We start from the raw sequence: 56,367 nt of genomic DNA, 5'->3' as shown, positions 1-56,367 counted from the left end.
TTTCAGCGGAACCATTATCATTGTCCTTGTCACCGCAAACCACCAGTGTGGGCATGGTAATCCCGGACAACTCATCCGCTGCCGTGTCATCGACCGATTGCAGCAAGAGCCGCGCAGCTTCGCGGTCAACCTGCATCGTTTTCATGAAAGACACTGCCACATAAGCGGGATCGCCGCGTTTCACTTCGTCGAAACGGTCGATCGCATCGATGAAGAAGGCGGCACGCCGGTCCCATCCGGCAAGACCTTCCAGGCCCATGCCGCATAAAACAAGTTTGCGCGGGGCAAGGCCTGCCAGAACGGCGCGCACAGCGGTTCGCGACCCCAGCGAAAAGCCAACGAGGTCGTAATCCGTGAGTCCGAGATAGCCGACCAGCGCTTTGACATCGCGCACCAGCACATCGGCCGGATAAGCATCGGCACCATGCGGCGCAGCGCTTTCACCATGAGCACGCAGATCGGGCATGATGACATCGAATCCCGCTTCGGCGAGCTTCGCTGCATGGCCGAAGCGGATCCAGTTCATCTCGGCACTGGAAAAGAGGCCGTGCAGAAGAATGACCTTACGGCCCGCTGCTCCCTCCGGATTCATCCGGTGGAGGGCAAGTTCGGTGCCGTCGAAACTGGCGAAAGTGGTGCTGCTGACTGTGCTCATGCGTCAGCCTATCGCAGAGGCGAAGGCAGGCCGGCAAGCCCTGTTGCACTAATCGCTCGCCAAACGATGATCGGGATGGCGATATTCGGAAATCGCCAGCACCAGCACCGTCGACAGCGCAACGCAGGCGGGCACGATGCTCAGCGCAAAGTCGAAATCTCCTCCGCTGATATCGGCGAGATAGCCGACGAGAGGCTGGAGAATCAGCGCGCCGGCAATGCCGATCATATTCACGAAAGCCACCACCGTGCCGACCAGTTCTTCTCTGATCCCTTCCTTGGCCATGGTGAAAGTGAGCATCTGGAAACCGCCAAAAACCCCGCCTGCAAACAGACAGGTGGCTTCGGTAAACTGGTTCATCGGCACATAGACGATGGCGCTATAGGCAAGAGCCGTGAGAAGCGATCCGGCAAAGACAAGGAATTTGCGGTGCCCCAGCCGGTCCGACATCCAGCCGCCCAGCACACTGCCCAGCGCCATCCCCCAGAAAATCATCGACACTTCAGTCTGCGCCGCAACCGGGCTGCGATGATGATTCTGGACGAGGTCACTGGTCCCCCAAAGCCCGCCATATACGTTGATCGGGACATAATAGAGCATGCTCACCAGCCCGATCAGCCAGATCCGTCCATTACTCAGCACGCTGCGCAAACTGCCCAGCACATGCGTCAGCGCACTGCTATCGGCACTGGTGGCGGGGGAATCGGGCTCCTTCAGAAAGAAAAGAGCGAGGAGGAATAGCATCAGCCCCGCTCCGCCGGTGGCGAGGAACGTGGTCTGCCAGCCATGATCGGCAATGACATCGGACAAGAGGACAGAGCCTATAGCCGTGCCGACCATGCCCACGGCGTTCACCATGCCGGAAAGCAACGCGAAGCGACTGGCCGGAAACCAGTGATTGACCAGCCACAAAGCGGCAACAAAAGCGAAAGAGGCACCGAACCCGGTCAGCAGCCGCCCGGCCCCGCCGATCAGCGTGCTGGAGGTCAGACTGAACAGGATAACGCCCAGCGAGCAGGACAGGGTCCCGAGAAGGATAAAGCGCCTTGCACCAAAGCGGTCGAGCAGCAGCCCCACCACGATCTGCATCGGCGCGTAGACCCAGAAAAACAGGCTGGAGAGCGTCCCGAAACCGGAATGAGAAATGCCGTAAAAACCGGCAATCGCTTCCTGCGCCAGGCTGGGTTCGATCCGGGTGACGAATTCGAACAGAAAAAAGCATGCCGCAAGGGCAAAGGCGATCCAGGCCGATCTCATATCCGTCAGCTATCCCGGTTTCGCATTATGGGGAGAAAATGCCGGGGCAGGCGATATTCGACCTGCCCCGGCTCGCGAGCCTCAGCCCTTCTTCAGATGGCGACGCCCCAGCAATTCAGCGATCTGCACCGCATTGAGCGCGGCTCCCTTGCGCAGATTGTCGGAGACGCACCACAGGGTCAGACCGTTATCGACGGTCGGATCTTCGCGCACACGGCTGATATAGGTGGCGCTGTCCCCGGCGCATTCCACCGGAGTCACATACCCGCCATCCTCACGCTTATCGACGAGCATGCAGCCCGGTGCCTCACGCAGAATATTTTGCGCATCTTCGGCGCTCAGTTCGTTTTCGAACTCGATATTCACCGCCTCGGCATGGCCGACAAATACCGGCACGCGCACGCAAGTCGCGTTGAGCTTCACCTTGGGATCGAGAATCTTCTTGGTCTCGACCACCATCTTCCATTCTTCCTTGGTCGACCCGTCATCCATGAAGACATCGATATGCGGAATGACGTTGAACGCGATCTGCTTGGTGAACTTGGCCGGCTCGACAGGATCGCCCACGAAAATGGCCCGGCTCTGCTCGAACAATTCGTCCATACCGGCCTTGCCCGCGCCGGATACAGACTGATAGGTCGAAACGACAACGCGCCGGATCGTGGCAGCATCGTGCAACGGCTTCAGCGTCACCATGAGCTGCGCGGTCGAGCAATTCGGATTGGCGATGATGTTCTTTTTCACATAGCCGTCGATCGCATCCGGATTCACTTCCGGAACGATCAGCGGCACATCGGGGTCCATCCGGTATAGCGAGCTGTTATCGATCACTACACAGCCAGCCGCGGCGGCTTTCGGGGCATATTCCCTGGTGGCAGCAGAACCGACAGCGAACAGCGCAATATCCCAGCCGGAAAAATCGAAATGTTCGAGATTCTTGCACTTCACCATACGACCGGAATCGCCGATTTCGATCTCGGTCCCGACAGACCGTGAACTGGCCACAGCCGCAACCTCGTCCATCGGAAATTCGCGCTCCGCCAGAATGGCGAGCATTTCACGCCCGACATTCCCCGTCGCACCGACGACCGCTACCCGATAACCCATTACGCACTCCATTTCATTTCGTGGGGGCCGCCTTAGCGTTGCATCCTGCAGACGCAACAAATTTTATGCCTGAACCCCAGAGTTTTTACGATTATTTCAAATCACATTTGCCAGATGCAGCAGAAGCAGTGCGGTGGCGATAAAAGCGCCCACCGTTCCAAGTGCTGCATAAAGCGTGTTTCCTACCTTTTCCCGCCATGCGAGAACATTCACCGTTCCGAAAACCAGCAGGAAAACGACACTGGCGCCGGTTACCAGCGATGTCAGCCCGCCCAGCAATGTCAGGACAATAGCCCCGCCGCCCAGCGTCAGCACACCAATATAGGGAGACTGGAAGCGGTTTTCTCTGGCAAAGACGGAAGGCAGTTCCTTTTCTTTTGCCACTTCATGCGCCAGTCGGGCAGAGGAAAACAGCGTCGCATTAATCGCCGATCCGGTGGACATGGCCGCAGCGGCAGTCACCAGCAGCAGGCCCGTCATGCCCATCAAGGCCTGCCCGGCTTTGGCCAGCGCGACTTCGCCATCGGCAATCAGTTCGGACGTATCGACCAGCATGGGCACCGCCAGAGCAATCGCAATATAAACCACAATAGCGGTCCATATGGTGAGCGGCATGACCCGGCGGATCAATGTTTTGCGATCGGCCATTTCGTCATAATCGTAGCTCAGCAGTTCGAACCCTTCATATGCCATGAAGACACTCGCCGCGCCGACAATCGCCCCGAACCAGCCCGGCGGATTTTCGACCGCCAGCCGGGCCGCATCGAAGCGCCACAATCCGGCAACCGCAAGCCCTGCAAGAATGACAAGTTTGCCCACCACAATCGCAATTTCGACGCCTGCTGCATCGCTGGCCCCGCGCAGATTAAGCCCGGCCAGAACGATAATCGCGACAACACCCATAGCCTGCGGCAGCCAGTCCGGCCCGTTGAAGACATTGGCCAGATAGGACCCGAAAGTATAGGCATACACAGCCACCGTCAGCGTATAACCCAGCAGCAGGACAAGCGCGGAAACATGCGCCGCGCGATCATAACCCTGCATCCGCAGAAAACGATATATTCCGCCCGAGCGGTCACCATCCACGGTCAGCGCGGCCATACAATGCCCCGTGGCCAGCGCAATCAGTCCGCCCAGCAAAAAGCTGGCCCAGGCCCATTGCCCGGCAACCGATATCACCACACCCAGCGTCGAGAATATCCCGCCGCCGATCATGCCGCCAACGCCCATTGCCCAGGCACCGGCAAGACCCAGAGCCCCCTGCCCGGAAGCGGAATCGGTCTTCTTGCTGCCCTGGTCGGGTTTCTTCCTGACCAGATTGGGCAGTTTGGCTGGACGATAAAGTGTTGCGGCCTGCTGGTTCATCACATCACCGCTCGGCCGGAGCCACGCCCTTATCTTCGAGGAAATCGAAAATCGTTTTCCACAGATGGACGCTGATCTTCGGCCCCTTCACGCTATGCGTCTGCCCGGGATAGAGCATCATTTCGAACGGCACCGCATCATGTTGCAGCTTGCCGATCAGTTCGGAGGAATTTTCGAACACCACATTATCATCAGCCATGCCGTGAAGAAGCAGCATCGGATCGCTGATCTTCGCTGCATCGGGAATGGCCGATGCGGTTTCATAGGCGTTTTTGTCGCGTGTCGGATCGCCCATATAACGCTCCGTATAATGGGTGTCGTAAAGCTCCCAGCGCGTAACCGGTGCGCCAGCAATACCGGCAGCGTAAAAACCCGGATCGGCTTCGAGCATTTTCAGCGTCATATAGCCGCCATAGGACCAGCCATAGATCGCGATTTTGGCAGAATCGACGAAAGGCAAAGTCTTCAGAAATTCAGCGCCCTTCTTCTGATCGGCCACTTCGACCGACCCCATCGCGTGCCAGATAGCGCTTTCGAAATCGACGCCACGATTATTACTGCCGCGATTATCGATGGCGAAATAGATATAGCCCTTATCGACAATCGCCTGTGGCAACGCTCCCTGCCAGCCCTTTGTCACCACCTGCACATGCGGGCCGCCATAATGAGAGAAAATTACCGGATAGATTGTCCCTTCCTCAAGCTCGGGCGTAATCATCATATAATGCAGCGGCGTGCCGTCATCGGCTTTTATCGTACCGAACTGCGCGGGTCGGTGGCTAGCGAGGTAAGGCGCATAAGGATGGTCGCCAGTGAGGGCGTTTTCCTCGATCCAGGTCAGGCGCTCGCCCTGCGCATCGGCAAGATAGGATTGCGGCGGCTGCTTCTGCGATGAGCGGCTGACGATCAGCGTCTTGCCTGCATCGTCCATCTTCGCGCTGTTCACATAATCGGAATCGCTCAGCATCTCGATATGGGACGGGTCCGCCAGATTAAGCGCATAAATCTGGGTAGCGAGCACATCGTCCCGATTGGCAGTGAACGTGATCCGGCCGGTTTCCTGATCGACGCCATCCAGACTCGTCACCACCCAGTCACCGGAAGTCAGTTGCTGCCATTGCCCGTCGGCAAAACGGTACAGATGGCCGTATCCGTCACGCTCCGACCACCAGATCAGGCTGCCATCGTCCAGAAAGCGATAGTTGTCGGTCAGATTGATCCAGCTCTTATCGCGCGCTTTTTCGGTGAACAGCACCTGTGACTGCCCTGTCTCAGGGTCCACGCTGAGCATATCGAGCTGCGTCTGGTCACGATTCTCGCGCTGAACGTATAGCCGGCTGCCATCGGGCGCCCAGTTCACGCGTGCAGCATAGATATCCTTATCCGGCCCGAGATCGACCGGCACACGATGGCTGCCATTCGGGTCCATCACGAAAAGCTGCACATCGGCATTGGGTGTGCCCGCCGCCGGATAGCGCTGCTCATAGGTCCGCGTGCCGCTGGCACCGATGGCGGTGCGGGTTACGATACCGACCGGAGCTTCATCCACACGCGCCACCGCGATCCGCCGGTCATCGGGAGACCACCAGAAACCCTTATGCCGGTCCATTTCCTCCTGCGCAACGAATTCGGCCACGCCCCACTGAACCGTATCGCCTTCCTGCGGCGTGATCGCCTGCGCCTCTGCACCGACATCGCCGGCATAGACCTGCCCGTCACGAACGAAGGAAATATAGGCGCCGGTATTGCTGAGGGCGGGATTGAGTTCGGCTTCTTCCGTATCGGTAAGGCGCTCCACCGAACCATCGAGCCGGGCGAGATAAAGATCGCCTTCGAGCGGGACGAGAATGGATTCCCCGTCAGCCGACCATTCATAGGTTACGATCCCTTTGAGATCGCCGATCCGCAGACGTTCGCGCTGCATCTTTTCCGCTTCGGACAGTTCCCGGCCCGAGCCGAGCTTTTCGCTGTCCACCAGCATGGTCCACTGGCCGCTTTTCCGGTCGAAGCCCCACAGATCATAGCGCTCACGATCCTCTTCACGGTTGCGCAACACGGTGAGATAGCGGCCATCGGGGGACAGTTTCACACCGCGCGGCGAAGAACCGGCAAGAGCCGGGCTGGCGAAGAGACGTTCCAGCGTCAGATCGTGGGACGAGGCATCATCGGCCATGCGGGTCTCCTGTATGGTATGCGGGCTGGTTTGCCGGACAGGCGGGGCGGTTTGTTCCTGCGCCTGCGCGGCAACGGGCTGACAAGCCAGGCCAAGCAGGCTGGCCGTAGCGAATAAGCGAATGGAGGTCATGAACGGAACCGATCCCTGAATTCGGGTGATGGAAACGCAAAAAGGGCGCCCCGGCCAGTTAAGCCAAGACGCCCTTTTCGTAAAATGCTTCGAGCGGCTTAAGGGATTATTTTCCCTTGCCGGCGCCCTGGTTATCGCGCCGCTCAGCAATACGAGCGCGTTTACCGGTACGACCGCGAAGATAATAAAGCTTCGCACGACGCACGATACCGCGACGGACCACGGTGATCGAATCGAGGTTGGGCGAATAGAGCGGGAACACACGTTCCACACCTTCACCGAAGCTCATCTTGCGGACGGTGAAGTTGCTGCCGAGACCGCGGTTGGAACGGGCAATGCAGACACCTTCGAAATTCTGGACACGTTCGCGCGTGCCTTCAACAACGCGCACACCCACGCGGACAGTATCGCCGGCGCGGAATTCGGGAATGTCCTTCCCGTCGCTGAGTTGCTCGATCTGTTCTTTTTCGAGCTGCTGGATCAGGTTCATGAGACCTATTCCTCACTATCTTGCTGCGCGCCAGAGGCAGACAGGTCCCGAACGCCACCATGACGTTCCCAAAGGTCCGGCCTGCGTAACCGTGTATCATCCTGCGCGCGTGTTTTTCGCCACGCGGCAATCTTCGCATGATCCCCCGATCGCAACACTTCAGGGATCCTGCGCCCTTCCCATTCGACAGGTCGGGTGTATTGCGGATATTCGAGAAATCCTCCTTCGAAGGATTCGTCGACTCCGCTAGACGCTGCGCCCATTACGCCGGGAAGCAGGCGAATGCAAGCATCGAGAATCATCAGCGCGGCCGGCTCTCCGCCGGACAGGACAATATCGCCCACCGAAACTTCTTCGACATCGCGGCTTTCGAAAATTCGCTCATCGAATCCTTCGAACCGGCCGCATAAAATGGTCACGCCCGGCCCTTCGGCCAGCGCACGGATGCGCGCCTGCGTGATTGGCCGCCCGCGCGGCGTCATCGCCAGAACGGGGCAATCGGGCCGCTTTTCCCGCGCATGATCGATCGCAGCAGCAAGCACATCCACTTTCAGCACCATACCGGCCCCGCCGCCTGCAGGTGTGTCATCGACTGTGCGGTGCTTATCCTGCGCGAAATTGCGGATCTGCACCGTATCGAGCGACCAGTCCCCCCGCTCCAGCGCACGCCCGGCGAGCGACAGGCCGAGAGGCCCCGGAAACATCTCAGGGTAGAGGGTCAGCAAGGTTGCGGCAAAACTCATGGAGAGAGGCCATAGGCAAAGCCGGGAGGCACGAAAAGCCCATTCCGCAAGGCGAATGACCGATACAGGCGATGGCACGCCGCGAAACTTTGCCCTAGGGTGCGGTGCATGGCCGAGGATACCGAGCGCCCTACCCCGTCTCTCAGCGGCTGGACCTCCACCCGGCTTTACAAGGTCGTGCTTGCCATCGTGCTGGTGGTGATGCTGGGGGAACTGGGCACGCTGATCCATCAGCAGCGCTGGATGCATGTCTTTCTGGTGGCGGCGATCATACCGATCATGGCATCCCCCGTACTGGGCGGAAGCCGCATTCCCGTGAAGCTGCCGACCGAAATCCAGATTTTCTCCGCATTGTTCATTTTCGCTTCGATCTTTCTCGGCGAAGTGCAGGATTTCTATAATCGTATCTGGTGGTGGGATATCGCCCTGCACACCACTTCGGGCGTGCTGCTCGGCCTGCTCGGCTTCATCATTCTCTATCTGCTCAATGAGAACGACGTGGTAGATGTGCGGATGCGGCCTTCTTTCGTGGCTCTGTTCGCCTTTTTCTTCGCCGTCTGTATGGGCGCGATATGGGAAATCGTCGAATTCACTATCGATCAGCTCTTCGGCACCACGATGCAGAAACCCATGCTGGGCGACCCTTCGGGGCTGACCGATACGATGTGGGATCTGATCGTCGACACGCTGGGCGCAGCGGTCGCCTGTCTGACCGGCTGGCGCTATATGTACCGTGCCAGACGCGATGGGGGCGATAGCTGGGTCAAACGTTTTGCCCGCAAATATCCCGATTATTTCGGACAGGTCGATTAAAACATAAACGCCCCGGCCTGTATTGCATCGGGCCGGGGCGTTCAGAATCTTCTGGCAGAACCTTCGGGCGAAACCGTCAGAGCGGCTTGCGGAAATGCATGATGCCCCAGGTCAACTTGCCCGAGCGCGAGCCGTCGACCCACAGGCCCAGCCCTTTCAGCATCCGCGCGACCCATTCGTCGCTCGCATCGATTTCATCGCGGCGGGCCTGCAATTCTTCCGCCACACGGCCATAATGATTGGCGATTTCGATACTGTGATCCTCGATCACGACCTTTTCCATGCCGCGATCGGTGAGCTGCTTCTCATAGAAGCCGAAACTCGCCAGATTCTGCAGATGAATGCGGTCATAGATCGGCTGTAAATCGGAAGCATTCTCCAGATCGTCGGCCTGCATCGGATCGGTAAAAATGAAATCACCGCCCGGTTTGAGCACGCGGACCGCTTCGGCCATTACCGCGGCGCGATCCGGAGCATGCAGAATGGCATCCTGGCTCCAGATCACATCGAAACTGGCATCCTCATGCGGAATGTCGTCGAAAGACCCGTCAGTGACAGTGATCCTGTCAGCCAGCCCCGCCGCTTCGTTCATTTCGCGATTGCGGCGATTTTCCACCAGCGCGATGTTGAGGCAGGTCACATGATCCGCCCCATATTCGCTCACCAGCTTGCGCGCACCGCCGCCATAGCCGGAGCCGATATCGAGGACATGTTTGCCCTTGAGGCTCCCGCCCAGCAATTCGACCATGCGCTCCACAGTGCGGCGGCTCGCCTCGCGAATATCGCGCGTTTCGGCATAAAGGCCGACATGAATATCCTCACCGCCCCAGATCGTGCTGTAGAAATTATCGGCTTCGTCACTGTCGTAATAATCGCGCGCAACGGCAACACCCGCTTCATTCGGCATAGGTTTTCTCCGCTACATGGATGAAGAAATCGGGTTCGGTTTCCTCGCCTTCCTCCTGGAAATCGCCATAGGAATGGATCTGCTGGAACCCGACATCGCGCAGCAATCCGCGTACATAATCCTTGCGCAGCGGAAACATATTCAGATGATATTCGCTGCCATCGGGGAAATCGTAGCGGAACCGCGCCAGACTATCATCGACATATTCCGGCTCTGCCGTCACCTGATCGCCGCAATAGTAATATTTATGTTTCGAAGCCGGATCGCCTTCGAGAATCTTGTCGTAATTTCGCTGATCGAGAATCAGGATGCCGTCATGCTTCAGCGCGGCATAAAATTCGGCCAGCGCGCGGCGGCGGTCCTTTTCCTCGAACAGATGGGTGAAGCTGTTGCCGAGGCAGATGATGGCATCGTATTTGCCATGGACATCCTTGTTGAGCCAGCGCCAGTCGGCATGGATGGTCTTCAGCATCAGCCCTTCATTCTTGGCGTTTTCAAACGCCATGGACAGCATTTCTGCCGAACCGTCGGCTGACGATACGTCGAAACCGGCTTTGAGAAGCTGGATGGAATGAAAGCCGGTTCCGGTTGCGACATCCAGCACCGAGGTTTTGCCCCGTGCCTTCAGCACATCGATAAAAAAACGGCCTTCGCTTCTGGCTCTGGCTTCCCAGTCGATCAGCTCATCCCATTTGCTGACGAAGCCGCGAACATATTCATTGGTATAATGATCGGTGTTGCGAACGGAATTGGGATCATCCCCGTAATCCTGTTCTTTGTCAGGGGCGAAAACGCTCTCCTCGCTCATAGATTCTCCTCTCTGTGCAAAAGGCGCATGGAGACGGACCCTGAACAGAGCCCGTATGGTCGATCTTTTGGATTTGCGAGAGCCCTTAGAACAGGTCTGAACACGAAGCGCAAATGAAGTCGGGAATAAATGTCAAAGGAACGCGGGAGGGCCTCCCTGCGAAATGAATGTTCGCAGAAGGCAAAAAGAATACAAGAGAAGCTAATTAAATGACGTAAGCGCCGTTTACACGTAGCGCTGCATCGTCCCAGCCGGGCACGGCATCGTCAATCATCGGAATCATGAAGCGTTTGCCATCGGCTTTTTCAATTTCGACGACATCGCCAGCGCCGAAATTCTCTATCGCGACCACATATCCCAGAGCGGCGCCGTTTTCATCGATGGCCTGCAAACCGATCAGATCGGCGTGATAATATTCGCCCTCTTCCAGTTCGGGCATCGCCGAACGGGGAACGGTCAGGGCTGTGCCACGCAGCGCTTCGGCCGCATTGCGATCCGCCACTTCGGCGAAGCGAACTATAGCGCCGCCCTTGTTATCGCTGCGTATTTTCCTGAGTGTCAGCGTACCGTCATTGAAGGTCTTGTATTGCCGAAGCGTATCAAGACCTTCGCCAAACAGTTTGAGGCGGACTTCACCCGTCACGCCATGCGCACCGCTGACAGCCGCCAGCGTCACGGGTGTGTTCCGTTCCAAGGGGCTTAGCCTTCAGCCTGTTCCTCGGCGGCAGCTTCTTCAGCCGGAGCTTCAGCAGCTTCACCGGCTGCAGCCTTGGCCGCTTCTTCAGCTTCAGCCTGCTTGGCAGCCTTTTCTTCAGCGCGTTCCTTGGCTTTTTCGCCCGGTTCGGCCTTCTGCGGGTTGTTACGCGCAGCGCGTTCCTTGATGCCGGCAGCATCGAGGAAGCGAGCCACACGGTCAGAAGGCTGTGCGCCCACGCCGAGCCAGTAACGCACGCGATCTTCGATCAGCTTCACGCGGTTTTCGTCATCCTTGGCGAGCAGCGGGTTATAGACACCGATCTGCTCGAGATATTTACCGTCACGCCGTGCGCGCGTGTCGGCAGCCACGATGCGATAATAAGGGCGCTTCTTCGCGCCACCGCGCGAAAGACGAAGAGCAATTGCCATTTGAACGTACCTTTCCAGTCTAAATCTTTGAAATTACTTCTTGTTCAACAAATTCTGAAGATCGGGCGGAATCTGTCCGCCACCCATGCCGGGAAGCCCGCCGGCACCGCCGCCGGGCATTCCGCCCTTACCGCCGCCAAGGCCGGGCATGGCCGCATCGAGGCCACCTTTGCCGAACAGCGCGCCGAGGCCTTTGAGTCCGCCCATTTTCTTGATCTGCTTCATCGCCTTGCCCATTTCCTGGTGCATTTTGAGAAGCCGGTTGATGTCCTGAACCTGCGTGCCGGACCCTGCCGCCACGCGGCGTTTGCGCTTGGCATTGAGCAAAGCGGGGTTGGCGCGTTCCTTTTGCGTCATCGAGCCGATAATCGCATCCATGCGGACGAGAACCTTATCGTCCATCCCCGATTGCTGCATCGCCGCCTTGGCTTTTTTCATACCCGGCAACATGCCGGCGAGCATTCCGAGACCGCCCATATTCTGCATCTGACGAAGCTGCGTGCGAAGGTCGTTCAGATCGAACTGCCCCTTCATCATCCGCTCGGCCATACGGTCAGCTTCTTCCTGCTCGACCACCTGCGCCGCTTTTTCGACGAGGCTGACCACATCGCCCATGCCCAGAATACGGTTGGCGACCCGGCTGGGATGGAACGGCTCGATCGCATCGAGCTTTTCGCCGGTCCCTGCAAATTTGATCGGCTTGCCAGTCACCGCACGCATGGACAACGCCGCACCGCCGCGCGCATCGCCATCCATCCGGGTCAGAATCACACCGGTAAGCGGGATTTCTTCATTGAAGCTCTGCGCGACATTGACCGCGTCCTGACCGGTGAGCGAATCCACCACCAGCAGCACTTCATGAGGGCTGGCAATACCGTGAACCGCTTTCATTTCGGCCATCAGCGCATCGTCGACATGCAGACGGCCCGCCGTATCGAGCAGCAGAACATCGGCCGATTGCAGCTTAGCCGATTCCATCGCCCGGCTGGCAATATCGACAGGCTGCTGCCCGGCGATGATCGGCAGCGTCGCCACATCGACCTGCTCGCCGAGAACCTTGAGCTGTTCCTGCGCGGCCGGACGGTTGACGTCCAGCGAAGCCATCAGCGCCTTTTTGCCGTGCTTTTCACGGATCAGGCGAGCGAGCTTGGCAGTGCTGGTCGTCTTACCCGAACCCTGCAGACCGACCATCATGATGACCACCGGCGGCTTGGCGTCGAGATCGAGCGGCGCAGCATCGTCCCCGCCGAGCATTTCGATCAGTTCGTCATTGACGATCTTGACCACTTGCTGACCGGGCGTGACCGATTTCAGAACCTGCTGGCCAACGGCCTTTTCGGTAACCGAATCGATGAATTTACGGGCAACCGGCAGCGCGACATCGGCTTCGAGAAGCGCGATCCGCACTTCGCGCATAGCCTCGCGCACATCCTGTTCATTCAGCGCGCCACGGCCGCGAAGGCGGTCGAATACGCCGGTCAGACGATCGGAAAGGCTGTCAAACATGTTCCGTCCTTCTACTCCTGCCCGGCGCCTCGAATAAGCTCATCAAGGCGTCAAACGCGAAAAACGCCGGCGGACGAAACCTCGTCGGCCAGCGTGGGGATGATCCCCAGCAATGTATCAAAAAACACAGGACTCAGGTCTGCGTTCGAGCGGCTGTAACCACATATGCCCATAAAATGCAAGCACAACCCGATTGCCAGCCATCATGCGGAAGCACAACAGACCGCTATATGAACCGGACCTGGGAGAAATATATTATTATGTCGGAAGGGAATGGTGGAGCCTAGCGGGATCGAACCGCTGACCTCTACAATGCCATTGTAGCGCTCTCCCAGCTGAGCTAAGGCCCCATATCCATGTTATTCAGCTCGTCCGGGAGGCGAGCTGTTCCCGCTAGCGAGAACCGTGTTCCGCCGTGGGAGGCCCGCCATCTATGCGGGGCATCGATTCTTGGCAAGGGGGTTTTTGTAAAAATTTCGACTTTTTTGGCGAAGCTTTCAAAGCCCCCTTCACCGCTCCCCCGAACGAAAACGGCCCCGCCCGAAGGCGAGGCCGTTTTTCTTTACAGCGAGGGGCCGAGGATCAGTTATCGTCCTCGTCATCATCCTTGGACTGATTGACGCCGAGATCGTCGTCACCGCCCAGATCGACATCGTTATCCGGCGAATCACCGTCATCGTCGATATCTTCCAGATCGTCATCGGCGAGATCCGAATCCGCTTCCTTATTTTCCTTCTTCTCTTCTTCGAAGGGAATGGGCTGCTTGGATTTGAGCACCGGCTCAGGGTGCCATTCATTCCCGCATTCGATGCAGGTCACGGGATCGTCTTTGTTGAGATCGTAGAAGCGTTCGCCGCATTTCGGGCAGGTCCGCTTGGTCCCCCATTCAGGCTTGACCATTCCATTATCCTTAAACTGGCGGCGCCATCGCGGCGCACTCGCAAAAATTCGTTTAACTTGATGGTGGCAGATGGCTCCCGAATCAAGAGCCTCTTCAAGAGGATGACCGGCAGGCCCCATCAAGAGCCGGCGCGCCTTGCCATAGGCCATTGCCGCTGTCAAAAGCGCGACCCGTTATTCCGTCATTCCTGTAAAGATTGTGTGCCCTGTGTCTCACTCCTCTTCCGCTTCCTTTATGCAGCCCCGCCGTTTCTCTCCCGAAGGCGCGCTGACCGGCACGATCCGCGTGCCGGGCGATAAATCGATCAGCCACCGTTCGCTGATGTTCGGCGCGCTGGCCGTGGGCGAAACCACGGTAACCGGCCTGCTCGAAGGCGAAGACGTGCTCGCCACCGCCGCTGCGCTGCGTGCCATGGGCGCGACGATCGAGCGAACGGGCGACGGGGCCTGGTCGATCCACGGCGTCGGCGTCGGGGCGCTGCTGCAACCCGATGGCGCGCTCGATATGGGCAATAGCGGCACATCCACCCGCCTGCTGATGGGTCTTGTTGCCAGCCATCCGGTCACCGCCTGCTTTATCGGCGATGCGAGTCTCTCCCGCCGCCCGATGGGCCGGGTGACCGAACCGCTTGCACAAATGGGCGCTCGCTTCACCACCAGCCCCGGCGGAACCCTGCCACTCATGCTCACCGGATGCAGCCCTCCCGTACCGATCACCTATCGCCTGCCGGTCGCCTCGGCGCAGGTGAAGAGCGCGGTGCTGCTGGCGGGGCTCAATACAGCCGGGATCACCCGCGTGATCGAACCCGTCCCCACCCGCGACCATACAGAGCGGATGCTGAAAGGCTTCGGCGCCGATCTCAGGGTTGAGGAAGACAAAGGCGAGCGGGTCATTTCCATCCATGGCGAGGCCGTATTGCACCCGCAGACCATCGCCGTGCCCGGAGACCCCTCCTCGGCCGCCTTTTTCGCCGTCGCCGCGCTCATCACCCCGGGCAGCGATGTGACGATCGAGAATGTCGGTCTCAATCCCACCCGCGCGGGTCTGTTCGCTCTGCTGCGCCAGATGGGCGGCCAAATCGAGGAAGTGAATGCCCGCGAAGTGGGTGGTGAACCGGTGGCCGATCTGCGCGTGCGCCATTCCGCCCTCACCGGCATCAGCGTCGATCCCGCCATCGCGCCGAGCATGATCGACGAATTCCCGGTCTTCTTCGTCGCCGCTGCCATGGCCGAGGGGACCACCGCCACATCGGGTCTCGACGAATTGCGGGTCAAGGAATCGGACCGGCTGGCTGCCATGGCCGCGGCGCTTACCTCCGCCGGTGCGCGGCTGACCGAGCAGGAAGACGGGCTGACCATCACCGGCACGGGCGGGGAGCCGCTGCCCGGCGGCGACCATGCGCCGGTCACCACCCATCTCGACCACCGTATCGCCATGAGCATGGCGGTGGCGGGGCTCGTCACCCGCGGCGGGGTGGAAGTGGACGACACCCGCCCCATCGCCACCAGTTTCCCCAATTTCATGGCGCTGCTGGACGGATTGCAGCAGAACCGATGACCGAGACGGCCGCCAATATCGCCGGCTTTACCGGCATGGCCTGCATCATCGCCGCCTATGGCTACGGCACGGCGAAGGCACAGCCCGATCTCTTTATCCAGCACGGCACCAATCTGGCCGGAGCGCTGCTCCTCACCCTGTCGCTGCTGGTGAACACCAATCCGGCCTCGCTGACGCTGGAATTTTTCTGGGCGCTGATTGCGGTTTACGGCCTGATCCGCGCCTTTCGCGACCGCAGGCATAAACGCCGCAACGCACCGATAAAGGACCGGCAGTCATGAGCGCAGATCTGATTATCGCAGTGGACGGCCCCACCGCTTCGGGCAAAGGCACCATCGCCAGAGCCCTCGCCCGCCATTTCGGCCTGCCGCATCTCGATACCGGGCTGCTCTATCGCGCGGTCGGGCAGCAGGTGGCGCGCCATGGCGGCAACCCCGACGATCCCGCAGACGCGCTGGCGGCCTGCAATTTTCCCGACAGCCTGCTCGCCGATCCGGCACTGCGTTCGGAAGAGACCGGCGGCCTTGCCAGCCGTGTTTCGATCCACCATGCGGTGCGGCAGGCGCTATACGAACGCCAGCGCGCCTTCGCCACCCGGCCGGGCGGTGCCGTGCTCGACGGGCGTGACATCGGCACGGTGATCGCTCCCGAAGCGCGCGCCAAACTCTTCATCACCGCCAGCGTGGACGCCCGCGCGCAGCGCCGCTTCCTCGAAATGCAGGCACGCGGTGCCGAGGTGACGCTCCCCGCCATCGCCGAAGATCTGCGCCGCCGCGACGAAAGAGACCGCAACCGCACGGAAGCCCCGCTAATCCCGGCCAGCGATGCGCTTATTATCGATACCAGCGCGCTCGATAAGGACGCAGCCATTCAGGCAGCCATCGAGGCAGTGGAAGAAACTGACCGCTTAAATAAAGCGTCCCATTAAGGAACAATTTAAATTTCTGCTTTGGGAATACGTAACTGCTCCCATAGACAGAAAATATCACGTGAAGTGAGTTATTTGTTAATACTGTCAAGGCATATTTGCATAATCTGTGCGATAGAATCCTCCATTAGGGTATATCCGTACAATTTGTGACACTGCGTCTTGATCGGGCCGAATTTCTCAATGAGATATTTCGCAATCCCGACAATTACAGTATAACAGACATCGTCGAACCTCTTCAGGTTAGAGCCGTCGGGCTCGGAGACAATAGTGTGGGGCGGGTCACAAGTTGATGAAGACAACTGATGCCGCCCCCTCTCAACCAACCAATATATCTGCTAACTGGCGCCCGACCAGCAGCGATCAAAAACACTATCCCCACTTCGACGCTCCACTAAAGCTTTCTGAAATACGTAAGATAGTGAACGATCCCCAAAAGGTAGCTCAGAATGCTTTTTTTCCGCTTATAGAATATACCAAAAGTTGGCAGCCATTTCGCACGCCTAAAAGCAAAAAAAAGCCGAAAAAAAAGATTCGTAAAATTCGATACGCAGCGAGGCGGGATGCTTATATATATGCTCGGTATCGTAGAATTTTATCGCCTTTATACGAGAAGCGTTTAGAAAAACTCAAAATTACCGAAGTCCCTATTGCCTATCGAAAAATTCCAAACCTTAATGGCAAAGGTAAGTGCAACGTAGACTTTGCCAATGATGTATTTGAGTTCATTTCTCATTTAAAAAATTGCACAGTTATAACATTAGATATCTCTAAATTCTTTGATTCTTTAGATCATCAAAGAATTGAAAAAATTTGGCGAAGCCTCTTAAATGTTGAAAAACTACCAAATGACCATTTGGCAGTATTCAATTCTATTACAAAATATCGCTGGGTAGATAAGAAGAAAGCCTATGAGCGTTTAGGATATTTCGGGAAGAAAAAATCAAAAACTGGCGCACTAATTGATGGATTTTTAAATTCTTACAAAGATATGCCTAAGCAGTTATGCAAGCCTTCAGTATTTAGGGAAAAAATTTCAGGCAAAGGCCCCGTTCCGTCTATAATAAATAAAAATTCTAATGCTTACGGAATTCCTCAAGGAACACCGATTAGTGATTTAATCGCTAATATGTACATGTTAGACTTTGACTGCTTTCTTAAAAAAATAGCAACGCAACACGGAGGTCGGTCATACCGATACTCGGACGACATACTTATTGTTCTCGACACGCTAGATATCGATTTAGCAAACAGAATAGAAGATGATATAATCAAATCAATTTCATCATTCGGAGTAGAAATAAAAATTAACAAAAATAAATCTAGCATTCACAGGTTTAAGAAAAACTATAAAGATAAAATCTTATGCGAATGTGTTAGAGGATCTGGTAAGAATGGGTTAGAATACTTAGGCTTCCGCTTTGACGGGCAGAAAGTTTTCCTTAGAGATTTAACTCTAGCCAATTTACGGAGAAAGCTGACATCTTCCGCTTATGCTTTTTCTTCAAAACATAAAAAAAGATATGCCAGCAAAAATCAGCATGAATTAACTGACATGTTCAATTTCGATCTATTTTTTCAGAAATTCATGAAAGTGCAGGATTTTGATAAAAATCAATCTGTTAAAAACTGGACTTTCTGGACCTATGCTCGCCGTGCTTCAGAAACGTTTGGATCGAAAGGTAGCCCGATATTCAAGCAGCTGAAGTTTTTCAAGCCAGATACCAAGCGTATAATAGAGCAGCAGTTGAGCAAATAAAAACCCGAACCTTGCATTTCCTCGCTGCATCCAGTAAGGCGCGGCCCGTCTGACGGGTTTGCGGCCCGCTTCGGAAGTGGCAGGGCCGCGTAAGACGGTCTTTCAAGGACAATTCGGATCGCAGTTCCCGCCCGCTTCGTCCGGCGTGGACACGCCTTTAGCCATTCCTGAACAGTCGCCTGTCCGAAAGACGTTCGCAGCGGCATCCGGCCATGCGGACAGTTCGGCCAAAAGACCAGCGGAGACAACCGCCTGGCCGGAATAATGTGAAGTTAGGAATCCTACCTCTATGGCAACTGCGCCACATCCAACCCGCGATGATTTCGCGGCTCTTCTCGACGAACAGCTCGGCTCTGCCGACGATGGCGGCTTCGAAGGCCGGGTCGTCAAGGGCACCGTTACCGCCATCGAAAACGGCATGGCTCTCGTCGATGTCGGCCTCAAGAGCGAAGGCCGTATCTCTCTCAGGGAATTCATGCGCGGTGAAGACGATCACGGTCTCACCGTCGGCTCCGAAGTCGAAGTCTATGTCGACCGCGTCGAAAATGCCGATGGCGAAGCCATGCTCAGCCGCGACCGCGCCCGCCGCGAAGCCGCCTGGGACAAGCTGGAAAGCGAATTCGGCGAAGGCAAGCGCGTCGAAGGCCGCATCTTCGGCCGCGTCAAGGGCGGCTTCACCGTCGATCTCGACGGCGCCGTGGCCTTCCTGCCCGGCAGCCAGGTCGATATCCGCCCCGTGCGCGATGTCACCCCGCTGATGGACATGCCGCAGCCTTTCCAGATCCTCAAAATGGACCGTCGCCGCGGCAATATCGTCGTTTCGCGTCGCGCCGTTCTGGAAGAAACCCGCGCCGAACAGCGCAGCGAACTGATCGACAAGCTGTCCGAAGGTCAGGTGATCGACGGTGTCGTCAAGAACATCACCGATTACGGTGCTTTCGTGGATCTTGGCGGTATCGACGGCCTGCTCCACGTCACCGATATGAGCTACAAGCGGGTCAACCACCCGAGCGAAGTCGTCAATATCGGCGACACCGCAACGGTTCAGATCATCCGCATCAATGCCGATACGCAGCGCATCAGCCTGGGCATGAAGCAGCTCGAAAGCGATCCGTGGGAAGGCGTTGCCGCCAAATATCCGGTGGGCATGAAGGTTTCCGGTCAGGTCACCAACATCACCGAATATGGTGCTTTCGTGGAACTGGAACCGGGCATCGAAGGCCTTGTCCATGTTTCCGAAATGAGCTGGACCAAGAAGAACGTTCACCCCGGCAAGATCGTTTCGACCTCGCAGGAAGTCGAAGTGGTCGTGCTCGAAGTCGATGCCGACAAGCGTCGCATCAGCCTCGGCCTCAAGCAGGCACAGCGCAATCCGTGGGAAGAATTCGCCGAGAAGCATCCGATCGGCTCGACCGTCAAGGGCGAAGTCAAGAATGCTACCGAATTCGGCCTGTTCATCGGTCTCGATGGCGATGTGGACGGCATGGTTCACATGTCCGACATCGCATGGGGCATTTCGGGTGAAGACGCCCTTGCCCTGCACCGCAAGGGTGAAGAAGTCGAAGCCGTGGTTCTCGACGTCGATGTCGAGAAGGAACGCATCAGCCTGGGCATGAAGCAGCTCGAAAAGGGTGCTCCGGCAGCCGCTGGCTCTTCCGACACGCTCAAGCGCGGTTCCACCGTCACTGTCACCGTTCTCGAAGTCCGCGATGGCGGCCTCGAAGTGCAGGTGGGCGACGACGGCGCGACCGGCTTCATCAAGCGTTCGGATCTTGGCCGTGACCGTGACGAACAGCGTCCCGATCGCTTCCAGACCGGTCAGAAGATCGATGCCATGGTCACCGGTTTCGACCGTTCGAAGAAGCCCAACTTCTCGGTCAAGGCTCGCCAGATCGCCGAAGAAAAGCAGGCTGTGGCTCAGTACGGTTCGTCCGACTCGGGTGCATCGCTGGGCGATATTCTGGGCGAAGCCCTGAAACAGCAGGACTAAGTTCCTCCCCACGGAACCTTTACAGGTTTCATGAAAAGCCCGGCAGCTTTGCGCTGCCGGGCTTTTTCTTTGTCTGTGCGCCCCAAACGGGCGGTATCCCCGGTCATGGCCATGCAGGCTCTGAAATGCCCCTTCGGCCCAACAGTGGAATGGTCTACAAAGGGGTATGACCGATACCTCCCCTCCTTCACATGAAGCCCGTTGCCAGTGCGGTGCGCTCACCGCGACCGTGCCTGCCGATGCCGCGCCCATGACGGTGCTGTGCCATTGCAGCGACTGTCAGCGCCGCACCGGTTCCCCTTTCGGCACCATCGCCTATTACCCTCGCGAATCCGTCAGCCTGACGGGAGAGACGCGGAGCTATTCGCGCGGAACCGCAACGGGCGGCACGATCACCAATGCGTTCTGCCCGCAATGCGGCAGCACGCTTTATGTCACCATGAGCCGCAAGCCGGAGATTGCCGGCATTCCGGTCGGGGCTTTCGCCGATCCGGCTTTTCCGCCTGCGGCCCGCTCCGTCTGGGGACAGGACCGGCATGGCTGGGTTACTCTCCCGGACAATATGGTGGCTTTCGAAAGAGGACTGGACGGCAAATGAGCGGCCTCACCATTCATCAGTTCCCCTGCCTGTCGGACAATTACGGCTATCTGCTGCACGATTCGGCGAGCGGAGAAACGGTCTGCATCGATACACCCGATGCCGATACCTATCTGCGCGAAGCTGGCGCCAGAGGCTGGCAGATCACGCAGATCTGGAACACGCACTGGCATCCCGACCATGCAGGCGGCAATGAAGCGATCAAGGCTGCCACCGGCTGCACCATCACCGCTCCGGCCGGCGATGCGGCGAAGATTGCCGGGATCGACCGGCAGGTCGGGCAAGGCGATTCGGTCCGCATCGGCGATTACAGCGCAGAGGTGATCGATGTCGGCGGGCATACTTTGGGCCATGTCGCCTATTTCCTCCCCGCAGCCGGTTTCGCCTTTGTCGGCGATTCGCTCTTTGCACTGGGCTGCGGGCGAATGTTCGAAGGCACCGCGCCGCAATTCTGGGAAAGCCTCTCGCGGCTGAAGGCGCTGCCTGCCGATACGCTGATTTATTGCGCGCATGAATATACCGCAGCCAATGCCCGCTTCGCGCTCCATGCCGATCCCGGCAATCGGGCGCTCGAATCCTATGCCGCGGAGGTGAAGGCCATGCGCGAAAGCGACAGGCCGACCGTCCCCACTCTGCTGAGCCGGGAACTGGCCACCAATCCTTTCCTGCGGGCAGACGATCCGGCCATGCAGAAACGCTGGGGCGGCACGACACCCGCCGAGACATTTGCTGCGCTCAGAGCGGCCAAGGACACCTTCTGACGTCTTCTGGCCCTGTTGCAGGGCCTTATGGCTCTGTTGCGGGCCGGTCTGGCCCCGTTCGGTGCCGTTCAGCGCCCCGTCTGGATATGATCGGTATCCTGTCGGAAAAACGACGCAATTTCGGGCTTTAGCGAATAAAGCATCGGTCCCGGAATCTGCTCCGGATACGAAAAAGGCGGCCCGAAAGCCGCCTTTTCTGTCAGCAAAAGCCGAAACCCGTCACAAACCGGCGATGGCTTCATCCACTTTTTGCCGGTCGGCATCCGCCTTGTAATTTTCAGCGATCAAACCGCGAGCAGCCAGCGCCGCAGCCGAAGCTGCTTCGGCCCGAAGATCTTCCACCGCACCGCGTTCCGCAGCAGCGATCTTGTCTTCGGCCATCTGCTGACGACGGGCAATCGTAGCTTCCGTATCGGCCTGAGCTCGCTCGACAATAGCGGAAGCTTCGGTCCGGGCATGATCGAGCATCGCCGCAGCGTCTTTCTCCGCTCCGGCAATCTTGTCAGCATATTCCTGCCGCAAAGCTTCTGCTTCGGCACGCAGCTTTTTCGCTTCGTCGAGCTGTTCGCGAATGGAAGCGATACGGCTGTCCAGCCCGCCCCCGATCGACTTGTGAACCTTGCCACCCAGAAAGGCAATCAGCAGCAGAACCAGCATAGCCACTGAAACCCATTGATAGGCTTCGAGACCGAATGCTGTGGGCTCTATCGCATGTTCACCCCCCTCATGATGCGCCACGGAAGCATGCGTTTCCGCTTCGGTATCCTGGGTCGTGAAGAGTGTTTCAGACGAATTAGCCATGGATCATAGCTTTCTTAACCGCTGCCGAGGCATTGTCTTTGGCAATCTGCATGCCGGTGAGGCGCATGACGATATCCTGCGCAGCATCACTGGCGACAGACTGAATTTCCGAAGCCGCATCGGCACGAGCGGCCTCGATACGGGCTTCTGCTTCGGCAAGCCGTGCATCGATCTTTTCCTGCGCAGCAGCGAGCTTCTGCTCTGTCTCATGCGCAGCTTTCGTCTTGGCGTCATGCACCAGAGCATGCGCCTGAGCACGGTTTTCATTTTCCCGCTTACGCCAGGCTTCTTCCTGTGCATTGGCTTCGTTGCGAGCAGCTTCAGCGGCCGAAAGGTCATCTGAAATCTGCTTGTCGCGCATGGAAACGGTGTCCATCACCTTGGGCACCATGCCACGGCCGACAATGAAGAAGACCAGGCCAAAGAAGACCAGCAGCCAGAAAATCTGGCTCGAATATGTATCAGCGAGCTGTGCTATCTGGGGCATCGGTCAGGTCCGAAATTGTGCGGGAACAAATGAGAGATCCGGCCGGAACAGGCCCGGCCGGTTCTTTCAGTACGTGTCAGTCGACAATCAGGCGACGAACAGCAAAATGATCGCGACAACGAAGGACAGCAGACCGAGAAGTTCAGCGGCGGCGAAGCCGATGAACAGGCGGCCCTGCTGTGCGTCAGCAGCGCCCGGATTACGTAGTGCGCCTTCGAGGAACTTGGCGAAAACATTACCCACGCCCAGCGAGGCAAGGCCTGCGCCAATCGCGGCAAGGCCAGCACCGAGCAGCTTTGCAGCTTCTGCGTCCATTACTAAACTCCTTTGCTTAATTCGTGTAAGTTGGTTCTCAAACTCAGTGAAGGTTTTCAGCGTCGTTGATGTAAAGCGACGTCAACAAAGCGAAAACATATGCCTGGATGCCCGCGACCAGAATCTCCAACGCGCAGATCGCGATCATCAGCAGGAAAGTCGGAATCACCACAATGATGCTCGTGCCGAGACCACCGTTAAAACCGGCGATCACGAAGCTCGACAGAACTTCCAGAAGAAGGTGCCCGGCCATCATCGCCACGAAAAGACGCAGCGCGAGGCTGAACGGACGCACCATGAAACTGGCCAGCTCGACGAAGAAAATCAGCGGCATCATCACCACGGGCGTACCGTGCGGAATGAAGAGCGAGAAAAAGTGGAAGCCGTGCTTCGCGAAACCGACCACCAGCACGATCGAAAAAGAGATCAGTGCAAGAATGCCGGTAACAGTAAAGTGGCTTGTAAAGGTGAAAGGATGGACGCCCACAATGCCCAGCGGGAATAAGCCCAGCAGATTGGCAAAGAGGATGAACATGAAAAGCGAGAAGACATAGGGCACATATTTGCGGCCGGCCTTGCCAATATTCGCTTCCAGCATGTCATCGACAAAACCGGTGAAACTTTCCACCGCCATTTGCCAGCGGCCCGGCACCAATTGGCGCTTCATGCCACCGAAAACAAACAGCCAGAGCGCGAAGGCAGCAATGCCCATCCACAGCGCACTATTCGTGAAAGCGATATTATACCCGCCCAGCTCCCAGTTATGCGAACCGAAAAGCGGTTCGATCGAAAACTGGTGCATCGGGTCGATTTTGGCCTGTTCGGCTGCCACTTGATCGCGTCCCTACCCTACGCCTAAAACTCAACCCCCTGAAACCATTCCAGGTTATTCAGGAGGTCGGCTCGAAATCCGAATTATATTCCTGAAGGCAACGATAACTCCAAGAGCCAGCATTACCAACAGTCCCCATGGCGCTGTCCCGGCAAACCGGTCGATCACCCAACCGATCACCGCACCGCCAATCAGACCCCCCAGCAATTCCGCCAGCACCCGGTTTCCCATGCGATAGCTCGCATCGTTTCCCTTCACTCGCGGCCGGTTGCGCTCATCTTCTCGCTCTCGGGCAGCTTTCAGCCGCGCCTCAAGCGCATCGATCCGCGCATCCTCACCAACGGGGTCCTCTGCGAGCTTATCATCACTCATAACAGTACTCCTTAAAGGAGAAACCAGCATAAGCAAAGACGCTCCTCGCCGAGGGCGTGGACCCCTTAGGCGGGGGGTATCTTCAAGTCAACCGGCGGAGAAGTCTTTAAGCGGTGCCGAAAAGCCACACAAACAACTTACGGACAACGTGAATCACGCTCCGGCGGAGAACTGGTGCGCGTTTTCCATTCGCCGCTCGGCGCCTGATATTTTTCACCAGGCTTTGTCCGGGCAATGGCAAGACAGCCGGCCGTGAAAGCATATTCCTGCAATGTTGCGTTCGCGGACTTGGCCTTTTCGGCATAAAGCGCCCGGCGCCGAATATTGATATCATCGACCATAGCACGAAGACCGCTCGATCCGGAGCCGACAATACCCAGATAACCATCAGGCTTTTCGCCGACTTTTCCCTGGGCACGCGCCTGCGCATAAGCCGGATCACGCTGCGCCATGGCCGGAACGGCAAGAGCGCCAGCGGACAATGCCGCAAGCGCACCATAAAGGACCCCGCGCATCCATTTTCTATCGGTTTTTGCCATTATCTGCATCCTGTTCTTTGTCCGGTCTGACAATATCTCAGAAAATATCTGCATTTGCATCGATCGTATTTCCGGCGTCCTTTGCCAGCCGATATATCACTTCCTGCTTAATATTAATGTTCAACTCGATCACAATCGGCTTGTCCGGCGCATTGACAGAAATACATCCGCTGAGCGAAACCACACCAAGCATCAATAGTCCCTTCGCCATCAGGGCACGTCCGAAAGGCAAGCCAGCTATATTATTCCGGTGCAGCCGATCTCTGACTTTGACGGGCATCATGGCATTTCCTCGCTTTCGGGGGGCTGAATAGGCTCATCATTCGGCACCTGAGCCCCGTCTGTCTTTTCTTCGGTCTCGCCCGAAGTCTGCATTTGAATGGCGTTTCCCTCGCTATCCAGCAGGCCCAGTTCGCGCGGATCGCGCAAAGCGGTTGGATCGTAAAGAGAACGCAGAGAAGTGATCAGTTTGTAGAACTGCGCGCGAATATTCACATCGAAGCGAATGGGCAGACTGGCAATTTGCCGGGTTATGAAATTACTGCTCGCACCCTCGCCCTGTTTCACACCATCGAAGCGAACCCGCGTGATAATTTCACCGGTCAGGTCTCCGTTCATGGTCACCGCCATTTCTGAATAATCCAGCGAACGCAGCGTGTCGAAAGCGAAATTGGCCATGGTTGACAGGTCTTTATAGGTCAGCTCCCCAAGATAAGCGACATTGCCGCCCGGAGACCGGGACAGAAGCTGACCATTTTCGATACGCCCGTCTTCCCCATAGAAAACCACAGGAATCCGGCCATCGAATGTGCCTGTTACTTGAAGGTTGCCCAGATCCATCCGGTCAATAAGCTTAGCCGCATTGAGCCCTTCTATCAGGAAGTTATAACGCCGCACCTCATCCTTGCCGAACGTGACCGTGACAGGTTCGAGCTGCAAAGAGCCCCCCAGAAAGGGCCAGTTCCCGCCCTCGACATCGAGATAGGTTGCGTCGCGCAACCGGAAATTGACCTGACCGTCAAACACTTCGATGCCGGGATTGATTGAAGCAATAGCAAGATGCTGATGCGGCGCGGTTGTAAGGCTCAGAAGGTCACTGAATACCACAGTGCCGGATGCCCCCTGAACCGGCCCGAAAGGTGCCGCAAAATCCAGTGCTGAACTTGAAAAACGCCCCGAACTGGTCACACCGGCTGCGTTCCAATCAATCCGGCCTTCACCCGAAACTACACCGACCATATTGGCCACGACGCCCAAAGCAAGCGGTGTCAGTCTGGTAACTTCCATATCCTCGTCGAACACAACACCTGGGACAGCAAGATCCGCATGGCCGCTGCTATCTCCCAGATCGTGCAAAATCGATACTTCCGTAATCAGCCGATGACTGGTTGGCTCCAGCAAGTCGGCTTCGGCAGTGATGACATTATCTCTGAGCGCCAGATGCGCGCCTTCCGATATCAGCGGCTCGAATCTTTTCTCGGCCTGGCGATCTTCCAGCCGGAAATGTCCATCTTCCAGCGCCAGTACGCCATCCGTGTAGCGCCATGTTCCTCCGGCCTGGATAATATCGAGCGGAACGCTTGCCAATCGCACATCCGTCCCGGCGAACTGCCCGCCGATACCTTCATCGATACGGGCTGTTAGATCACTCAATACAAACCGATTGGCAGCCTCATCTGTTCCAAGCGTAACAGCAACATCTCTGGCAGAGATGACGCCGGGATAAGCAATACCAAGCGGACCGCCATGAATGGCGATGGGGGTTTCGCCCAGAGTTCCTGCAAGATCGAGCGATGGCGTTCCGGCAACCAGCTTCAGCCCTTCACGTCCATAGCGCAAAATCGGTGCGCCCCGCGCAGGACAAAGTTCTAGACTGTTCCGGCCGAATGCCAGACTTGCCAGCTCAAGCTGGTCAAAATGCAATTTGGCACAACGACGCCAGAGGGCCAAGCCGTAAGCGGAAGACCAGTTACCCGAAAGCGGCACTTCCAGCCTATGGGCGAAACCTCCCGGCAATGCCCCGTCAGCAAGCACACGGCCGGAAAAGCCGAGCGGTCCGTCGGGCGACTGAATCACCAGCAATTCGGGAATAGCCACACTTCCGCCATCCGCCTCATAGCGGCTCATACGCAATCGCAGGAAAGCGTCACCATCGACCTGATTTCGCTCCATTCTTCCGGCAATGCGGGGTAAACCTGCACCTCCGGTCGCAAAATTTCCCGACAAACGAGGCATGCCAGGAGAAGACAGTCCGATCTGAAAGCGCGATAAAGATAACAATATGGCCCCGTCACCCCCGCGCAAGGTGGCACGTGGCACAACCATACTGCTCGCGTCGCCATTTCGGCGCAGCTTGAAATCGACATTGAGCGAGCTGTCGCGCATAGCCAGCTGCAACTGACGATCGACTCGTGTCAGGATCGGTCCGACCATAGTCTGTTTCGTGGTCGCAGCCGCCTTTTGCAGCAGGGCGCGATAATCGCTGCCCAGCCTTACATTCTCGCCGCCAAGCTGGCCGGACAAAGAGATTTGTTCGAACTGGCTCCTCGTGCGCAGCGTGCCATCAAGCGACAACGCATCTGCCAGAAGCTGCGGCGCATGGATATCGGCAGCACCCACATCGTAACGCGCCGTTATATTCGAGTCGCGAAATGTAAACTGTACCGATCCGTCCAGTCCTTTAGCACCATAATCCTGAAATTTCAGTCCATTGCCCTCTAGATTTCCCTTTCCTTCAAGCCCCGCAAAATTGCGGTCTAGCTGAAGATCGAGCTGCATGGCCAGCGATCCGAGAGCGAGTTGAGGTGATGCACAGTCGGTCTCACCAATTCTCAGAGGCCCCTTGAGAGTTGGCCGCTCGGCATCAACCCCGATCCTGCCATACAGCGAAGTCCGTTTAAGCTGGCAGCCATCAATTGCGAGCAGGGGAGCAACCGCGGCAAATTCACCAGCAAAACCACCGCGCAAATGGCCGGCTCCTGCAAGCTTGAAGCCAATCGGGCCATAATCGCTACCCAGCCGGCCCCGGGCATCGTCTACTTTCAGAACATAGTCGGGAAATTCGAAAGGTCCGCCATCGCCCGAAAACAAGATCGCATCGAGCGAGCCGAAACTTAGCTTGCCTTTGCGATAGGACCCATAGAGCCGCAACCCCTGAAGATCGATTTCGTCGATACCGGGAATACCCAGCCGTGGCGTGATGAGAACTGTGGCGCGATCCAGTGTCAGATCGGGATGGTCGGGGTCGCCGATCACGATGTTGCGCAAAACCTGGCGTCTTGGGCCGATTTCCTCGATTTCATACCGGGCATCGAGCCCCATGGATTCGAGTTCGCTGGTGATGAGGCCATCGGCGATGCGCTCACGATTCACCCAGGCGACGAGCAGCGTGACAGCCAGCAAAAGGAGACAGGCACACAGGAACCATCGCCAAAAATGGCGTTTGGGGCGGCCGTCCTGCGCCTGACTGTCCCGATCCTGAGCACCTTTGGGCATTGCGCGACACTTGCGCGCAAGATCCGCTAAAGGCAATCCAACTTTCTCTGAAGAGGCGCAGAAAGCGACTAAAAAGGTGCATAAGGACCCACAAAAGGCGCTGAATATGCTGTCAGAAGGGCCAGACACGCTTTTCCCTTCCCCTGAGGGCAAAGCGGAAAATCACACAAGTGCCGGACACAGGGCAAGACTACGCCGACGTCTGCTCAATGGCGGTGCCGAAGCGCTCGCCGATTACGAGGTGCTCGAATATCTTCTTTTCGCAGCCCGGCCCCGTGGCGACACCAAACCCGTTGCCAAAGCGCTGCTCGCTCGCTTCGGTTCGCTCTCACGCGTTCTCAATGCCGAATGGAAAGCGCTGGCTGAAATTGAGGGCATGGGCGAAGTCAGTGCTGCCTCATTGAAAGTGGTGGCCCTGGCCGCCCGACGCATGGCCCGCAGTGAATTACAGGAACAGCCTATACTGGGAAGCTGGCAAGCACTGCTCGACTATCTCGCCATCGACATGGCCCATCTCACTGTCGAACGGGTGCGGGTGCTGTATCTGGACAGCAAGAATCGGCTGATCCTCGATCACCATGCGGGAGACGGTTCCGTCGATGAAGCAGCGATTCATCCGCGTGAAGTCATTCGAAAGGCAATGGAAGTGGGTGCCGCAGCCCTGATTCTCGTCCACAATCATCCGAGCGGAAATCCCGAACCGAGCCGGGCCGATATCGAGATCACCCATCGAATCGCCGAGGCGGGCCGGCTGCTCAATATTCTCGTACACGACCATGTGGTGGTGGGGCGTGAGGGCCATGTCTCTTTGCGCGCCAAAGGCCTGATCTGATTCGCAGAAGCGCATTCGCCTTCCGAATCTCGCGCCGAATCGTCGCCCCCGTCCTGCACACTCTTGCCATTCCGCTCTGGCCGGATTAGCCGCGCAACCATTCCATTCTCAATCAATATCGCTTTCGGAGTTGCCCATGGTCCCCCGCTACGCCCGTCCAGACATGACCGCCATCTGGGAGCCGGAAGCGAAATATCGCATCTGGTTCGAAATCGAAGCCCATGCGACGGAAAAGCTGGGTGAACTCGGCGTTGTGCCGAAAAGCGCCGCCGAAGCGCTATGGGCCTGGTGGAACACCAATCCCGAAGTGGAAGTCGAAGCGATCGACAAGATCGAAGCCGTTACCAAGCATGACGTCATCGCCTTCCTTACCTGGGTCGCGGAGAATGTCGGCGAAGAAGCGCGCTTCATGCATCAGGGCATGACCAGCTCGGACGTACTCGACACCACACTGGCCGTGCAGCTCGCCCGTTCGGCCGATCTGCTGTTGCAGGATCTCGATCTGCTGCTGGCAGCCATCAAGCGCCGCGCCGAAGAGCACAAATACACCCCGACCATTGGCCGCAGCCATGGCATCCATGCCGAACCGGTGACCTTCGGCCTCAAAATGGCCGAAGCCTATGCGGAATTTTCCCGCAATCGCGCCCGCCTCGTGGCAGCCCGCGATGAAATCGCCACCTGCGCCATTTCGGGAGCCGTCGGCACCTTTGCCAATATAGACCCGTCGGTAGAAGAACATGTCGCCGAAGCGCTGGGTCTGAAACCGGAACCGGTATCCACGCAGGTTATCCCGCGTGATCGCCATGCCATGTTCTTCGCGACACTGGCCGTGATTGCCAGTTCTATCGAACGTCTGTCGGTGGAAGTGCGCCATCTTCAGCGCACCGAAGTTCTGGAAGCCGAAGAATATTTCTCCCCCGGCCAGAAGGGGTCGAGCGCCATGCCGCATAAGCGCAATCCGGTGCTGACAGAAAATCTCACCGGCCTCGCTCGCATGGTCCGCTCCTACGCTCTGCCCGCCATGGAGAATGTGGCCTTGTGGCATGAACGTGACATTTCGCACAGCTCGGTCGAACGTTTCATCGGTCCCGATGCCTGCATCACACTCGATTTCGCGCTGGCCCGCCTGACAGGAGTGGTCGACAAACTGCTCGTTTACCCCGAGCGGATGCAGAAGAATCTCGATAAGATGGGCGGCCTTGTCCATTCGCAGCGCGTGCTGCTGGCTCTTACACAGGCCGGTGTCAGCCGCGAGGATGCCTATCGCCTCGTACAGCGCAATGCGATGAAGGTCTGGGAAAGCGATGGTACGCTTTCACTCCTCGACCTGTTGAAGGCGGACGAAGAAGTCACCGCCGCTCTGACCGAAGAACAGCTCGAAGAAAAATTCGATCTCGATTATCACTTCAAAGAAGTGGACACGATCTTCGATCGCGTTTTCGATTAAAACTCAATACCGGCCCGTTTCGGCGAGCCTTGTTATCTGACACTTCCCTTCTCGCGCCGCTACGCCTAGTTTCGGCGCGAGAGGAATGAAGGAGGCTACCCTCGTGAAAATAATCCGCACCGTCGTTTGGGTAGTAATCCTGATCGCCTTACTGCTCTTCGCCTATTTCAACTGGAAGCCAGTTGAAGTGAAGATCTGGGAAGGGCTGATTCTCGAAACGAAGATCCCTGCGCTGGTGGTAATCTCTTTCCTTGTCGGACTGATCCCCATGTGGCTCATTCACCGGGCGAGCCGATGGCAGAATCGCCGCCGCATTGCATCGCTGGAAAATGCAGTGCGTAATGCTACCGCAGCTGCGGAACCTGCGCCTTCTGCTCAAGCGACGAAGGGCACGGACACAAACACTGAAACACCGTCTTCTTTCACGTCCACTGACACACCTCACCAGCCCGCCAATCAGCAGGATCCGGCATGACCAACCCCGTCTATCTCGCACTCGATCTCCCGCAAATCGACGATGCCAAAGCGCTGGCCAAACGGGTCGGCCCGCATGTAGGCGGAGTAAAGCTGGGGCTCGAATTCTTCTGCGCCCACGGGCCGCATGGCGTACATCAAATGGCGGAGCTGGGCCTGCCGGTTTTCCTCGATCTCAAACTGCACGATATTCCCAACACGGTGGCCAGTGCGATGCGCGCTATCAATGCGCTCCAACCCGCCATTGTCACTGTCCATGCAAGCGGCGGCCGGGCCATGATGGAAGATGCCAAGGCAGCCGCCGGGGAACATTGCAAAGTGGTCGGTGTGACCATGCTAACCAGCCTCGATCAACGCGACCTCACCCGCACCGGCATTTCCGGTACGCCGCAGGATCAGGTCATGCGCCTGGCCGAACTCGCCGAAGCCTCCGGGCTCGACGGGATTGTCTGTTCCGGTCATGAGATCGAAGCCGTGCACGCCCAGTGGAAACACGGTTTCCATGTCGTTCCCGGACTCCGTCTGCCATCCCATGCAGCGGGCGATCAGAAACGCACCGTCAGCCCACGCGAAGCACGGGACCGCGGGGCGAGCGTGCTGGTTATCGGGCGGCCGATCAGCCGTGCCGAAGACCCGGCTACCGCAGCGCGTGAAATCGAAGCGACGCTGTAAAACCTATTCGATACATAGAGGATCCGTCTCTGCCTCGTGCGTTCTGACGGGGCAGACTTCCTATTTTACCATCATATCGTTCGACTGGATGTTATAGCCCGCCAGAGAAAGCCGATTATCATTGCGCAGATAGGTAAAAACCTCCTGCCCGGTACCTTCCGCAAATTCGGTTGCCATCTGCACAACCACATAGGTGCCGTCGGTTGTGGCATTGACGCGCCAGCCGACCTGCTCGCTTTTCGTCACATTTCCAAGCTTGGTATGAATGGCCTTCAGCAAACCCTCAAACTTATCCTTGGAGGTTGCTTCGCGAAAAACCGGAGCCGTCTCCTTCCATATCCTTCCGTAATCCCCTGCATCGAGATCTCCGTGGAAAGTGGAAATGTCGGCCAGCGCATCATCAATCGATTCCTGAGCTTTGCAGCCGGACAGGGAGAACACCGCTAGAACGAACAAGAAAGACAATCGACGAACCATACGTTCCCCCTTTGCACATTACATTTAGTAAGTTTTGCCCGACGTCTGGCACGATGCAAGAGCACACGGGGTCGGTAACAATGGCTTCCACTCTCTTCACCGATGGCGTAATGCGCAGCCATGCCTTCTCCATCGATCAAAATCTGCGGTATTTCGACCGCTGGCGCACTCGATGCTGCCATTCAGGGACGGGCCGATTACGCCGGTTTTGTATTCTTTCCGAAATCGCCCCGCCATGTGACTATACGCAATGTCGTATCGCTGGCGGCACGGGCACAGGGACGAATAGGCAATGTCGGTCTTTTCGTGAATCCCGATGACGATCTGCTGCGTGATGCCATCGCGGCAGGAAAGCTCGATATTATCCAGCTTCACGGTTCCGAATCGCCCGAACGTGCCGCACAGGTCAGAGAAAATTTCGGCCTGCCCGTATGGAAAGCCCTGCCAGTGGCAAGTGCGGGCGATATCGACCGGGCATCGGCCTATCACGGGGCTGCGGATCTTTTTCTTTTCGATGCCAAAACACCCGAAGGAACGCTGCCGGGCGGCATGGGCCTGAGCTTCGACTGGTCATTGCTGGCATCTTATCGCGGGCAAACACCATGGGGGCTCGCGGGGGGACTGAATCCGGATAATGTCGGCGATGCAATCCACCGGACAGGTGCTCCGCTCGTCGATACATCTTCCGGTGTTGAAAGCGCTCCAGGCGTGAAGGACGTGGACAGAATCGCGGCTTTCTGTAAAGCGGCTCGATTGATATGACCGAAAAACGCAATTCTTTCCGTAACCAGCCCGATGAAAGCGGACATTTCGGCGATTTCGGGGGACGCTATGTCTCCGAAACGCTGATGCCGCTGATCCTCGATCTGGAACAGGAATATCGCAAAGCCAAAGCCGACCCGGCCTTTCAGCAGGAATTTGAAGATCTGCTGGAACATTTCGTCGGACGGCCGAGCCCGCTCTATTATGCCGAGCGGCTGACCGAAACACTGCGTGAGAGCCTGCCGGCCGGTAAAGGCGCACAGATCTGGTTCAAACGTGAAGAACTGAACCACACAGGCGCGCATAAGATCAACAATTGCATCGGCCAGATTCTGCTGGCCATTCGCATGGGCAAAACACGGATTATCGCTGAAACAGGTGCCGGCCAGCATGGGGTGGCGACCGCCACTGTCTGCGCCCGGTTCGGCCTGCCATGCGTGATCTATATGGGCGCAACCGATGTCAAACGACAGCAGCCCAACGTGTTCCGCATGAAACTTCTCGGCGCTGAAGTGGTGCCGGTAGAAAGCGGTGCGAAGACGCTGAAAGATGCGATGAACGAGGCCCTGCGTGACTGGGTCGCCAATGTGCATGACACATTCTACATCATCGGCACGGCAGCAGGGCCGCACCCCTACCCTGAACTGGTCCGCGATTTTCAAAGCGTGATCGGTCGCGAAGCGCGCGAACAGATGCTGAGCCGCACCGGGAAGTTGCCCGATTGTGCTGTTGCTGCAGTAGGCGGCGGGTCCAATGCGATCGGCCTGTTCCACCCCTTCCTCGACGATCCAGGCGTGCAGATGGTTGGCATCGAAGCTGCGGGCCACGGGATCGACACAGACAAGCATGCCGCCAGCCTGACCGGCGGCGCGCCGGGTGTTCTGCACGGCAACAAAACCTACCTGCTTCAGGATGAAGACGGCCAGATTACAGAAGCCCATTCGATCAGTGCCGGGCTCGATTATCCAGGGATTGGCCCCGAACATAGCTGGCTGCATGAATCGGGCCGCGTCCGCTATCTGCCGATCACCGATCAGGAAGCACTGGAAGCCTTTCAGCTTTGTTGCAGTCTCGAAGGGATCATTCCGGCACTGGAAAGCGCTCATGCCCTCGCCGCCCTGCCCAGACTGTCCGGCGAATATGATCGCGACCAGATCATCCTCGTCAATGTGTCGGGCCGCGGAGACAAGGATATTTTCACCGTTGCCGAAGCATTGGGAGCGAAATTGTGACCCGCTTTGAAAAGGCTTTCGGCAAGGGCCATCCTGCGCTTGTCTGCTTCATCACCGCAGGCGATGGCGATACTGCTGCCAATCTCGACGCGCTGGTGGAAGGCGGCGCCGATGTTATCGAACTCGGCATGCCTTTCACCGATCCGATGGCGGATGGCCCGGCGATTCAGGCGGCCGATCTGCGCGCGCTCGCCAAAGGCACCAAAACGGCGGATGTGCTACGGCTGGCACGTGAGTTTCGCGAACGCCATCCCGATATTCCGCTTGTTCTGATGGGCTATGCCAACCCTATGATTCGCCGCGGCCCGGAATGGTTTGCCGCCGAATCCGCCAGAGCGGGTGTCGACGGAGTCATCTGTGTCGATATTCCGCCCGAAGAAGATGCCGCGCTTGGCCCGGCTTTGCGCGATGCCGGTATCGCTCCGATCCGGCTTGCCACCCCCACCACCGACGCTAAGCGACTGCCTGCCGTGCTCGAAGGGTCGGGCGGTTTTCTCTATTATGTTTCGGTCGCCGGAATCACCGGCATGCAGCAGGCAGCCATCGATTCGGTCGATCAGGCAGTGAGCCGGCTGAAGGCTGCTACCGATTTACCTGTGGCCGTGGGTTTCGGCGTCCGCACCCCCGAACAGGCACGCGATATCGCCCGCGTGGCCGATGGCGTGGTAGTCGGCTCCGCCCTTGTCAAACTGGTGGAAGAGCACGGAGACGATGCCCCTGCCGCCATCCGCAATCTTACAGCTTCGCTCGCCGAAGCTGTCCATAATGCGCGAAAGGAAACAGCAGCATGAGCTGGTTGAACCGCGTCCGCAATTCGCTGCCCTTCGGTTCCAAACGGGAAACCTCCGACCATCTGTGGACCAAATGTCCGCAATGTTCGCAGATGATCTTCTCGAAGGAATATGAGGAGAATCTCTCGGTCTGCCCGCGCTGCGACTATCATGGTCGCATTGGCGCCGACGCCCGGCTCGGCCAGCTGCTCGATGCAGGCTATCAGCTCCTTCCTCAGCCTCAGGTCCAGGAAGACCCGCTGAAATTCCGCGATACCAAGCGCTATGCGGATCGTCTGAAACAAGCCCGGGCCAAAAATCCGCATGAGGATGCCTTTTCGGTAGGCGCAGGCGCGATCGAAGGCCGCAAGGCTGTGGTAGGCGTGCAGGACTTCATGTTCATGGGCGGCTCTATGGGTATGGCGGTAGGCGAGGCCTTCTGCCAGGGCGCCGAACGGGCTCTGAAAGACAATTGCGGCTATATCGTAGTCACTGCGGCGGGCGGTGCGCGTATGCAGGAAGGCATTCTCAGCCTGATGCAAATGCCCAAAGCCACCGTAATGACCCGTCGCCTGCGCGATGCAGGCCTGCCCTATATCGTAGTGCTGAGCGATCCGACCACGGGTGGCGTAACCGCAAGCTATGCCATGCTGGGCGACATTCAGCTGGCCGAACCGGGCGCGCTGATCGGATTCGCCGGGCAACGTGTAATTCAGGAAACTATTCGCGAACAGCTTCCCGACGGCTTCCAGCGCGCGGAATATCTTCATCAGCATGGTATGGTAGACCGGGTGGTGCATCGCAAACATCTGAAATCCGAACTTGCCGACATCCTCGATTACCTTCAGCCGGCTCGCGCCGCCTGAAGGGATCGGCAGATCAGAGACACAGCGAAGTGAAGGACTTCGCCTCATCGGACAATCCGGCGGTTCAGGCACAGCTTGACAGGCTGGCGGCGCTCACCCTGCCGCAGGGCCGGCTGGGGCTGGAAGTCATTCACGAATTGCTGGCACGGCTGGGCGATCCGCAAAAGCGGTTGCCGCCGGCGTTCCATGTCGCCGGCACGAATGGCAAAGGCTCCACATGCACATTTTTGCGCATGATGATGGAAGCCGAAGGGCTGAGCGTTCACAGCGCGACCAAGCCGCATCTGGTCCGTTACAATGAACGGATCCGGCTTGCCGGAGAACTTATCGACGATGCTCTGCTCGCCGAATTGCTCAGGGAAGTGCTCGATACGGGCGAGGATTTGCATCCGAGCTTCTTCGAAGTCACTACAGCCGCCATCTTCCTTGCCTTTGCCCGTATTCCTGCCGATGTCTGTGTGATCGAAGTGGGGCTTGGCGGGCGCTTCGATGCCACCAATGTACTCGAACATCCTGCGGCCTGCGGCATCGCCACGCTGGGCATCGATCATGAAGCCTTCCTGCTGCGCCCCGAAGAAGGCACGCCCGATCACCCTCTGGCCCGGATCGCTTTCGAAAAAGCCGGCATTGCCCGCCCCGGCTGTCCTCTGGTGACCCAAAGCTATCCGGAGGAAGCGCGGCTGGAAGTGGAACGGATTGCCGGACTGGCAGGCGCACCGCTTCATATGCGCGGTGAAAGCTGGTGGGCCGAGATCGGCGAGACAATCGAATATCGGGATCGTTTCGGCGTCCTGACCTTACCGTTGCCCCCGCTTATGCCCGGCGTGCACCAGAGTGAAAATGCAGCGCTGGCGGTTGCCATGCTCCGCCATCAGGACCGGATAAATGTCAGCCCGGCATCGATGGCCCAGGGTATTCGCATGGCCCGCTGGCCTGCCCGTTTGCAAAAATTGTCCAATGGCCCGCTTACCCGCCATGCCGGCGCACGCGAAGTCTGGCTCGATGGCGGACATAATCCCGATGCCGGCCTTGCCATAGCGCGGCACATTGCGGACAGACCTCTTCATCTGGTGATCGGTATGCTGGCAAATAAAGACCCGTCTGCACTGATAGCACCCCTTGCAGGGTCTCTTCTCAGCATCACCGTAGTCCCCGTGCCGGGCAGCGAATGCCATACGGTCGAAGCGTTCGGCCCCTCGGCAAAAGCCGCTCCCGACGTAGCCGGTGCGCTCGACGCATTGCCGGATGACGGCCAGCAGGTTCTGATTGCCGGCTCGCTATATCTTGCCGGTAAAGTACTGCTCGCCAATGAAGAGCTGCCGGATTAGCGGCAGATGCCTTTCCAACCTTGCGAATAACGGCGCTGCATATTGAGCAACGCCGATCTCCGAGCATCAGCCTTCTTCACGAGCATCCCCTTCACCGACCTTGCCAGCCGAACCGATTGCTGCATCGACCAAACCGGTGCGCATCATCCACCAGAACAGCGCTATTCCAGGCAGAGCTGCCAGGGTGGTCAGCAGATAAAAATTCACATATCCCATGACTTCGATCAGACGTCCGGCGGTGGTGCCGGTCAGAAAGCGGCCGACAATACTCGCCCCGGCACTGATAAGTGCATATTGTGCCGCCGTGAAACGCAGATCGCATAGCGCCGAGAAATAGGCGACTACCACCACCCCGCCATATCCACTGGCAAAATTTTCAAAGCCGATGGCACTGGCCATACCGATATTGCTGTGCCCTGCCGCAGCCAGCAAAGCGAAGCTGAGATTGGAAATGGCCATCAGGATCAGGGCGATGAGGACGGAGCGTTTAAGACCAAGCCGGGAGTAAATGATTCCGCCAACAAAAACGCCGACAATCAAAGCCCAGAAGCCGACGCCAACGTCATAAAGAGCAATCTCATCGTTGGAAAATCCGAGATCGTCAAACAGCAGACGAAAGGTCAGATTGGCCAGTGTATCGCCAATTTTGTGGACCAGAATGAAGAGGAGAACCAGCCAGGCTCCATTGCGCCTGAAAAACTCCTGAAATGGGCCAATCACTGCCTGAAAACTTTCTGACAGGCTCCGCTTTTCCTGCACTACCTTACGCCGTGCAGGTTCTCCAAGAATTAAGGCTGTCAGCATAGCTGGCAAGGCAAAGATGGCGCAGGCCATATATGCAAGATGCCAGTCGAAACGCGCGGCGACTATCAATGCCACTGCCCCGGCTCCGGCAGCGCCGATACGCCAGCCATACTGGCTCATACCGGAGCCGGTTCCAAGCTGATAGGGTTTAAGAGTTTCGATACGATAGGCATCAATCACAATGTCATAACTGGCACCTGCCAGCCCCACGAGCACAGCGGCTGTAGCTGTCCAGACAATATCTTGTGCGGGATTGGCGAGAGCGAGATTGAACACCGCGGCAATCACCAGCACACCAATAACCAGCATCCATGAAACGCGCTGGCCGAGACGTCCAAGGACCGGGATTTTTATACCATCGACAATCCATGCCCAAAGGAACTTGAAGTTATAGACAAGGAAAGCGAGGCTAAACGCAGTGATAGTGGATTTCTCAATCCCATCCTGCGCCAGCCTGGTTGTGAGAGTTGCCGCAATAAGCGCAAAGGGGAAACCGGAAGATACACCAAGAAAGAAAGCGCCTAACGATTCCTTTTCCATATAGGGCTTGATGGCATCCATCAGTCCCTTCTTTTCGATTGTAGCATCGGTTTCGCTTGTTGCAGCCATGTGGCTCCCTTTTCTCACTGAGCCCACGAGCCTTAAAGAACAGGCACAGAATGGAAAGACCCGATCCGGCAGATCAGGTCAGTTATGCCCGGCACGCTTTTTAAAAGCGATGAACAGGGTCTCTGTGGCCAGTGCGGGTCGGGTTAAGAGTTGATGTTAAGTTCTTACCCATGCGCAGCAGCGGCACGGTGACGCCGTCCACCTCATGCTCCACTTTTTCGATTTCCCGGTAGCCACAGGCTTCGTAAAGCGGCTGGCCGCTCATCGTGGCCATCATCTCGGCGCGTGTAAAACCTTCCGCCATCGCAGCCTCTTCACACAAATCGAGGATCAGGCGACCTACCCCACGCCGCGCGAAATCGGGATGCGTGTACATAGCCCGGACCCGCGCAGCGTCGCTTGCCGGATCGAGCATAGCCGGATCGCGTAAGGCAGCGCTGTGATCTCCGCCGTAAAGCGTCGCACGGCGGCTCCAGCCTCCGCACCCGGCCAGATGCTCCCCTTCTTCAACGATAAAATAGGTGCCGTCTTGCACCAGCTGGGTATCGAGCCCCATCACTGCACGGCTGGCCGCAATCTGTGCATCATTCAAAAAGCCGCGCTGCAAATTCTCGATGGATAGCGCCATCAGGGAAGACAGGCGTGGCAAGTCCTTCATTTCTGCCAGACGAGAGGAAAAAGCAGACCTGCTCATTGGCCGCGACCTTCGAAACGGATTTCCCATGTCTCGCCTTCCTCAGGTTCACCGAATTCATAATGAATGGCGCTTTCCGTATGGGCAAAGCCATGGCGTGTATAGAGCCGCCTTGCCGCATCGAGCACTGTATGCGTCCAGAGCCGGATACCGCGATGCCCCGCTTCCCTTGCAAAACGTATCGCTTCGATCAGCATCTGATCGCCAATGCCCCGCCTCCGCGCAAAGGGTTCGACAAAAACCAGCCGTAAGCGGGGTAAATCCTCCCCTTCGTCGGACAGCATAAGAGAGCCTGCCATCACACCGTCCAGCTCGGCAATCCAGCAATGCGACCGGTGCGGATTATAATTGCGCAGAAAAGCAGCAACGATTTCTGCAGCGGTCGCTTCCAGTTGCAGGCCCCATCCATAATGTGCATCGTAGAATTGTGCCTGACGCTGCACCATCCAGCCCAGATCGCCATTGCGAAAACTGCGAATCGTTACCTCACCAGCCGCCGATGTGGTTGAAAGATGCAGCCGAATCCGGGCCATGGAACGGATCAGATCTTCCCGGTCAATCGGTGTCAGATCCCTGACCATATCGGCGATAGCATCGCGCTGACGCCCGTTCATCCGGTCAAAGATAGCCCGCCCGCTATCGGTGAGACTGATCGGCCGGGCCCTCGCATCCTCACCTCGGTCGCGACGAATCCAGCCGCGCTTTTCGAACCGCGCAACAATTCGGCTGAGATAACCCGCATCCATACCCAGCCGATCTTGCAATGACAAAGTCAACTATCCAGTTGTTTCACCCGGGGCCGGGCGGCGCTATGGGCAGGCTATGGCAGATAATAACAAAACTGATGGCGAACGCCCCGAAGGCGAACGGATCGCCAAACTTCTGGCACGCGCCGGCGTAGCTAGCCGCCGTGAAGTGGAGCGTATGATCGGGGACGGGCGCATAGCGATCGATGGCAAGGTACTGGATACACCGGCAACGATCCTGCCCAATCTCAAGGGCGTGACGGTGGACGGCAAAGCCGTTGCCAAGCCCGATCAGACCCGCATTTTCGCCTTTCACAAACCATCGGGCCTCATCACTGCGGAACGCGATCCCAAGGGACGCGCCACGATATATACAGCGTTACGCAATGCAATGCCCAAAGGCTCGCCGCGTGTCATGCCGATTGGCCGCCTCGATATGAATACGGAAGGGCTGCTGCTGCTGACCAATGATGGCGAACTGAAACGTGCGCTGGAATTGCCCGCCAATGGCGTGCCGCGGACCTATCGCGCCCGCGCTTTTGGGGATATCAGCCAGGAACAGCTTGAGGACCTGATGGATGGGATCACCATCGATGGTGTCCATTACGGTTCGATCGACGCCAATCTCGAACGCCGGACCGGCCGTAATCAGTGGATCGAAATGACACTGACCGAAGGCAAGAATCGCGAAGTGCGTCGCGTGCTCGAACATCTGGGGCTACAAGTCTCACGCCTGGTTCGCACGGCCTATGGACCGTTCGAACTGGGTGATTTGCCACGCGGTCAGGCTGGCGAAATCAAGCAGGCCGATGTCGAGCGCCTGCGCAAGATGATGAAGCGGGAGGGCTTCCTGTGAGAATCATCGCCGGTGAATGGCGCAAACGACCCCTGCGTGCGCCCGATGGCGACACAACGCGCCCCACTGCGGACCGGACACGCGAAACGCTTTTTTCCATGCTGATGAGCCGGCTCGGCTCATTCGAGGACCTGTATGTCGCGGATCTTTTTGCCGGCTCCGGCGCGCTCGGGCTCGAAGCCCTGTCACGCGGCGCGCGAAGCTGTCTGTTCGTAGAACAGGAATCCGCCGCCTTGCGCATTTTGCGCGCCAATATTGCGGCATTCCGGGCACAGCCGCGGGCCGATGTCCGGGCAACGTCAGTGATGGCGCTCGGCCCCGCCAGGGGCGATCTGCCCGATCTGATCCTGCTCGACCCGCCCTATCATACCAATGCCGGCTCGGTCGCGCTCGACAAACTCAACCGGCTCGGCTGGATCGCGCCGTCCTGCTGGATTGCACTGGAAACGGCAGCCGATGAGGACGTAAACGTCAAATCACTTGAGGTCGAAGCCGAACGTCGCGTGGGCAAAGCCCGGATTACATTGCTGCGTAAGGCTTGAGTGATGCTTTCTTCCCGAAATAGACCCCGATAAAGGTCACCAGCCCAGCGGCGGTGAGGAACAGCCCAACCAGTGAAATGCCACCTGCCCCGCTCAGCATCTGAGCAGCAATCGGCGCTACGGCTCCGCCAATAATACCGCCACCATTAAAGGCGATAGATATCGCCGTGTACCGCAGCTTCACCGGGAATAGCGACGGCATCCAGCCGCCCAGCGGACCATATACCAGCCCCATTACGAAGAGCGCCAGAACCAGCATCAGAAACACAGCGAGCAACGAACCATGCGCCAATGCCGGGCCGAATATGAGCCCGAGCAGCATGGTTCCGCTTGCACCCCACAGGAGAACTGTGCGGCTGCTGCTTCTGTCCGACCGGACCGCCGCCACGAGAATACCGAGCGCCAGAAACAGATTGGCTCCGAGCTGCAATGACAGCATCGTCTCACGCGACACGCCGCGCTCTGTGGTCATATGACCCAGTGCAAAGGCCGTCCCCAGGTAAAAGATCGCAAAACAGGCAATGACACCGGCAGATGCAGCGATCACTTGCCACAGATGCCCCCGTAACACCTCCCCGGCGGGCAATGACGCCGGCGGCGCATCGTCCAATGCATCACGAAAAGCCTGCGTTTCGCCGACCTTCAGCCGCACCCATAACCCCAGTCCGACCAAAATCGCGCTGAGCAGAAAGGGAATACGCCAGCCCCAGGCAAAGAAGTCCGCATCGCTTAGCCACAGGCCCAGCAAGAGATAAAGCCCGTTTGCGGCAAGGAAACCCACCGGTGCACCGAGCTGCGGCGCACTGCCGAAGCGCGCTTCCCATCCTTCAGGTGCATTTTCGACTGCAAGCAGCGTCGCCCCGCCCCATTCCCCGCCCAGTCCGAAACCCTGACCGAAACGCAGAATACATAGCAGCAGCGGAGCAAGCCAGCCGACCATCTGATAAGTCGGCAGAAAAGCGATCAGCAGCGTGGAAAGCCCCATCAGCATGAGTGAGACGACAAGAGTCGATTTGCGCCCCAGCCGATCCCCGAAATGGCCGAAAGCGATAGCGCCCACCGGCCTTGCCACAAAGGCCAGCCCGAAACTCATCAGGCTGAGCAGCAACTGGGCCGAAGCGCTTTCAGCAGGGAAAAAGAGAGGACCGAAAACCAGCGCTGCCGCTGTGGCATAGACATAGAAATCGTAAAATTCGACCGCTGTGCCGACAAGTGCCGCGGCCAGAATACGACGATGTGTGCGGATCGGTGACACCAGACTTCCTCCCTTGCCCGAGCGCGGCTGCGCCGCAGGAGAGATCTTGTCAAGGATTGCTCCCGATTCCGTACGCAAGAATCGTAAAAGAGGTGCCAGGTTCAACCGACACCTCTTTCGAATAAAGGTTCAACTACAACAGATTCTGCCCAATCGCCGGACTGTTAGAAACGGGGCCGAATTCAGCACGCACACTTTAACGCGGTTGCGGTTTATCCTTTGTCTGGCTGGCAGGTTCACCTGGCCAGTAATCAAGCGGGCGGTTACCATAATTTTTGCCGGCTGCCCGCGGCTGGATGCAGCCATCGGTCTGATCCTTGCCGCATACCGGATAGCCATCGGGCGTCTTGCTTACAGGCTCCGGGACACGTTGAATCATCGGATTCGATTCCATCCGGGGAGCCTGACGAGTAGTGCCCGTGGCCGTCTGCTGGGTCGGCGAAGCCGAGGTGGTCGGCATCGGCTCCGGGGTTTCCTGCATCTGGGCCGCAGCAGGCATTGCGGTGAGCGCCATGGCGCCGGCGGCAGCTATAAAGAGATTACGCATAAATACTCCTCTCGAAGTTTCATTCCTCTTCTCAACGGAAGCTCCGACAAGCGGTTCCCCGAGCGCTCTTGCGCGGCGATACGATGTTCCCTAACTGTTCGCTCGTGACCCAGCCCCCTTCTTCCAGCGAAACGCCCCCGTCCGCCATCCCAGACTGGCTCGATGGCCTGAACGAACCGCAACGTGAAGCCGTGCTCACAACGGAAGGGCCGGTGCTGATGCTGGCCGGCGCCGGAACGGGCAAAACGGCAGCGCTGACCGCAAGGCTGGCTTATCTGATCCGCAATCGCCTCGCCTGGCCAAGTGAAATTCTCTGCGTGACTTTCACCAACAGAGCAGCGCGTGAGATGCGCCATCGTGTCGGCCAGTTAATCGGCGATGCAGTGGAAGGAATGCCCTGGCTCGGGACATTCCATTCGATATGCGCGCGAATGTTGCGTCGCCATGCCGAACTGGTCGGGCTGCAATCCAATTACACGATCATTGACATGGACGATCAGCAACGTCTGCTGAAACAACTCATTGCCGAAAACGGTCTCGACGAAAAACGCTGGCCCGCTCGCCAGCTTGCCGGGCTGATCGATCGTTGGAAAAATCGCGGGCTCAATCCGAACGATCTCGATGCGGTTGAAAACGAAGCCTATGGCAACGGCCAGGGCGCACGCATGTATCGCCAGTATCAGGAACGGCTCAAAGCACTGAATGCCTGTGATTTCGGTGATTTATTGCTGCATGTTCTCAATATTTTCAGAACACATCACGATGTGCTCGAACAATATCAGAACCGCTTCAAATATATCATGGTTGACGAATATCAGGATACTAACGGCGTCCAGTATCTCTGGCTCCGCCTGCTGGCTCAGACCCGTAAGAATATTTGTGTAGTGGGTGACGACGATCAGTCGATCTATTCATGGCGCGGAGCTGAAGTGGCCAATATCCTGCGCTTCGAGAAGGATTTTCCCGGCGCAAAAGTGATCCGGCTGGAACAAAACTACCGTTCCACCCCCCATATTCTCGGCGCTGCATCCGGACTGATCGAAGAGAATAGCCAGCGCCTCGGCAAAACCTTATGGACCGAATTTGACGGCGGTGAAAAGCTGCGCGTTATCGGAGTCTGGGATGCCCCGGAAGAAGCGCGCCGAGTAGGCGATGAGATCGAAAGACTGGAACGGGAAGGCGCACCGCTCGACCAGGTCGCCATTCTGGTCCGTGCTCAGTACCAGACCCGCGAATTCGAAGACCGCTTCATACAAGTCGGCCTTAACTATCGCATTATTGGGGGTTTTCGTTTCTACGAACGCGCAGAAATACGCGACGCACTGGCCTATCTGCGTGTCATTGCCCAACCGCAGGACGATCTCGCTTTTGAACGTATTTACAATCAACCCAAACGCGGACTCGGTGCCAAAACGCTGGAGAAAATGCACCGGCACGCCCGTCAGGTTGCTCTGCCACTGGCTGCGGCAGCTCTTGATCTCGCGGATACGGACGAATTGCCTGCCCGCACACGCAATACTGTAACCGCGCTAATGGGTGATTTTGTCCGCTGGCGTGAAATGGCAGAGGAATTAAGCCCTGCCGAATTGCTTCGCGCTGTTTTGGAAGAAAGCGGCTATAACCAGATGCTTCAGGCGGACCGTTCCAGCGAAAGCGCCGGACGGCTTGAAAACCTCACCGAACTCGCCCGGGCAATGGAGGATTATCACACACTGGAAGAATTCCTCGAACATGTCAGCCTCGTCATGGATAACGATGCAACCGATGATGAGGAAAAGATCACGATCATGACCATGCATGCTGCGAAGGGCCTCGAATTCGGCCACCTCTTTCTACCCGGCTGGGAGGAAGGCGTGTTTCCCTCGCAGCGCGCACTCGATGAAGGCGGGCTTGCCAGTCTCGAAGAAGAACGCCGCCTGGCTTATGTGGCGATCACCCGGGCAAGGCGGCGCTGCACCATTCTTCATGCAGCAAATCGGCGAATCTATGGACAGTGGACCAGTTCGATTCCCTCCCGCTTCATCGAGGAATTGCCCGAAGATCATATCGAACAGGAAACCACGCTTACCGGCGGTGCGTCGCTATGGCGTGCGAACTGGAGCGAACAGGAAGATCCGTTCGCGCATGTCGCGCAGAACCGTCCCGACCGGTCAGGCCATCGCGGGCCCGGCTGGCAACGCGCGCTCAGCACCGGATACGAAACCGCACCTAAACGCATTCGTGAAACCGGCCGCAGTGCAGCCAGCTTCGCAGCCAAACCACGCAGCGATATCGCCATCGGCGCGCGCGTATTTCATGATAAATTCGGCTATGGCAAAGTTGTTGCTCAGGAAGGCAATAAGCTGGAAATCGACTTCGAAAGCACTGGCCGAAAAAGACTGCTCGACAGTTTTGTGAAACTAGCCTGACGCCAAATTACCGTCGAAACGGCCTGCTACGACCTGCTAACAACAGTCCTGCTTTTCCTGTCTGAGCCCACCAGTCTTCAGGGAATCGCCGAAATCGAAAGAAATTCAGGAATCGGACCATGCCATTCGCCCGCAATATCCTGATTATCCTCTTCCTGCGCACGGGACTTGCGTCTTGACGTGTTGCTCCTGGCTGCAGAAGCCGTCTTCCGGGATTTTTCTTCGACATCTTTCGTCGATTTACGGCGAGTTGAACTGCGTTTAGGTGCTGCTTCCGTTGAATCCTGAACAGAAGCCTTATCTGCGGCAGCGCCTTTTTTGCTAGTTGCGGCTTCCTCAAATTCCCACTCGGGAATCTTCATACCGGTCAGCTTTTCAATATTAGCAACTGCTTCAGCGTCGGCATCAGTCACGAAAGTAAAGGCACGACCTTTGGCTCCTGCCCGGCCGGTACGACCGATCCGATGGACATAATCGTCCGGGTGCCAGGGTGTATCGAAATTGAAAACGTGGCTGACGCCTTTGATGTCAATGCCGCGTGCAGCGACATCCGAAGCCACCAGAATATTGATCTCGCCACCCTTAAACAAAGCCAGTTCCGCCATTCGGCTCGACTGGTCCATATCGCCATGAATCTCGCCTACGGCGAAACCTGAGCGTTTCAGGCTTTTGGCCAGCTCACGCACTGTCGTCTTGCGATTGGCGAAGATGATTGCGGTCTGCACATCGTCATTGCGCAACAGATAGCGCAACACTTCGCGCTTCTTACGCGGAATGACTTTTACCTGATGCTGCGCGATATTGATATTCGCGGTGGCCGGGCGTGCCACTTCGATATATTTCGGATTGGTCAGAAACCGGTCCGCCAGCTTCTTGATAGGCGGCGGCATGGTGGCCGAAAACAGCAGTGTCTGCCGACTAGCCGGGAGCTTTTCACAAATCGATTCGATATCGGGAATAAAACCCATATCGAGCATCCGATCGGCTTCATCAATGACCAGCAGTTCACAGCCAGTCAGCAAAATTTTACCACGCTCAAACAGGTCCATCAGACGACCTGGCGTAGCGATCAATACATCGACACCTTCGTCGAGCGCCTTCACCTGATCGCCCATCTGCACACCGCCAATCAACAGTGCCATGGAGAGCGAGTGGTTTTTACCATACTGCTCAAAATTATCCGCCACCTGCACGGCCAGTTCGCGAGTCGGCGCGAGAATCAACGACCGTGGCATGCGTGCACGCTTGCGCCCCTGATCCAGAATATCGATCATCGGCAGTACGAAACTGGCAGTTTTGCCCGTCCCTGTCTGAGCGATGGCAATGAGGTCCTTCATCATCTGGACCTGAGGAATCGCCTGCGCCTGAATGGGCGTGGGCTCGGTATAGCCAGCGGCTTCCACCGCTTGCAGCAATTTATCAGACAGGCCGAGATCGGCAAATTTCATAAGCGTTGTAATGTCCGGATCTGGATTTGGCGGTTATTCACCAAAAGGAAAATGGCGGCACCAATGCCGCCTCCAACATGCGCCGCCTATGCACCGATCTGTGAAAAAGTCAAGAAAATGCGGGAATAGCGACTATTGCTGCCACGCCACCAGACGACTGAGCCGCTCCACTTCGCAACTCGATCCGGCCCGCGATTGCAAACTGTCACGCCCGGAACATAATTTTCCGTCCTTATTCCGCTCGACATAAAAACCGGAATAGAAATCGCGCGCTTTACAGCGGTCTTCCAGTGCGACGCTCAATACACGACGATCCCGCATAAACAGGAGCAAACGGTTGGGATGGGCTGGCTGCGTACCGGCGATATCTTTTATATCGATACAGCCTTTCAGCTTTTTCTCTTCGAAGCGGGTCGGCATTTCCCTACGCGGCAACTGGGCCAGCATTTGCTGGCGAGTGCTGGGCGCCGTCGGAGCAATACGGATAATCACACGCCGCTCTATTCGCACCTGATGATTCACCGGAGTCGAATACCCAGCCACGAGCGGCACTGCTTGTTCATAAGAACTGCCGCCAGTCAGCTCTTCTGGTTCACTGTGTTCAGTCAGATGCGCGGAAACAGCCGCGTGGCCCACAGTTGGAACTGTCGGCAAACTGGCATCGTCTGTAACCATATCCGCTGCGGATACCGGAACAAGAAGTGCAAAAGATGCAAGAAGAGCGGTTAGACTGTTCATCTGGCAATTTATCACATAGCGGCGGCGCCAAAGCGGCCGATCATTCCCCTCTTTTTAAAACCGTCGAATTGAATGATGCCTTAATTCCACTCGTCTTGACAAGAGAACGTCTTATCCGCGCCTCTTCCTGCTTCGACGCCCTTGCAAATGAATAATCCCGCACCGTACTGGCATGCCGCTGCCGGATCGGGCAAAAGTTCCAACTATGAGTCATTACGCTGAATTTTTATCTGCCGCTGCCGACTGTCTCGGCAGCAAGGGTTTCACTCGCGATGCCGATGTCATGGAGCCATGGCTGACCGACTGGCGCGGCCGGTTCACCGGCAAGGCGCTCGGCATGGCATCACCGGCTTCGGTGGAAGAGGTCTCTGCTTTCGTCAGGCTTTGCGCCGATTACGATATCCCGATCGTGCCTCAGGGCGGCAATAGCGGCATGTCGGGCGGTGCAACTCCCGACAGGTCGGGCAAGGCCATCATTCTTTCGCTGCGCCGCATGAATGCAATCACGCGATTCGACGAGCAGGCACGCGAAGTGACTTGTCAGGCTGGCGTAATTCTCCAGACATTGCACGAGGCAGCCGAAGAAAAGCAACTTCGCTTTCCCCTCACATTGGGCGGCAAGGGTTCCGCGACGATTGGCGGACTGATTTCCACTAATGCCGGAGGCACGCAGGTTCTGCGCCATGGTTCTATGCGCGCGCAGGTTCTCGGTCTGCAAGCTGTGCTCGCTGATGGCAGCGTGTTCGACACGCTCACACCACTCAAGAAAGACAATCGCGGTTTCGACCTCAAACAATTACTGATCGGGTCTGAAGGCACGCTGGGCATTGTCACAGCTGCCACACTGCGCCTGATCCCGGCTGTAGCCGACCGTGCCGTGTTGTGGGCTGGTGTTGCCTCCATTCTCGATGCCCGTAAACTGTTCCTCCATGCCAATAAGGTAGCCGGTGAAGCGCTGGAAGGCTTCGAAGTACTGCCTCGTCATAGTCTCGAAGCGGTGCTCGATTATGCTCCCGAAGCTCGCGCACCGCTACAAGACAATCATGAATGGCACTGCCTGATCGAGCTAACCGCCGATGCCGCCACGGCCGAGCGCTTACAGGACTTAGCCATGAATTTGCTCGAAACGGCGTTTGAAGAAGGACTGGTGGAAGATGCCACAATTGCCGCCAACGAAACGCAGGCGGAAGATTTCTGGGCTATTCGAGAGGATATTTCACCTGCTGAACGCGCTATCGGCCCTGCGGTACAGCATGATATATCCGTTCCGGTGTCCAAAATGGCTGCATTTGTTGCCGAAGCGGTTCCCCTAGTTGAAAAACGCTATCCAGGCACTGTCGGAGTGGCATTTGGACATTTGGGAGACGGCAATGTCCATTATCATGTTCTCGCCCCCCAAGGCGCAGAACCCGGCGCATGGGAAAGAACAAAAGGCAAAGAAATCAGCGCCTTTGTTTATAAACTTGTCACTGACTGGGGTGGTTCTATTAGCGCTGAGCATGGCATCGGTCAGCTTAAAATTCATGAATTGGACCACCTTGCCGATCCTGTCTCACTCAAAATGATGCGAGCTGTAAAACAGGCGCTCGACCCTGAACAGCATCTCAATCCGGGAAAACTCGTATGGCTTGCGGATAAAGGGTAAGCAATCTAGGGGATGCGTTTACCCAATCGGTATAGCGTGATCCGATAGTCTTTAGCATCTGCGGAGAGTTAAAATGGCCAGTGCGCCGCAAGCAAACCTGCCTCTTTTTTATAGTGACCTTATGCCTCTCAACAGCCGCGACCATGCGGAATGGAAGGCAAAATCGGTCGACAAAGCACCGTGGATCGCCGGTCAGCATGCGATCCCGCTGACCGTGGACGAATTTGCCCGGGCTCAGCGTAACTTTCCGATCGTCTTCTCAAACAGTGAAAAGCCTGTGCCCCTGGCTCTGATGGGTCTGCATGAAGGTGTAAACGTGTTCTTCGAAGATGACGGTAAAGCTATCGGCGACTTCTATGTTCCGGCCTATGCCCGCCGTTATCCCTTCCTGCTCGCCAAGCTGGACCCGAGCTCCGACAACATGTCGCTTTGTTTCGATCCGTCGAGCAAGCTGGTCGGCAAATTCAAGGACGGCGCCGAACTCTTCGCTGAAGAAAAGCCGACAGAACACACGCAGGAATTGCTGCAATTCTGCCAGCGTTTCGAAGAAGCCGGGCAGCGCACACAGTCCTTTGTAGAAGAACTCCAGAAAGCCGACCTGCTGATGGATGGCGAAGTGGCGATTCAGCGTAATGGCGAGGAAAAGCCTTTCGTTTATCGCGGTTTCAAAATGGTCAATCAGGACAAACTGCGCGAAGTGCGTGGCGATCAGCTTCGCAGCTGGAATCAGAACGGTCTCCTGCCGCTGATTTTCGCTCATCTTTTCTCGCTTGATCAGATGCGCATCATCTTTGCCAAGCAGGTTGAACAGGGCAAAGGCCCGGCGGCCGGTGCCAATGCAGGCAATGCCGATCTTCCCAAAACTCAGATCAACTGATTTCATCATTTTTATTCAACGGTTCTGACAGTCCATCTGCCCGATATACAAAACGATTTAGACGAATTTGCCTTTTGAGCGGACGGACTGTCTTGAACTGTTAAACCGAATGATTATTTTGGAGATGTCCGGCTGCCGCTCCCCTCATGGCGATGCCGGACAGGTGCACCCCTTGCACCTCCTCCCTGAACCTTGGCCACCTCGTGCATATGCACGAGGTGGTTTTTTCATGCCGCTAGACGCTGGCCGGAAGTTACTCAGCTGCCTGATCGAGATTACGCCCGCCCAGCATCACAACCTCATCGACGAGCGCATGAACCATTCCAGCAACAGCTTCGATAATTGTCCCGGCGTCGTCGGATAAGTCGCGCAAATCCTTGTTGAGATAAGTTGTCCGGCAAATTTCGAGCTGAAAAGCATGAATATCGTGACGTGGTGCAGCATGGCGATCAAGCACATAGCCACCGGAATACGGCCGGTTATGCGCCACCAGCCAGCCACTGGCCCCCAAATGGCTGAGCGCCCGCGCACATAATTGCGCATCGCAAGCCCCGCCGAACCGGTCTCCCACTACAAAATCAGGTGCTGCAGCCACACCATGTTTCGGGCCCAAAGGAGGCATGGAATGCAGATCGAGCAACAAGGCAGCCCCCCAGCGCTGTCGTGTTTCATGCAACATCCCCGCAAGCTGGGCATGGTAAGGCCGGTGAACCGACTCAATCCGCGCCACCAGATCCCTGTAAGGCAGGCGCCCGTTCCAAATCTCTCCGATTCCGCCGAGACGGCGCGGCACGAGGCCCAGACCGCTGCGTGCCCGATTAGTCATCCGACGATGGCGCAGCTCCACAGGGACCAGACCGGACAGCATGGATATATCGACATCGTCGGGCGCGCGATTAAGATCGATCATTGCACGTGGCGCGTGCGCAATCAGCAGCCCAGCCCCGGTCCGGCGCATAATGGCTTCTGCCAGCAGATCGACATATCGGTCCTCCAGCTTGAGCGCCGATTGCTCTAGTTCACGCATGTGAGATCGCATGGCCGGGGGATAGATACGCCCCCCATGAGGAGCGGCAATGACAACCGGAATTTCAGGCTTGCCGCTCGACTGCCAGCTAAAAGCGGCCCGTCCGAGAGTACCCGGAATATGCCCGCCTTGCACCTGCATCGAATCACCCCGCCCTTCTGCCACAATTGCAATGGGTGCACGCTGCCCCGCTGCAATCTGTCTGTCAAAAAACACGCTGCACACTGCAGCAACACTCAATGCTCTGTACAGGCTGTTTCAAAGCTGGGCACCTCCTTTACAAAAGGAGATTAACCCACAGCGACACCATATGGAGGCTGTCACTACCCGATATCGCCAAGGACCATGACATGCCCCGAATCCTGCTCGCCGAAGATGACGACCTTTTGCGACCCTATCTGAAACGGGCACTGGAATCGGCCGGCTATGACGTTGTGGCAGTCGATCGGGGCACTGAGGCGGTTCCCTATCTGGAACAGCAGCATTTCGATCTTCTGCTGTCCGATATTGTGATGCCCGAGATGGATGGAATTGAACTGGCTCAGCGTTGCTCCGAACTCGCTCCGCATATGCAGGTGATGTTTATTACCGGTTTTGCTGCAGTCGCACTGCGAGCCAATAGGGAAACACCTCAGGCCAAAGTTTTGTCGAAACCCTTTCATCTCAAGGACCTGACATCAGAGATCGACAAAATTTTGCGAGAAGTTGCTCTGGTGAGCGTTTAACCCCTTGCCAAGGGGGTAAGGGCCCGCTAATTGGCCCGCCTGCCGGACGAAACCGGCGTCGACGAATAAGTGGGCGTATAGCTCAGTGGTAGAGCACTGTGTTGACATCGCAGGGGTCGGAAGTTCAACTCTTCCTACGCCCACCATTCGGACCTTTAAGAAAACCCGCTGAAATAGCGGGTTTTTCTTTGTCTTCCGTAGATTCCCAACTAGCATTTGGGCAGTTAATTTCTGCGCCCACTCCGGTGTCGCTCCGGCGAAATGCTCCTGGTGCAAGGTTTTCGGTCTCTGCGATAATAGACTTGTACCGGATTTGCACCGGTCACTTGAGAGCATATTGCTCATTCAAGGAGACCGATCTGACACGCGAGAACGAGCAGTTTCGCGTCCGGCGCGACAATAACGGCCCCTGGCGAGTCTGCTGGAGCGATTATCGCCCTGGCCGGTTCACCGCCAACAATCCGCCTGCCTTCGACATCGACATCGACAATCCCACTGTGTGAATATTGCGCAGCGAGCGGATGCCATGCTCCAGTTTGAAAGATGCTTCACTCAGGAGATGTGATAGGCAATCTTCGAATAGGAAAGGGCGGGCGGCGATAGTATCGCCGCCCGCCCTTTCACTTACAGAGAGCAGAAAGTCTGCCAATATCAGGTCAATTATTCAGGCCGATAGCCTGACTGGGCCAGCTTGGAGAACGGCCAGCCCGATACTGTTGCCCGGACCGGCATCTGCTGATGATGCTCAACCGTAGGACGGTTGGAACCGCCATTGGGCTCACCCCATAAAATGGTCAGATCGGTCCCTTCCTGCGCGAATTCTTCGTCAACCACAGCCAGCGTGACCCATGCGCCATCGGGAGCAAGGAACGACGTGTAGGTGGACACACCAACATGATCGCCCTTTGCATTGAGCACGCGATCATAGGGGTAGGACGCATAATGCGCGGTCGGCATTTCCATTGCCTTGCCATTCTGCCCCGGTGTCATCTGGCTGCGGTAAACAGCCATCGTATCATCAGGATTCATAACCAGCGAGACCTTCTTGCGATGCTGGTCCTCGGCGCGCTTTTCCAGAGCTTCACGACCAACAAAGTCATGATCGAAACGGATCAGGCGACCATAATCGACTTCCCACGGTGTGAAATAGTAATCTTCGATCTTGTCGGAGATGAAACTGCCACCCAGCGAAGCAATGCCATCGAAGCTCGCAGCGGGAAGCCATTCGCGATATTCCTTCATGGAATCATCCGAATAGATCGCCGGCATCGGGCAAGCCAGCCAGCCGGAATCCACAGCTGCGCTGGAATAAGCCCGACCGCCCACCTGGCGCATATTGAAATCCTTACCGGCTTCCAGAATAGCTGCCTTGACGTCGTCATAATGTTCGACAGGCCCCCAGAATTCGAGACCCGGCGCACCACCCATCCCGTGGCGCAGCGAACGATAGGTTGTTCCCGCAACATTGATCTGCCCCATCTGGAAAAAGCGTGGCTGATCGATTGTGCCGCCATTCAGCTTTTCGAGAACCGCCCATGCATCGGGACCCTGAACTTCGAAACGGAATGTCTTGCGCGGCTTGGGGTTCTGCAAAGAACGTTCGTCACGATCGCATTTCACATCGTAATTGCCCGTCTGCGCCTTAAACTCGACCCAGTTAGCTACCGTGGGACGACCGACGATATTGACCAGCGTATCGCTCAGGCCAAAAATGATCATATCGCCGATCAGATAGCCATTCGGGGCACAGGCGATAAACTGCTTGGCCTTGTTATCTCCGAATTTCGCGAAGCTGTTGATCGCCAGTTCGGACACGAATTTCATCACATCGGGACCTTCGACATACAGGTCCGTCATGTGAAAAGACTGGTCCATCAGGGCCACGCCTTCACGCCATGCGCGCTGTTCTTCCCGCCAATTGGTGAATTCGGGCTGCACAGGGAAAGCATAGGCTCCACTCTGTGCGTTACGGAGCATGTCCAATGCACCGCCGGATTGATCGATCTTGTTCTGAAGCGACCTTGTCATGCGCAATCCTCCATCATCTTTATTGCGTTGGGTTGCTGCGATATTGAGGAAGGAGAACGATGTCTTGGCTTCGGGCGACGCCGACTGGCCAAAACGCGACAAGCGCACGCCCTCTTGCTAAACTCACATAAAATATCCAGCTTATAACGAATATAGCCCTGTTGTGCGGAAACGTCCCGATCATGGTGAGCCGGGACTGGAAAGCGGATACGGAAGGCGAAGCGCCGAGAATGGAAGCAATGTATATAACAGCTATGCTTTGCGGCACTCTTCCCAACGCAATATCACCATCACACAAACGGGCCAGTGTCAGAAGGTAAAGCCATGCTTGAAGCAAACTGGCAGGAATTCTCTACCGCATCGGTTCCCGAGGCCCAACGGCTCCGTCGCTGGAATGAATTTGGCAGTGACACGTTATGTGAAATGGTTGTCGATCCGGTCGACCGCTCCAGCTTCAATGCCAGTCTCAAAAGGATCGATGTCGGTTCGATGGGGCTGGTTTTCATGGAAACATCGCCCGCTACCGCTCTGAGTTCTGCAACCCAGATCGGCAACTGGGCCAGTCCGGATCGCGATGCACTGGTCCTGACTGTTGTGGACCATGGCGGGTGTAATCTGTCACAGGATAAGTGGGATCTCGATCTTGCAGCGGGTGACATGGTCATTCGTGACCTTGCCAGACCGTGGCGCAATCTGTCTGCTCAGACTTCCGGGCTTATTCTCGTCAAAGTCCCCTTCACCACCGTTCTCAAAAATGTTTCCGACCCTGAACGAATCATCGGCCGCCGCCTGTCGGGCAGGCTGCCCCCGGTCGCACTGGCCGCATCAGTCATTCGCGCCAGCCGCCATGCCTTGCTGACAGATCCGGACGGCGAATGGTACGATTTGCTGGGTGATATTCTATCCGATGTATTCCGGCTGGTCTGTGACGGTACGGAATTGCGTGAAGATCTAGGAAAATCCTCAATCGCGTATACGGTCAGACGCGATGCAGTTGCCTATATTCTCCATCATCTCAACGACCCCGAGCTGTCAGTAACTCAAGTGGCCGACAATATCGGAGTGAGTATGCGGCAATTACAGCGCAGCTTTGCTTCCTGCGGCAAAACGCCGCGTCAGTTTATACTCGACCAGCGACTGGAACTGGCCGCAAAAAAGATACTTGGTTCATCGGACAACGGTCAGGCGCGGATCACCGATATCGCCTTCGATACCGGTTTTAATGACGTGAGCCATTTCAGCCGCGCCTTTTCCCGGCGGTTCGGCTGTGCACCACGGGTTTATCGAAGCCTCCATCGCCATTAGACGCCTCACCATTGGTTTTTACCGATCCTCAATGGCATTTTTCCGCTGTTCAAGCGCTTAACGTTTACCAGAAATGTATTAATTTCAGCTCCCTGTAGAGCTGTTCCTTATCCCATCCGGCCGGAAACGCAGGCAATTCCGTCAGGGTTTTCCGACCTTCCGTGTCGTAAAAACACAATTGCCCGTCGTTCACAGACAAGCGCCGGAATACATACCTTCCTAATGTCTGCCTGAAACAGGCGATCACAGCCTGACGAGAGTGGCGCGGTTACCAATGACAGCGGACCGAATGCCGGAACCGAAACCGGTAACGAAATTGTCGTCACCGCCCAATTTCGCGACCAGACACTCCAGGACACACCGCTGGCCATTTCTGCCTATACTGGTGAATTGCTCGAAAAACGTAGCGCTTCCGATATTGCTAATGCGGCAGGCACTGTACCCAATGTCAACCTTTCCAAGGGGCAAGGCGGTTTCGGTCAGTTCGCCAGTGGCAGATTTCGGTCAAGCGGAGCTTCTGAAGCTTCCGGTAATATTGCGACAGGCAGCGCCTGAATAGCTACCTGTCGCAATATACCGGCTTCAGACCATGGCGTAATTGGATGAGCTGCCCTGCTCTTTGCACGGGCGGGTTTTGATTGTCTGTCCCTCTCTTGCACTCATCCCGTTGCCCCCGTACACAGCGCGGCAAGTAGAAAACCAAGGCAGACAGGAATCCCGCATATGGAGAAGATTAAGGTCAAAAACCCCATCGTGGAGATCGATGGCGACGAGATGACGAAGATCATCTGGGCATGGATTCGTGAAAGGCTGATCCAGCCCTATCTCGATGTCGAT

58 protein-coding genes and 2 tRNA genes (2 of these 60 running past the window's edge) are annotated in these 56,367 nt (G+C 57.0%); 28 read left to right on the top strand and 32 right to left on the bottom strand.

Translation table 11 applies throughout. From position 1 onward, the window contains the following. The 7 genes from D6851_RS12400 to trmD all read right to left on the bottom strand — a co-directional run. Positions 1-655 carry the 5' portion of an alpha/beta fold hydrolase gene (locus D6851_RS12400; RefSeq protein WP_120325201.1) on the bottom strand. Its footprint begins 113 nt before the window's first position, so 655 of the gene's 768 nt are visible here — the first part of the coding sequence; the start codon lies at positions 653-655; its stop codon lies off the left edge, out of view. A gap of 48 nt (positions 656-703) precedes the next feature. Further along, positions 704-1,912: an MFS transporter gene (locus D6851_RS12395; protein WP_120325200.1), complete on the bottom strand. Its 1,209-nt coding sequence runs from the start codon at positions 1,910-1,912 to the stop codon at positions 704-706. An 81-nt stretch (positions 1,913-1,993) separates the two neighbouring features. Beyond that, positions 1,994-3,019 (bottom strand): aspartate-semialdehyde dehydrogenase, encoded by a 1,026-nt coding sequence (locus D6851_RS12390; RefSeq protein ID WP_120325199.1) that lies wholly within the window; start codon positions 3,017-3,019, stop codon positions 1,994-1,996. 96 nt (positions 3,020-3,115) lie between these two features. Next, positions 3,116-4,384 (bottom strand): APC family permease, encoded by a 1,269-nt coding sequence (locus tag D6851_RS12385; protein ID WP_120325198.1) that lies wholly within the window; start codon positions 4,382-4,384, stop codon positions 3,116-3,118. A 4-nt stretch (positions 4,385-4,388) separates the two neighbouring features. Further along, entirely contained in the window at positions 4,389-6,689 is a 2,301-nt protein-coding gene (locus D6851_RS12380; protein WP_120325197.1) for a S9 family peptidase, read from the bottom strand. 106 nt (positions 6,690-6,795) lie between these two features. After that, complete coding sequence (gene rplS, locus D6851_RS12375; protein ID WP_120325196.1) at positions 6,796-7,179, bottom strand: 50S ribosomal protein L19; 384 nt, start codon at positions 7,177-7,179, stop codon at positions 6,796-6,798. A gap of 5 nt (positions 7,180-7,184) precedes the next feature. Further along, positions 7,185-7,922, bottom strand: a complete 738-nt coding sequence (trmD, locus tag D6851_RS12370) for a tRNA (guanosine(37)-N1)-methyltransferase TrmD (RefSeq protein ID WP_120325195.1) — start codon at positions 7,920-7,922, stop codon at positions 7,185-7,187. 108 nt (positions 7,923-8,030) lie between these two features. On the opposite strand from trmD, the gene D6851_RS12365 reads away from it, so the two are divergent. Then, entirely contained in the window at positions 8,031-8,735 is a 705-nt protein-coding gene (locus D6851_RS12365; RefSeq protein WP_120325194.1) for a DUF2238 domain-containing protein, read from the top strand. A gap of 76 nt (positions 8,736-8,811) precedes the next feature. Here the strand turns inward: D6851_RS12365 and D6851_RS17790 are convergent, their stop codons facing one another. The 7 genes from D6851_RS17790 to D6851_RS12335 all read right to left on the bottom strand — a co-directional run bounded on the left by D6851_RS17790 (position 8,812) and on the right by D6851_RS12335 (position 13,981). Beyond that, entirely contained in the window at positions 8,812-9,642 is an 831-nt protein-coding gene (locus D6851_RS17790) for a methyltransferase domain-containing protein (protein WP_183030088.1), read from the bottom strand. Continuing rightward, positions 9,632-10,450 (bottom strand): glycine/sarcosine N-methyltransferase, encoded by an 819-nt coding sequence (locus D6851_RS17785; protein ID WP_183030087.1) that lies wholly within the window; start codon positions 10,448-10,450, stop codon positions 9,632-9,634. The genes D6851_RS17790 and D6851_RS17785 overlap by 11 nt, the downstream gene beginning before the upstream one ends. Positions 10,451-10,655: 205 nt before the next feature. After that, on the bottom strand, positions 10,656-11,144 hold the full coding sequence (gene rimM / locus D6851_RS12355) for a ribosome maturation factor RimM (RefSeq protein WP_120325193.1): 489 nt from the start codon (positions 11,142-11,144) through the stop codon (positions 10,656-10,658). A 5-nt stretch (positions 11,145-11,149) separates the two neighbouring features. Further along, positions 11,150-11,575: a 30S ribosomal protein S16 gene (gene rpsP, locus D6851_RS12350; protein ID WP_120325192.1), complete on the bottom strand. Its 426-nt coding sequence runs from the start codon at positions 11,573-11,575 to the stop codon at positions 11,150-11,152. Between the two features lie 33 nt (positions 11,576-11,608). Continuing rightward, the gene (gene ffh, locus D6851_RS12345) at positions 11,609-13,081 is read right to left on the bottom strand and encodes a signal recognition particle protein (RefSeq protein ID WP_120325191.1); all 1,473 of its coding nucleotides are present in this window, start codon (positions 13,079-13,081) and stop codon (positions 11,609-11,611) included. Between the two features lie 274 nt (positions 13,082-13,355). Then, positions 13,356-13,431, bottom strand: a tRNA-Ala gene (locus tag D6851_RS12340). A gap of 232 nt (positions 13,432-13,663) precedes the next feature. Beyond that, positions 13,664-13,981: a TIGR02300 family protein gene (locus D6851_RS12335; protein WP_120325371.1), complete on the bottom strand. Its 318-nt coding sequence runs from the start codon at positions 13,979-13,981 to the stop codon at positions 13,664-13,666. A 235-nt stretch (positions 13,982-14,216) separates the two neighbouring features. Between D6851_RS12335 and aroA the strand changes: the two genes are divergently transcribed. From aroA to gloB, 7 genes are all read left to right on the top strand, one after another. Further along, positions 14,217-15,539, top strand: a complete 1,323-nt coding sequence (gene aroA / locus D6851_RS12330) for a 3-phosphoshikimate 1-carboxyvinyltransferase (protein ID WP_120325190.1) — start codon at positions 14,217-14,219, stop codon at positions 15,537-15,539. Continuing rightward, entirely contained in the window at positions 15,536-15,820 is a 285-nt protein-coding gene (locus D6851_RS12325) for a CBU_0592 family membrane protein (protein ID WP_120325189.1), read from the top strand. Before aroA ends, D6851_RS12325 begins: the two co-directional genes overlap by 4 nt. Positions 15,821-15,828: 8 nt before the next feature. After that, a complete protein-coding gene (locus D6851_RS12320) occupies positions 15,829-16,467 on the top strand; it encodes a (d)CMP kinase (protein WP_120325370.1) in 639 nt (212 codons plus the stop codon). Positions 16,468-16,759: 292 nt separating this feature from the next. Next, positions 16,760-18,226, top strand: a complete 1,467-nt coding sequence (locus D6851_RS12315) for a reverse transcriptase domain-containing protein (RefSeq protein ID WP_120325188.1) — start codon at positions 16,760-16,762, stop codon at positions 18,224-18,226. Positions 18,227-18,515: 289 nt separating this feature from the next. After that, entirely contained in the window at positions 18,516-20,216 is a 1,701-nt protein-coding gene (gene rpsA, locus D6851_RS12310) for a 30S ribosomal protein S1 (protein ID WP_120325187.1), read from the top strand. Positions 20,217-20,382: 166 nt separating this feature from the next. Further along, positions 20,383-20,814, top strand: coding sequence for a GFA family protein (locus tag D6851_RS12305; protein WP_120325186.1), 432 nt, complete (start codon positions 20,383-20,385; stop codon positions 20,812-20,814). Further along, positions 20,811-21,575: a hydroxyacylglutathione hydrolase gene (gloB, locus tag D6851_RS12300; RefSeq protein ID WP_120325185.1), complete on the top strand. Its 765-nt coding sequence runs from the start codon at positions 20,811-20,813 to the stop codon at positions 21,573-21,575. Before D6851_RS12305 ends, gloB begins: the two co-directional genes overlap by 4 nt. A 219-nt stretch (positions 21,576-21,794) precedes the next feature. Here gloB and D6851_RS12295 read toward each other — a convergent pair whose 3' ends face one another. The 8 genes from D6851_RS12295 to D6851_RS12260 all read right to left on the bottom strand — a co-directional run bounded on the left by D6851_RS12295 (position 21,795) and on the right by D6851_RS12260 (position 28,416). Then, positions 21,795-22,376, bottom strand: a complete 582-nt coding sequence (locus tag D6851_RS12295; RefSeq protein WP_120325184.1) for a F0F1 ATP synthase subunit B family protein — start codon at positions 22,374-22,376, stop codon at positions 21,795-21,797. After that, positions 22,369-22,863: a F0F1 ATP synthase subunit B family protein gene (locus D6851_RS12290; protein ID WP_120325183.1), complete on the bottom strand. Its 495-nt coding sequence runs from the start codon at positions 22,861-22,863 to the stop codon at positions 22,369-22,371. Before D6851_RS12290 ends, D6851_RS12295 begins: the two co-directional genes overlap by 8 nt. An 87-nt stretch (positions 22,864-22,950) precedes the next feature. Further along, positions 22,951-23,178: a F0F1 ATP synthase subunit C gene (locus tag D6851_RS12285; protein ID WP_120325182.1), complete on the bottom strand. Its 228-nt coding sequence runs from the start codon at positions 23,176-23,178 to the stop codon at positions 22,951-22,953. A 43-nt stretch (positions 23,179-23,221) separates the two neighbouring features. Then, entirely contained in the window at positions 23,222-24,010 is a 789-nt protein-coding gene (locus tag D6851_RS12280) for a F0F1 ATP synthase subunit A (RefSeq protein ID WP_238474078.1), read from the bottom strand. A 54-nt stretch (positions 24,011-24,064) separates the two neighbouring features. Next, on the bottom strand, positions 24,065-24,382 hold the full coding sequence (locus tag D6851_RS12275; RefSeq protein ID WP_120325181.1) for an AtpZ/AtpI family protein: 318 nt from the start codon (positions 24,380-24,382) through the stop codon (positions 24,065-24,067). 137 nt (positions 24,383-24,519) lie between these two features. Beyond that, positions 24,520-24,921, bottom strand: coding sequence for a YdbL family probable chaperone protein (locus tag D6851_RS12270; protein WP_238474077.1), 402 nt, complete (start codon positions 24,919-24,921; stop codon positions 24,520-24,522). Positions 24,922-24,958: 37 nt separating this feature from the next. Further along, complete coding sequence (locus D6851_RS18060) at positions 24,959-25,204, bottom strand: YnbE family lipoprotein (RefSeq protein ID WP_238474076.1); 246 nt, start codon at positions 25,202-25,204, stop codon at positions 24,959-24,961. Then, positions 25,201-28,416 carry an intermembrane phospholipid transport protein YdbH family protein gene (locus tag D6851_RS12260; RefSeq protein WP_120325180.1) on the bottom strand — a complete coding sequence of 1,072 codons (3,216 nt, stop codon included), beginning with the start codon at positions 28,414-28,416 and terminating at the stop codon, positions 25,201-25,203. The genes D6851_RS18060 and D6851_RS12260 overlap by 4 nt, the downstream gene beginning before the upstream one ends. A gap of 106 nt (positions 28,417-28,522) precedes the next feature. Here D6851_RS12260 and radC point away from each other — a divergent pair, with 106 nt between their 5' ends. The 4 genes from radC to pyrF all read left to right on the top strand — a co-directional run bounded on the left by radC (position 28,523) and on the right by pyrF (position 31,841). Continuing rightward, entirely contained in the window at positions 28,523-29,248 is a 726-nt protein-coding gene (radC, locus tag D6851_RS12255) for a RadC family protein (RefSeq protein WP_120325366.1), read from the top strand. A 136-nt stretch (positions 29,249-29,384) separates the two neighbouring features. Next, positions 29,385-30,695, top strand: coding sequence for an adenylosuccinate lyase (gene purB, locus D6851_RS12250; protein WP_120325179.1), 1,311 nt, complete (start codon positions 29,385-29,387; stop codon positions 30,693-30,695). Between the two features lie 103 nt (positions 30,696-30,798). Further along, on the top strand, positions 30,799-31,170 hold the full coding sequence (locus D6851_RS12245; protein WP_183030086.1) for a LapA family protein: 372 nt from the start codon (positions 30,799-30,801) through the stop codon (positions 31,168-31,170). After that, positions 31,167-31,841 (top strand): orotidine-5'-phosphate decarboxylase, encoded by a 675-nt coding sequence (gene pyrF, locus D6851_RS12240; RefSeq protein ID WP_120325177.1) that lies wholly within the window; start codon positions 31,167-31,169, stop codon positions 31,839-31,841. Before D6851_RS12245 ends, pyrF begins: the two co-directional genes overlap by 4 nt. Before the next feature lie 60 nt (positions 31,842-31,901). Here pyrF and D6851_RS12235 read toward each other — a convergent pair whose 3' ends face one another. Then, the gene (locus tag D6851_RS12235) at positions 31,902-32,318 is read right to left on the bottom strand and encodes a DUF4019 domain-containing protein (protein ID WP_120325176.1); all 417 of its coding nucleotides are present in this window, start codon (positions 32,316-32,318) and stop codon (positions 31,902-31,904) included. Between the two features lie 120 nt (positions 32,319-32,438). Between D6851_RS12235 and D6851_RS12230 the strand changes: the two genes are divergently transcribed. Genes D6851_RS12230 through D6851_RS12210 form a run of 5 tightly spaced genes read left to right on the top strand, consistent with a single transcriptional unit; the run spans position 32,439 to position 37,276 of the window. Continuing rightward, positions 32,439-33,080: a phosphoribosylanthranilate isomerase gene (locus D6851_RS12230; protein ID WP_120325175.1), complete on the top strand. Its 642-nt coding sequence runs from the start codon at positions 32,439-32,441 to the stop codon at positions 33,078-33,080. Continuing rightward, the gene (trpB, locus tag D6851_RS12225) at positions 33,077-34,312 is read left to right on the top strand and encodes a tryptophan synthase subunit beta (protein WP_120325174.1); all 1,236 of its coding nucleotides are present in this window, start codon (positions 33,077-33,079) and stop codon (positions 34,310-34,312) included. The genes D6851_RS12230 and trpB overlap by 4 nt, the downstream gene beginning before the upstream one ends. Continuing rightward, entirely contained in the window at positions 34,309-35,103 is a 795-nt protein-coding gene (gene trpA, locus D6851_RS12220) for a tryptophan synthase subunit alpha (RefSeq protein ID WP_120325173.1), read from the top strand. The genes trpB and trpA overlap by 4 nt, the downstream gene beginning before the upstream one ends. Next, positions 35,100-35,948, top strand: a complete 849-nt coding sequence (accD, locus tag D6851_RS12215; RefSeq protein WP_120325172.1) for an acetyl-CoA carboxylase, carboxyltransferase subunit beta — start codon at positions 35,100-35,102, stop codon at positions 35,946-35,948. The genes trpA and accD overlap by 4 nt, the downstream gene beginning before the upstream one ends. Positions 35,949-35,977: 29 nt before the next feature. Beyond that, on the top strand, positions 35,978-37,276 hold the full coding sequence (locus D6851_RS12210; RefSeq protein WP_120325171.1) for a bifunctional folylpolyglutamate synthase/dihydrofolate synthase: 1,299 nt from the start codon (positions 35,978-35,980) through the stop codon (positions 37,274-37,276). A gap of 66 nt (positions 37,277-37,342) precedes the next feature. Here D6851_RS12210 and D6851_RS12205 read toward each other — a convergent pair whose 3' ends face one another. The 3 genes from D6851_RS12205 to D6851_RS12195 all read right to left on the bottom strand — a co-directional run bounded on the left by D6851_RS12205 (position 37,343) and on the right by D6851_RS12195 (position 40,153). Beyond that, complete coding sequence (locus D6851_RS12205; protein WP_120325170.1) at positions 37,343-38,689, bottom strand: AmpG family muropeptide MFS transporter; 1,347 nt, start codon at positions 38,687-38,689, stop codon at positions 37,343-37,345. Between the two features lie 100 nt (positions 38,690-38,789). After that, positions 38,790-39,383: a GNAT family N-acetyltransferase gene (locus tag D6851_RS12200; RefSeq protein WP_120325169.1), complete on the bottom strand. Its 594-nt coding sequence runs from the start codon at positions 39,381-39,383 to the stop codon at positions 38,790-38,792. Then, positions 39,380-40,153 (bottom strand): bifunctional helix-turn-helix transcriptional regulator/GNAT family N-acetyltransferase, encoded by a 774-nt coding sequence (locus D6851_RS12195; RefSeq protein WP_147395474.1) that lies wholly within the window; start codon positions 40,151-40,153, stop codon positions 39,380-39,382. The genes D6851_RS12200 and D6851_RS12195 overlap by 4 nt, the downstream gene beginning before the upstream one ends. Before the next feature lie 52 nt (positions 40,154-40,205). Between D6851_RS12195 and D6851_RS12190 the strand changes: the two genes are divergently transcribed. Together D6851_RS12190 and rsmD are read left to right on the top strand one after the other, a co-directional pair. Further along, entirely contained in the window at positions 40,206-40,985 is a 780-nt protein-coding gene (locus tag D6851_RS12190) for a pseudouridine synthase (protein ID WP_120325168.1), read from the top strand. After that, entirely contained in the window at positions 40,982-41,527 is a 546-nt protein-coding gene (gene rsmD, locus D6851_RS12185; protein WP_120325167.1) for a 16S rRNA (guanine(966)-N(2))-methyltransferase RsmD, read from the top strand. The genes D6851_RS12190 and rsmD overlap by 4 nt, the downstream gene beginning before the upstream one ends. On the opposite strand, the gene D6851_RS12180 is transcribed toward rsmD, so the two are convergent. Together D6851_RS12180 and D6851_RS12175 are read right to left on the bottom strand one after the other, a co-directional pair. Beyond that, entirely contained in the window at positions 41,505-42,782 is a 1,278-nt protein-coding gene (locus D6851_RS12180; RefSeq protein WP_120325166.1) for an MFS transporter, read from the bottom strand. The two genes, rsmD and D6851_RS12180, sit on opposite strands and share 23 nt — an antisense overlap. A 196-nt stretch (positions 42,783-42,978) precedes the next feature. After that, positions 42,979-43,329 (bottom strand): hypothetical protein, encoded by a 351-nt coding sequence (locus tag D6851_RS12175; protein WP_120325165.1) that lies wholly within the window; start codon positions 43,327-43,329, stop codon positions 42,979-42,981. Between the two features lie 83 nt (positions 43,330-43,412). Here D6851_RS12175 and D6851_RS12170 point away from each other — a divergent pair, with 83 nt between their 5' ends. Next, on the top strand, positions 43,413-45,737 hold the full coding sequence (locus D6851_RS12170) for an ATP-dependent helicase (RefSeq protein ID WP_120325164.1): 2,325 nt from the start codon (positions 43,413-43,415) through the stop codon (positions 45,735-45,737). Between the two features lie 77 nt (positions 45,738-45,814). Here the strand turns inward: D6851_RS12170 and D6851_RS12165 are convergent, their stop codons facing one another. Continuing rightward, entirely contained in the window at positions 45,815-47,185 is a 1,371-nt protein-coding gene (locus D6851_RS12165; protein WP_120325163.1) for a DEAD/DEAH box helicase, read from the bottom strand. A gap of 132 nt (positions 47,186-47,317) precedes the next feature. Next, complete coding sequence (locus D6851_RS12160) at positions 47,318-47,860, bottom strand: hypothetical protein (RefSeq protein ID WP_147395473.1); 543 nt, start codon at positions 47,858-47,860, stop codon at positions 47,318-47,320. 268 nt (positions 47,861-48,128) lie between these two features. Here D6851_RS12160 and D6851_RS12155 point away from each other — a divergent pair, with 268 nt between their 5' ends. Further along, positions 48,129-49,568 carry an FAD-binding oxidoreductase gene (locus tag D6851_RS12155; RefSeq protein ID WP_120325161.1) on the top strand — a complete coding sequence of 480 codons (1,440 nt, stop codon included), beginning with the start codon at positions 48,129-48,131 and terminating at the stop codon, positions 49,566-49,568. A 73-nt stretch (positions 49,569-49,641) separates the two neighbouring features. Then, complete coding sequence (locus D6851_RS12150) at positions 49,642-50,445, top strand: SapC family protein (protein ID WP_120325160.1); 804 nt, start codon at positions 49,642-49,644, stop codon at positions 50,443-50,445. 253 nt (positions 50,446-50,698) lie between these two features. On the opposite strand, the gene D6851_RS12145 is transcribed toward D6851_RS12150, so the two are convergent. After that, complete coding sequence (locus D6851_RS12145; protein ID WP_238474075.1) at positions 50,699-51,688, bottom strand: N-formylglutamate amidohydrolase; 990 nt, start codon at positions 51,686-51,688, stop codon at positions 50,699-50,701. 134 nt (positions 51,689-51,822) lie between these two features. Here D6851_RS12145 and cpdR point away from each other — a divergent pair, with 134 nt between their 5' ends. From cpdR to D6851_RS17780, 3 genes are all read left to right on the top strand, one after another. Then, complete coding sequence (gene cpdR / locus D6851_RS12140; RefSeq protein ID WP_120325159.1) at positions 51,823-52,197, top strand: cell cycle two-component system response regulator CpdR; 375 nt, start codon at positions 51,823-51,825, stop codon at positions 52,195-52,197. Between the two features lie 71 nt (positions 52,198-52,268). Continuing rightward, positions 52,269-52,343 (top strand) — tRNA-Val (locus tag D6851_RS12135). A 180-nt stretch (positions 52,344-52,523) separates the two neighbouring features. Further along, positions 52,524-52,700 carry a hypothetical protein gene (locus tag D6851_RS17780; protein ID WP_183030085.1) on the top strand — a complete coding sequence of 59 codons (177 nt, stop codon included), beginning with the start codon at positions 52,524-52,526 and terminating at the stop codon, positions 52,698-52,700. Between the two features lie 157 nt (positions 52,701-52,857). Here D6851_RS17780 and D6851_RS12130 read toward each other — a convergent pair whose 3' ends face one another. Next, a complete protein-coding gene (locus D6851_RS12130) occupies positions 52,858-54,225 on the bottom strand; it encodes an aminomethyltransferase family protein (RefSeq protein ID WP_120325363.1) in 1,368 nt (455 codons plus the stop codon). A gap of 324 nt (positions 54,226-54,549) precedes the next feature. Here D6851_RS12130 and D6851_RS12125 point away from each other — a divergent pair, with 324 nt between their 5' ends. The 3 genes from D6851_RS12125 to D6851_RS12115 form a co-directional block, all read left to right on the top strand. Then, the gene (locus tag D6851_RS12125; protein WP_120325158.1) at positions 54,550-55,530 is read left to right on the top strand and encodes a helix-turn-helix domain-containing protein; all 981 of its coding nucleotides are present in this window, start codon (positions 54,550-54,552) and stop codon (positions 55,528-55,530) included. Between the two features lie 315 nt (positions 55,531-55,845). Further along, a complete protein-coding gene (locus D6851_RS18285) occupies positions 55,846-56,085 on the top strand; it encodes a TonB-dependent receptor plug domain-containing protein (protein WP_120325157.1) in 240 nt (79 codons plus the stop codon). A gap of 168 nt (positions 56,086-56,253) precedes the next feature. After that, a protein-coding gene (locus tag D6851_RS12115) for an NADP-dependent isocitrate dehydrogenase (protein WP_120325156.1) crosses the window boundary here: on the top strand, positions 56,254-56,367 show its start. The gene runs 1,110 nt beyond the window's last position; the window shows 114 of its 1,224 coding nt (coding positions 1-114); it begins with the start codon at positions 56,254-56,256; its stop codon lies off the right edge, out of view.

The organism is Altericroceibacterium spongiae, from assembly GCF_003610805.1.
Lineage (GTDB): Bacteria > Pseudomonadota > Alphaproteobacteria > Sphingomonadales > Sphingomonadaceae > Altericroceibacterium > Altericroceibacterium spongiae.
This window is presented reverse-complemented; position numbering and strand designations above follow the sequence as displayed.

Excerpts from the sequence above, each read along its gene's own strand:
- D6851_RS12395 (WP_120325200.1), bottom strand. The coding sequence starts at position 1,912 with ATGAGATCGGCCTGGATCGCCTTTGCCCTTGCGGCATGCTTTTTTCTG.
- D6851_RS12390 (WP_120325199.1), bottom strand. The coding sequence starts at position 3,019 with ATGGGTTATCGGGTAGCGGTCGTCGGTGCGACGGGGAATGTCGGGCGT.
- D6851_RS12385 (WP_120325198.1), bottom strand. The coding sequence starts at position 4,384 with ATGAACCAGCAGGCCGCAACACTTTATCGTCCAGCCAAACTGCCCAAT.
- D6851_RS12380 (WP_120325197.1), bottom strand. The coding sequence starts at position 6,689 with ATGACCTCCATTCGCTTATTCGCTACGGCCAGCCTGCTTGGCCTGGCT.
- rplS (WP_120325196.1), bottom strand. The coding sequence starts at position 7,179 with ATGAACCTGATCCAGCAGCTCGAAAAAGAACAGATCGAGCAACTCAGC.
- trmD (WP_120325195.1), bottom strand. The coding sequence starts at position 7,922 with ATGAGTTTTGCCGCAACCTTGCTGACCCTCTACCCTGAGATGTTTCCG.
- D6851_RS12365 (WP_120325194.1), top strand. The coding sequence starts at position 8,031 with ATGGCCGAGGATACCGAGCGCCCTACCCCGTCTCTCAGCGGCTGGACC.
- D6851_RS17790 (WP_183030088.1), bottom strand. The coding sequence starts at position 9,642 with ATGCCGAATGAAGCGGGTGTTGCCGTTGCGCGCGATTATTACGACAGT.
- D6851_RS17785 (WP_183030087.1), bottom strand. The coding sequence starts at position 10,450 with ATGAGCGAGGAGAGCGTTTTCGCCCCTGACAAAGAACAGGATTACGGG.
- rpsP (WP_120325192.1), bottom strand. The coding sequence starts at position 11,575 with ATGGCAATTGCTCTTCGTCTTTCGCGCGGTGGCGCGAAGAAGCGCCCT.
- ffh (WP_120325191.1), bottom strand. The coding sequence starts at position 13,081 with ATGTTTGACAGCCTTTCCGATCGTCTGACCGGCGTATTCGACCGCCTT.
- D6851_RS12335 (WP_120325371.1), bottom strand. The coding sequence starts at position 13,981 with ATGGTCAAGCCTGAATGGGGGACCAAGCGGACCTGCCCGAAATGCGGC.
- aroA (WP_120325190.1), top strand. The coding sequence starts at position 14,217 with ATGCAGCCCCGCCGTTTCTCTCCCGAAGGCGCGCTGACCGGCACGATC.
- D6851_RS12325 (WP_120325189.1), top strand. The coding sequence starts at position 15,536 with ATGACCGAGACGGCCGCCAATATCGCCGGCTTTACCGGCATGGCCTGC.
- D6851_RS12315 (WP_120325188.1), top strand. The coding sequence starts at position 16,760 with ATGAAGACAACTGATGCCGCCCCCTCTCAACCAACCAATATATCTGCT.
- rpsA (WP_120325187.1), top strand. The coding sequence starts at position 18,516 with ATGGCAACTGCGCCACATCCAACCCGCGATGATTTCGCGGCTCTTCTC.
- D6851_RS12305 (WP_120325186.1), top strand. The coding sequence starts at position 20,383 with ATGACCGATACCTCCCCTCCTTCACATGAAGCCCGTTGCCAGTGCGGT.
- gloB (WP_120325185.1), top strand. The coding sequence starts at position 20,811 with ATGAGCGGCCTCACCATTCATCAGTTCCCCTGCCTGTCGGACAATTAC.
- D6851_RS12295 (WP_120325184.1), bottom strand. The coding sequence starts at position 22,376 with ATGGCTAATTCGTCTGAAACACTCTTCACGACCCAGGATACCGAAGCG.
- D6851_RS12290 (WP_120325183.1), bottom strand. The coding sequence starts at position 22,863 with ATGCCCCAGATAGCACAGCTCGCTGATACATATTCGAGCCAGATTTTC.
- D6851_RS12285 (WP_120325182.1), bottom strand. The coding sequence starts at position 23,178 with ATGGACGCAGAAGCTGCAAAGCTGCTCGGTGCTGGCCTTGCCGCGATT.
- D6851_RS12275 (WP_120325181.1), bottom strand. The coding sequence starts at position 24,382 with ATGAGTGATGATAAGCTCGCAGAGGACCCCGTTGGTGAGGATGCGCGG.
- D6851_RS12270 (WP_238474077.1), bottom strand. The coding sequence starts at position 24,921 with ATGGCAAAAACCGATAGAAAATGGATGCGCGGGGTCCTTTATGGTGCG.
- D6851_RS18060 (WP_238474076.1), bottom strand. The coding sequence starts at position 25,204 with ATGATGCCCGTCAAAGTCAGAGATCGGCTGCACCGGAATAATATAGCT.
- D6851_RS12260 (WP_120325180.1), bottom strand. The coding sequence starts at position 28,416 with ATGCCCAAAGGTGCTCAGGATCGGGACAGTCAGGCGCAGGACGGCCGC.
- radC (WP_120325366.1), top strand. The coding sequence starts at position 28,523 with ATGCTGTCAGAAGGGCCAGACACGCTTTTCCCTTCCCCTGAGGGCAAA.
- purB (WP_120325179.1), top strand. The coding sequence starts at position 29,385 with ATGGTCCCCCGCTACGCCCGTCCAGACATGACCGCCATCTGGGAGCCG.
- pyrF (WP_120325177.1), top strand. The coding sequence starts at position 31,167 with ATGACCAACCCCGTCTATCTCGCACTCGATCTCCCGCAAATCGACGAT.
- D6851_RS12235 (WP_120325176.1), bottom strand. The coding sequence starts at position 32,318 with ATGGTTCGTCGATTGTCTTTCTTGTTCGTTCTAGCGGTGTTCTCCCTG.
- D6851_RS12230 (WP_120325175.1), top strand. The coding sequence starts at position 32,439 with ATGCCTTCTCCATCGATCAAAATCTGCGGTATTTCGACCGCTGGCGCA.
- trpB (WP_120325174.1), top strand. The coding sequence starts at position 33,077 with ATGACCGAAAAACGCAATTCTTTCCGTAACCAGCCCGATGAAAGCGGA.
- accD (WP_120325172.1), top strand. The coding sequence starts at position 35,100 with ATGAGCTGGTTGAACCGCGTCCGCAATTCGCTGCCCTTCGGTTCCAAA.
- D6851_RS12205 (WP_120325170.1), bottom strand. The coding sequence starts at position 38,689 with ATGGCTGCAACAAGCGAAACCGATGCTACAATCGAAAAGAAGGGACTG.
- D6851_RS12200 (WP_120325169.1), bottom strand. The coding sequence starts at position 39,383 with ATGAGCAGGTCTGCTTTTTCCTCTCGTCTGGCAGAAATGAAGGACTTG.
- D6851_RS12190 (WP_120325168.1), top strand. The coding sequence starts at position 40,206 with ATGGCAGATAATAACAAAACTGATGGCGAACGCCCCGAAGGCGAACGG.
- D6851_RS12175 (WP_120325165.1), bottom strand. The coding sequence starts at position 43,329 with ATGCGTAATCTCTTTATAGCTGCCGCCGGCGCCATGGCGCTCACCGCA.
- D6851_RS12170 (WP_120325164.1), top strand. The coding sequence starts at position 43,413 with ATGTTCCCTAACTGTTCGCTCGTGACCCAGCCCCCTTCTTCCAGCGAA.
- D6851_RS12165 (WP_120325163.1), bottom strand. The coding sequence starts at position 47,185 with ATGAAATTTGCCGATCTCGGCCTGTCTGATAAATTGCTGCAAGCGGTG.
- D6851_RS12160 (WP_147395473.1), bottom strand. The coding sequence starts at position 47,860 with ATGGTTACAGACGATGCCAGTTTGCCGACAGTTCCAACTGTGGGCCAC.
- D6851_RS12155 (WP_120325161.1), top strand. The coding sequence starts at position 48,129 with ATGAGTCATTACGCTGAATTTTTATCTGCCGCTGCCGACTGTCTCGGC.
- D6851_RS12150 (WP_120325160.1), top strand. The coding sequence starts at position 49,642 with ATGGCCAGTGCGCCGCAAGCAAACCTGCCTCTTTTTTATAGTGACCTT.
- cpdR (WP_120325159.1), top strand. The coding sequence starts at position 51,823 with ATGCCCCGAATCCTGCTCGCCGAAGATGACGACCTTTTGCGACCCTAT.
- D6851_RS12130 (WP_120325363.1), bottom strand. The coding sequence starts at position 54,225 with ATGACAAGGTCGCTTCAGAACAAGATCGATCAATCCGGCGGTGCATTG.
- D6851_RS12125 (WP_120325158.1), top strand. The coding sequence starts at position 54,550 with ATGCTTGAAGCAAACTGGCAGGAATTCTCTACCGCATCGGTTCCCGAG.